At 37.1% G+C, this 57,671-nt stretch carries 40 protein-coding genes and 2 pseudogenes (1 of these 42 running past the window's edge); 36 read left to right on the plus strand and 6 right to left on the minus strand.

Annotated features, from left to right (window positions below):
• Positions 1-641: 641 nt before the first annotated feature.
• The 6 genes from EDD71_RS09480 to murJ all read left to right on the plus strand — a co-directional run bounded on the left by EDD71_RS09480 (position 642) and on the right by murJ (position 7,336).
• Positions 642-956, plus strand: coding sequence for a transposase (locus EDD71_RS09480; RefSeq protein WP_166636429.1), 315 nt, complete (start codon positions 642-644; stop codon positions 954-956).
• 22 nt (positions 957-978) lie between these two features.
• Positions 979-1,881, plus strand: a complete 903-nt coding sequence (locus EDD71_RS09485) for an IS3 family transposase (protein WP_279233018.1) — start codon at positions 979-981, stop codon at positions 1,879-1,881.
• A gap of 842 nt (positions 1,882-2,723) precedes the next feature.
• A complete protein-coding gene (gene neuB / locus EDD71_RS09490; RefSeq protein WP_133628503.1) occupies positions 2,724-3,770 on the plus strand; it encodes an N-acetylneuraminate synthase in 1,047 nt (348 codons plus the stop codon).
• A 9-nt stretch (positions 3,771-3,779) separates the two neighbouring features.
• Positions 3,780-4,919, plus strand: a complete 1,140-nt coding sequence (gene neuC, locus EDD71_RS09495; RefSeq protein WP_133628547.1) for a UDP-N-acetylglucosamine 2-epimerase — start codon at positions 3,780-3,782, stop codon at positions 4,917-4,919.
• A gap of 13 nt (positions 4,920-4,932) precedes the next feature.
• Positions 4,933-5,628 carry an acylneuraminate cytidylyltransferase family protein gene (locus tag EDD71_RS09500; RefSeq protein WP_133628504.1) on the plus strand — a complete coding sequence of 232 codons (696 nt, stop codon included), beginning with the start codon at positions 4,933-4,935 and terminating at the stop codon, positions 5,626-5,628.
• Positions 5,629-5,767: 139 nt separating this feature from the next.
• Positions 5,768-7,336, plus strand: coding sequence for a murein biosynthesis integral membrane protein MurJ (gene murJ, locus EDD71_RS09505; protein ID WP_133628505.1), 1,569 nt, complete (start codon positions 5,768-5,770; stop codon positions 7,334-7,336).
• Positions 7,337-7,489: 153 nt separating this feature from the next.
• Here the strand turns inward: murJ and EDD71_RS15935 are convergent, their stop codons facing one another.
• Positions 7,490-7,621, minus strand: a complete 132-nt coding sequence (locus EDD71_RS15935; RefSeq protein ID WP_279233017.1) for a hypothetical protein — start codon at positions 7,619-7,621, stop codon at positions 7,490-7,492.
• A gap of 632 nt (positions 7,622-8,253) precedes the next feature.
• On the opposite strand from EDD71_RS15935, the gene EDD71_RS09510 reads away from it, so the two are divergent.
• From EDD71_RS09510 to EDD71_RS15550, 3 genes are all read left to right on the plus strand, one after another.
• A complete protein-coding gene (locus tag EDD71_RS09510) occupies positions 8,254-14,184 on the plus strand; it encodes a glycoside hydrolase family 2 TIM barrel-domain containing protein (protein ID WP_133628506.1) in 5,931 nt (1,976 codons plus the stop codon).
• A gap of 1,119 nt (positions 14,185-15,303) precedes the next feature.
• A complete protein-coding gene (locus EDD71_RS09515) occupies positions 15,304-18,600 on the plus strand; it encodes a glycoside hydrolase family 3 N-terminal domain-containing protein (protein ID WP_133628507.1) in 3,297 nt (1,098 codons plus the stop codon).
• A 694-nt stretch (positions 18,601-19,294) separates the two neighbouring features.
• The gene (locus EDD71_RS15550) at positions 19,295-20,218 is read left to right on the plus strand and encodes a cohesin domain-containing protein (RefSeq protein ID WP_207669323.1); all 924 of its coding nucleotides are present in this window, start codon (positions 19,295-19,297) and stop codon (positions 20,216-20,218) included.
• 100 nt (positions 20,219-20,318) lie between these two features.
• Here EDD71_RS15550 and EDD71_RS15755 read toward each other — a convergent pair.
• Positions 20,319-21,100 (minus strand): annotated as a pseudogene (locus tag EDD71_RS15755) (transposase); the annotation flags it as partial.
• A gap of 153 nt (positions 21,101-21,253) precedes the next feature.
• On the opposite strand from EDD71_RS15755, the gene EDD71_RS09535 reads away from it, so the two are divergent.
• The gene (locus EDD71_RS09535) at positions 21,254-22,000 is read left to right on the plus strand and encodes a hypothetical protein (protein WP_133628509.1); all 747 of its coding nucleotides are present in this window, start codon (positions 21,254-21,256) and stop codon (positions 21,998-22,000) included.
• 103 nt (positions 22,001-22,103) lie between these two features.
• Here the strand turns inward: EDD71_RS09535 and EDD71_RS09540 are convergent, their stop codons facing one another.
• The gene (locus EDD71_RS09540) at positions 22,104-22,973 is read right to left on the minus strand and encodes an aldose epimerase family protein (RefSeq protein WP_166636430.1); all 870 of its coding nucleotides are present in this window, start codon (positions 22,971-22,973) and stop codon (positions 22,104-22,106) included.
• Positions 22,974-23,720: 747 nt separating this feature from the next.
• Between EDD71_RS09540 and EDD71_RS09545 the strand changes: the two genes are divergently transcribed.
• The 9 genes from EDD71_RS09545 (at position 23,721) to EDD71_RS09585 (ending at position 34,678) form a co-directional block, all read left to right on the plus strand.
• Positions 23,721-24,416: a hypothetical protein gene (locus EDD71_RS09545; protein ID WP_133628511.1), complete on the plus strand. Its 696-nt coding sequence runs from the start codon at positions 23,721-23,723 to the stop codon at positions 24,414-24,416.
• A 450-nt stretch (positions 24,417-24,866) separates the two neighbouring features.
• A complete protein-coding gene (locus EDD71_RS09550; protein ID WP_133628512.1) occupies positions 24,867-25,676 on the plus strand; it encodes a hypothetical protein in 810 nt (269 codons plus the stop codon).
• A gap of 19 nt (positions 25,677-25,695) precedes the next feature.
• A complete protein-coding gene (locus EDD71_RS09555) occupies positions 25,696-26,685 on the plus strand; it encodes a hypothetical protein (RefSeq protein WP_133628513.1) in 990 nt (329 codons plus the stop codon).
• A gap of 16 nt (positions 26,686-26,701) precedes the next feature.
• On the plus strand, positions 26,702-26,980 hold the full coding sequence (locus tag EDD71_RS09560) for a DUF4176 domain-containing protein (RefSeq protein WP_133628514.1): 279 nt from the start codon (positions 26,702-26,704) through the stop codon (positions 26,978-26,980).
• A gap of 3 nt (positions 26,981-26,983) precedes the next feature.
• Positions 26,984-31,378, plus strand: coding sequence for an FtsK/SpoIIIE domain-containing protein (locus EDD71_RS09565; protein ID WP_133628515.1), 4,395 nt, complete (start codon positions 26,984-26,986; stop codon positions 31,376-31,378).
• 2 nt (positions 31,379-31,380) lie between these two features.
• On the plus strand, positions 31,381-32,067 hold the full coding sequence (locus EDD71_RS09570) for a hypothetical protein (RefSeq protein ID WP_133628516.1): 687 nt from the start codon (positions 31,381-31,383) through the stop codon (positions 32,065-32,067).
• Positions 32,068-32,083: 16 nt separating this feature from the next.
• Complete coding sequence (locus EDD71_RS09575) at positions 32,084-32,308, plus strand: ubiquitin family protein (RefSeq protein ID WP_133628517.1); 225 nt, start codon at positions 32,084-32,086, stop codon at positions 32,306-32,308.
• Positions 32,309-32,325: 17 nt separating this feature from the next.
• Entirely contained in the window at positions 32,326-32,592 is a 267-nt protein-coding gene (locus EDD71_RS09580; protein ID WP_133628518.1) for a WXG100 family type VII secretion target, read from the plus strand.
• Positions 32,593-32,662: 70 nt separating this feature from the next.
• Positions 32,663-34,678: a protein kinase domain-containing protein gene (locus EDD71_RS09585; protein ID WP_133628519.1), complete on the plus strand. Its 2,016-nt coding sequence runs from the start codon at positions 32,663-32,665 to the stop codon at positions 34,676-34,678.
• Between the two features lie 629 nt (positions 34,679-35,307).
• On the opposite strand, the gene EDD71_RS15555 is transcribed toward EDD71_RS09585, so the two are convergent.
• On the minus strand, positions 35,308-35,706 hold the full coding sequence (locus EDD71_RS15555; RefSeq protein WP_207669324.1) for a DUF6618 family protein: 399 nt from the start codon (positions 35,704-35,706) through the stop codon (positions 35,308-35,310).
• Between the two features lie 655 nt (positions 35,707-36,361).
• On the opposite strand from EDD71_RS15555, the gene EDD71_RS09595 reads away from it, so the two are divergent.
• Entirely contained in the window at positions 36,362-37,180 is an 819-nt protein-coding gene (locus tag EDD71_RS09595; RefSeq protein WP_279233019.1) for an Rpn family recombination-promoting nuclease/putative transposase, read from the plus strand.
• A 101-nt stretch (positions 37,181-37,281) separates the two neighbouring features.
• On the opposite strand, the pseudogene EDD71_RS09600 reads toward EDD71_RS09595, so the two are convergent.
• Positions 37,282-37,449 (minus strand): annotated as a pseudogene (locus EDD71_RS09600) (IS66 family transposase); the annotation flags it as partial.
• A gap of 256 nt (positions 37,450-37,705) precedes the next feature.
• Between EDD71_RS09600 and EDD71_RS09605 the strand changes: the two are divergent.
• The 9 genes from EDD71_RS09605 to EDD71_RS09645 all read left to right on the plus strand — a co-directional run bounded on the left by EDD71_RS09605 (position 37,706) and on the right by EDD71_RS09645 (position 47,614).
• Positions 37,706-38,518: a TIGR00266 family protein gene (locus tag EDD71_RS09605; RefSeq protein WP_133628521.1), complete on the plus strand. Its 813-nt coding sequence runs from the start codon at positions 37,706-37,708 to the stop codon at positions 38,516-38,518.
• Between the two features lie 310 nt (positions 38,519-38,828).
• Positions 38,829-39,740 (plus strand): LacI family DNA-binding transcriptional regulator, encoded by a 912-nt coding sequence (locus tag EDD71_RS09610; RefSeq protein ID WP_133628522.1) that lies wholly within the window; start codon positions 38,829-38,831, stop codon positions 39,738-39,740.
• 43 nt (positions 39,741-39,783) lie between these two features.
• Positions 39,784-41,001, plus strand: a complete 1,218-nt coding sequence (locus EDD71_RS09615) for a sugar ABC transporter substrate-binding protein (RefSeq protein ID WP_133628523.1) — start codon at positions 39,784-39,786, stop codon at positions 40,999-41,001.
• 44 nt (positions 41,002-41,045) lie between these two features.
• Positions 41,046-41,930: a carbohydrate ABC transporter permease gene (locus EDD71_RS09620; protein ID WP_133628524.1), complete on the plus strand. Its 885-nt coding sequence runs from the start codon at positions 41,046-41,048 to the stop codon at positions 41,928-41,930.
• 7 nt (positions 41,931-41,937) lie between these two features.
• On the plus strand, positions 41,938-42,831 hold the full coding sequence (locus EDD71_RS09625) for a sugar ABC transporter permease (RefSeq protein ID WP_133628525.1): 894 nt from the start codon (positions 41,938-41,940) through the stop codon (positions 42,829-42,831).
• Positions 42,832-42,849: 18 nt separating this feature from the next.
• Complete coding sequence (locus EDD71_RS09630) at positions 42,850-44,556, plus strand: glycoside hydrolase family 13 protein (protein ID WP_133628526.1); 1,707 nt, start codon at positions 42,850-42,852, stop codon at positions 44,554-44,556.
• A gap of 308 nt (positions 44,557-44,864) precedes the next feature.
• Positions 44,865-45,086 carry a hypothetical protein gene (locus EDD71_RS09635; RefSeq protein ID WP_133628527.1) on the plus strand — a complete coding sequence of 74 codons (222 nt, stop codon included), beginning with the start codon at positions 44,865-44,867 and terminating at the stop codon, positions 45,084-45,086.
• Between the two features lie 277 nt (positions 45,087-45,363).
• Positions 45,364-45,624 carry a hypothetical protein gene (locus EDD71_RS09640; RefSeq protein ID WP_133628528.1) on the plus strand — a complete coding sequence of 87 codons (261 nt, stop codon included), beginning with the start codon at positions 45,364-45,366 and terminating at the stop codon, positions 45,622-45,624.
• Between the two features lie 136 nt (positions 45,625-45,760).
• Positions 45,761-47,614, plus strand: a complete 1,854-nt coding sequence (locus tag EDD71_RS09645; protein ID WP_133628529.1) for an N-acetylmuramoyl-L-alanine amidase — start codon at positions 45,761-45,763, stop codon at positions 47,612-47,614.
• Between the two features lie 60 nt (positions 47,615-47,674).
• Here EDD71_RS09645 and EDD71_RS09650 read toward each other — a convergent pair whose 3' ends face one another.
• The gene (locus EDD71_RS09650; RefSeq protein WP_133628530.1) at positions 47,675-48,229 is read right to left on the minus strand and encodes a hypothetical protein; all 555 of its coding nucleotides are present in this window, start codon (positions 48,227-48,229) and stop codon (positions 47,675-47,677) included.
• Positions 48,230-48,516: 287 nt separating this feature from the next.
• Here EDD71_RS09650 and EDD71_RS09655 point away from each other — a divergent pair, with 287 nt between their 5' ends.
• The 7 genes from EDD71_RS09655 to EDD71_RS09685 all read left to right on the plus strand — a co-directional run.
• Positions 48,517-50,220 carry a phospho-sugar mutase gene (locus tag EDD71_RS09655; protein WP_133628531.1) on the plus strand — a complete coding sequence of 568 codons (1,704 nt, stop codon included), beginning with the start codon at positions 48,517-48,519 and terminating at the stop codon, positions 50,218-50,220.
• Positions 50,221-50,374: 154 nt separating this feature from the next.
• Positions 50,375-51,238, plus strand: a complete 864-nt coding sequence (gene galU, locus EDD71_RS09660; RefSeq protein WP_133628532.1) for a UTP--glucose-1-phosphate uridylyltransferase GalU — start codon at positions 50,375-50,377, stop codon at positions 51,236-51,238.
• A gap of 233 nt (positions 51,239-51,471) precedes the next feature.
• Positions 51,472-53,970 carry a SpoIID/LytB domain-containing protein gene (locus tag EDD71_RS09665; protein WP_166636431.1) on the plus strand — a complete coding sequence of 833 codons (2,499 nt, stop codon included), beginning with the start codon at positions 51,472-51,474 and terminating at the stop codon, positions 53,968-53,970.
• Positions 53,971-54,204: 234 nt separating this feature from the next.
• Positions 54,205-54,762 carry a sigma-70 family RNA polymerase sigma factor gene (locus tag EDD71_RS09670; RefSeq protein WP_133628534.1) on the plus strand — a complete coding sequence of 186 codons (558 nt, stop codon included), beginning with the start codon at positions 54,205-54,207 and terminating at the stop codon, positions 54,760-54,762.
• A 127-nt stretch (positions 54,763-54,889) separates the two neighbouring features.
• Positions 54,890-55,807: an SDR family oxidoreductase gene (locus tag EDD71_RS09675; RefSeq protein ID WP_133628535.1), complete on the plus strand. Its 918-nt coding sequence runs from the start codon at positions 54,890-54,892 to the stop codon at positions 55,805-55,807.
• A 378-nt stretch (positions 55,808-56,185) separates the two neighbouring features.
• Entirely contained in the window at positions 56,186-56,848 is a 663-nt protein-coding gene (locus EDD71_RS09680) for a sugar transferase (RefSeq protein WP_133628536.1), read from the plus strand.
• A protein-coding gene (locus EDD71_RS09685) for a glycosyltransferase family 2 protein (RefSeq protein WP_133628537.1) crosses the window boundary here: on the plus strand, positions 56,849-57,671 show its 5' portion. It continues 104 nt past the right edge of the window; only the first 823 of its 927 coding nucleotides appear in the window; its start codon is at positions 56,849-56,851; the stop codon falls past the right edge of the window.

Raw genomic sequence — 57,671 nt, forward strand, 5'->3', positions numbered from 1 at the left:
TACTACGTAAATAAAGTATTTAATAATGAGTCTAAAGTATCTCAAATAAAAGGATTAATTTTTGGTTAAATAAACCTGTTGACAATTCATAATAGCATCTTAGGAGTAGTGTAACTATTTTTATTTCCATAATATTCCTAAGTCTAAAATTTTAAATTAGCACAACGAGTTAATTTATAAATTTCTTAATAGAATATTTAATGTATATTTAAAACAATTTTTATTTATTACTAAACCTGATTTAGTGAAGAGTGGCAATTATATAATATAAAGAATAATTAAGAGTCTAAATAATTTATATAAGCTCGACATAGTATTTGTTAAATAGTTATGCACATATATGTTTTTTATGACATTAACTCGAAGAATAATAATAAATTTTATCATTATCATCGTATAACTTTAGTTATTCGAAAATAAAAATCTAATTGGTAATACTAACACAAAGTAAAAATTGGTATAAATTCTTACTTTGTGTTAGATAAAAGTTGGCACACTTTCTATCAATAGGTAAGAACTATGCCATAATAAATGAAAATTTAAGCAAAGGTTATCATTTAACCGGCTTTTTAGCCCCCTAGAGTATTTGGACAATTAGTTTTAATATGATAAGATTAAATTGTCAAAGGGGGAAATTGTATATGCCAGTGACAAAAAGAAAATTCACACCAGAGTTTAAGGAAAAATTAATCAAGGAAGCAATAGAAACAGGTAATGCATCACTAGTTGCAAGACAGTACGAAATATCTCCAAGCCTTCTTAGCAGATGGGTTAGGCAGTATAAAAACCCTCAGAATAATAATACCTTAACAAAAGAAAGTAAGATTACTTCTCATGCTGACATAAAGGCACTTGAGGATGAAAACAATACATTAAAAAAGCTGCTAGGTGAAAAGGATCTTGAGATTGCCATCCTTAAGGACCTATTAAAAAAACCAACCAACGATAGCAGATAAAGTAGAAATTGCAAATAAGTGGATAAAGAAAGGTTATCCTAAAACGAAAGTTTTAAGGATATTAGAGTTAAATCGCTCAACTTATTACTATCAAATTTCAAAGAAATCTAAGCCTAAAAGAAGGACTCCCGGCAGAGCTATTCCAGGATATTCTCTTGATATCAATAATAAGAGAGTACCTGATGACCAGATCAAGGAGTATATCATTCAAATTATCGAAGATGAAGGCCTTTCATATGGATACTACAAGATAACCATGGCTTTTAAAAGAAACTTTAACCTAAAAATCAATAAGAAAAAGGTGTACAGGCTCTGTAAAGAGTTAAATATACTAAGGCCTCAAAGAGAAATAAAACCAAAGCATCCTAGAAAAATTGCTAAAAACAGAACAGTTACAGCATCAAACCAATTGTGGGAGACAGATATAAAGTATGGTTATATAGAAGGTGAGGACAGGTTTTTCTATATAATGAGCATCATAGATGTTGCCGATAGGGATATTGTTGCTCATTATATAGGACTCAATTGTACAGGGGAGGATGCTGTAAGATTATTAAAAATAGCATTACGTAAAAGGCAGCTTTATGATGCTGAAATTAAGCCGGTTATACGTTCCGACAACGGACCACAGTATATCAGCCATGCTTTTGTTTCTGCTTGTGAGGAGTTAGGTATAGAGCATGAAAGAATACCTTACAAAACGCCAAATATGAATGCACACATAGAAGCATATCATAGGATACTTGAGGATGAATGCCTAAGTATAAATGTATTTAAGAGCTATACTGAAGCATATAAGGAAGTTAATGATTTTGTAAAAAAATATAGCACAAAGCGGATACACTCGGCAACAAAATATATGCCGCCCAGGGAATATTATGAGTATCTACAGAGAACTAATGAAAAAGTCAATATAAGGCTGTAAAGTAAGGTCTGGCGAAGCGTACTCTTGACATTGAGGGCATGCATGATAGCCTTGTCTCAAAAGTGGCAGGATCTGAATTTTAGGCCGTTGCCAGAGCTAAGAATCATGCATGTGGAGGCTCAATGTCAAGGGCAGACCGCGATAAAAATAATAAATTTTTGAAATTCTACGTAAGCCAATGAAAATTTAATACAGTGTCCAATAATAGGGGGTCAATCCGCCGGAGTTGTGAGGTCAAATAGGAAAATAGTATTAAAAAGGTTAAGTTTCAACTTTCACAGTTTGAAAAATATATTAAATCCAGATGCTTTGTATGTTGTTACTGTCAAAGGCAAGTATTATTAGGTTTATACTTATGAAGGTCCAATTGCAAATATTTAAAAACAATTTAGTCTTTGATAAATATAGGGCACGTAGCATTTTATATATTGAAAGATACTTTTTAATAGTATTTTTAGCAATAAACTTTCTTAAAATATTTAGAGTATTTCAAAAGACTCTCATGCTAAAAAGACTGTTGATGAAGTAATAGTCTATAAAAATAGCCTAACGACTAAAGAATTAGTTAAACGTGTACTATAAAGCACAAGAAAATTCATTTTTAGATGAGGTTTACAAGTATCAAAAAATTTCATAATAAATTTTAATGGAGCTTTTTCATTAGGGAACTTTTATCCCTAATGAATAGATATTGCTAAGTTATTATATTTGTACATAATTAGCAATTTCATTTTTAAAGTTACTTATTTAAAGTTATAAGTTATAATAACAAGATGTAAGAAATTTTTAAAAAATTAAGTGTTTTATGTAAGAAATTAGGATTTTTGTTAGGGGGTAAACTAATGACTAAGCCATTTATTCAAATAGGAAACAGAAGAATAGGTGAAGACTATAAACCATTAGTAATTGCAGAAATAGGCATAAATCATGAGGGTAGTTTAGAAGTTGCAAAAAAAATGGTTGACGCCGCTTATAGTGTTGGAGCAGAAATTATCAAACATCAAACACATGTTATAGAAGATGAAATGAGCAAGGAAGCTAAGAAGGTTATTCCAGGTAACACTGATGTATCAATTTATGATGTTATGAAAAGGTGTGCACTAAATGAAGAAGATGAAATTGCGTTGAAAGAATATGTTGAATCTAAAGGGATGATTTATTTAAGTACACCTTTTTCAAGAGCAGCTGCTGATAGACTAGAGAGGATGGGGGTACTGGCTTATAAAATTGGTTCAGGTGAATGCAACAATTATCCTTTGATTGAGCATATAGCTTCATTTGGTAAGCCGATGATTGTGTCAACAGGAATGAATGATATTGAAAGCATTCGAAAAACAGTAAACATTTTAGAAAAATATAATATTCAGTACGCTTTATTACATTGTACAAACTTATATCCAACTCCTCCTCATTTAGTAAGACTTGGAGGTATGTTAGAATTACAAAAGGCTTTTCCTAATGCAGTAATAGGTTTATCTGATCATACAGTTAATAATAATGCTAGTCTAGCAGCGACAGCATTAGGAGCTTCAATACTTGAAAGACATTTTACAGATTCAAAAGACAGGCCGGGACCAGATATAGTATGTTCTATGGATCCTGAAGAATTAAAGCAGCTAATTGACGGCAGTGCTGAAATTGCACAAATGAGAGGTGGAAAAAAAGAAGCAGCACCAGAAGAAAAAGTAACTATCGATTTTGCCTTTGCAACTGTGGTAGCAATAAAAGATTTGAAGGCTGGTGATGTTTTAACCAAAGAAAATATCTGGGTAAAGAGGCCAGGAACAGGTGAGATAAAAGCTGAATTTTACAATTCTTTATTGGGAAAGCGAATAAAAAGAGATATTGCTTATGATGAACATCTAAGATGGGATGATATAGAGGAATAACGGATGGGGATGAAAATGAAGAAAATATTGTTTCTCACAGGTACTAGGGCAGACTATGGAAAAATAAAGTCCCTAATGAAGCAAGTTGAAAATAGTGACAAATTTGAACTGCATATATTTGTAACCGGAATGCATATGCTTTTGAAATATGGCTCAACTTGGAAAGAAGTTGAAAAGGATGGTTTTAAAAACATTTATAAGTTTATAAACCAACAAACTAATTCGCATATGGATATAGCTTTAAGCAATACTATTTTGGGATTAAGCAATTATGTTCATGAATTAAAACCAGATATGATAGTTGTTCATGGTGATAGATTAGAAGCACTGGCAGGTGCTATCGTTGGTGCTTTTAATAATATCAAAGTTGCCCATATAGAAGGTGGGGAAGTATCAGGAACTATCGACGAATCAATAAGGCATGCAATAACTAAGTTTTCGCATATACATTTTGTTAGCAATGAAGAAGCAAAAAAAAGAGTTATTCAATTAGGAGAGAGGGAAGATAGTGTTTTTGTCATTGGTTCTCCTGATATTGATATAATGGTTTCTGATAAATTACCTAACATAGATCAAGTTAAAGAGTATTATGAAATAAGTTTTGATAAATATTCTATATTAATTTATCATCCTGTTACTACACAAGTTGATATTCTACAGCAAAATGTTAAAGAAGTAGTTGATGCTGTAATCGAATCTAAAAGGAACTATGTTGTTATTTATCCAAACAATGACGAAGGAAATGAAATAATTTTAAATGAATATAAAAGGTTTGAAAAGAATCCTCGTTTTAGAGTATTTCCTTCAATAAGGTTTGAATATTTTCTTACTTTATTAAAACACTCAGATTTTATGATCGGAAACTCAAGTGCAGGTGTTAGAGAAACAGGAATATATGGTATACATTCGATAGATATAGGAATCAGACAAAAAGGTAGATATGACATGAAAAAATTAAAAAACATTATTCATGTGAATGAAAATAAAAATGAGATTATTGAAGCAATTGAAAAACTGGAAAAAATGGATGCTTGCAGTAGCAAAGTTTTTGGAGATGGCCAGAGTGATAAAAAGTTCATTGAGATTTTAGAAAGCAAGAATATCTGGGAGATGGAAATTCAAAAGAATTTTATTGATATTGAATACTAAGGAGATAAATACTATGTATAAAGGAAAAACTTTTTTAGCTATAATTCCAGCTAGAGGAGGAAGTAAAGGTATTCCAAGAAAAAATATAATTAATGTAAATGGAAAGCCTCTTATTCAATACACAATTGATGAAGCTAAGAAAGCACAATATTTAGATAGAATAATTGTCTCAACAGATGATGAAGAGATTGCAGAAGTATCAAAAAAGTGTGGAGCAGAAGTTCCATTTTTAAGGCCAAAAGAATTGGCAGACGATAATTCTAAAACGATAGATGTTTTATTACATGCTATAAATGAATTGGTTAAGCAAGGAAATAAATATGATTATGTGGTACTATTGCAACCTACTCAACCGTTAAGAAAAAGCTGGCATATAGATGAATCAATAAAAAAAATAGTTGAAAGCAATGAAGAAAGCTTAGTAAGCGTTACTGAAGTGAAGGAACATCCAATTTTAATGAGGACAATAGATAAAAATGATAGAGTTGAGAATTTACTTAATGTAAATAGTACAGTTAGAAGACAAGATTTCCCTAAGTTTTACAAGGTTAATGGTGCTATATATATCAATAAGTTAAACGAAAACTTCAACAATTATACAAGCTTGAATGATAATAAACTTGCTTATATCATGGATAAAAAATATGATATAGATATTGACGAACCGATAGATTTAGAAATTTTTGAATTTCTTGTAAAAAGATATTAAAAAACATAGGTGCCAGCCACTTGAGAATTGGGATTTGATAAGGGAATGTACAAGCATTCCCTTATGTTATACAATAATAAGATTAGATTTAAGCGATGTTGCGTTTATGAAACAATAAAATAGAACTGGAGTTGATTCTATGTCAAAAAAGCACTTGCTTAAAGGTTCAATCATAATAATAACCTTCACGATTCTATCCAAAATTCTGGGGTTTCTTCGTGAAACCTTAGTTGCTGCAAACTTTGGTGCAACCTATGATGCAGACATATTTAATTTTTCTATGGGGCTTGTGGGACTGCTTCTGGGAAGTATTGGTAGTGGACTTGCTACTACCTTTATTCCTATGCTTACGGAGGCAATTGAGACAAAGTCTAAAAGGATGCGAAACAGGTTTGTAAGCAATGTTATAAATGTTACACTGCTTGTTGTTTTTGTTTTGCTTTTATTTGGCCTAATATTTACTAAATATATAGTAATGGCTTTTGCTCCAGGTTTTATAGGTAATGAAAAAGTATTTTTAGATGCGGTAAACATAACAAGGATAATGTTCTTTTCAATGATATTTATAGGCCTTCAGAATATATTTACGGGTATACATCAAAGCCACAATAGGTTTACAGTTCCAGCAGCTGTGGGATTTGTAATGAATGGAGTATATATCTTTTATCTTATTTTTTTTGCTAAGAAATATGGAATATATGGACTTGCGATAGCAAGTGTTATATCATATTTCCTTCAGTTATTAATTTACATTCCAGAATATAAGAGGCTTGGATATAAATATAGGTTTATATTGGATTTTAAAGATGAGGATTTAAGAAGAATGTTTAAGCTTATGCTTCCTGTTTTGATAGGGGCGTCGATTAGCCAGATTAACTTCTTAGTGGACAGGCAGCTTGCAACACTAGTCGGAGAGGGGTCAATCGCTGTTTTAAACTACGCAAATAAGCTGAACACGTTTATATATGGTATATTTGCAGTGGCGATATCAACAGTTATATACCCAACCCTTGCTACATATTCAGCGCAGGATAATATCGATGGATATAAAAATGCAGTAGTTAGGGCAGTTAATATGGTAATGTTTATTATGATTCCTGCAACATTTGGAATGATGGTTTTAAGGCAGCCATTTGTTGTTGCAGCCTTTCAAAGAGGGGCATTTACAAAGGAAGCCTCAACTATTACAGCCATGGCACTCTTTTTCTATTCACCTGGAATGATATTCATAGGGATAAGGGATATAATAAACAGGGCATTTTATTCAGTAAAGGATACCAAAACACCAATGATAAATGGTATAGCTGGGGTTGTATTAAACATTATATTAAACCTTCTTCTCGTAAAGTATATAGGGGTTTCAGGCCTTGCCCTTGCAACATCTATATCTATTACAGTAACTACTGTTCTTTTAATTAGAAGTTTAAATAAGAGGGTAAAGGATGTAGGGACAGGTAAAATGCTTAGCGCATTTATAAAAATTACCGTATCATCACTTGTTATGTCTATAGTGGTATTGCTAATGAACAAAGCAATAATAGCAAAGCTGGGATTAAACTTTAAAGGTTCAATTATATCAATTTTTAGCTGTGCTTTAGTTGGAGCATTAATATACATTGTGGGTATATATATATTAAAGCTTGATGAATTTATGTATGCAGTGAATTTGGCTAAGAGGAAACTTAGGTGCCAGCCACCTGAGAATTGAGATTTGATAAAGAGCTTAGGTGCCAGCCACCTGAGAATTGAGAATTGATACGGGAATGCGGATGCATTCCCGTATGTTTTATCTAAACATTGGTAAGCGTAAAAAAATTCCCACCTATTATGTAGATGTGGATTGATGTATCATTATTCTTGACTAGAAACTCTCAGTTGTCAGGTAATGTATCTGACAGGGAAGTAAAGAATCCATGATGTTCTTGTCCCTGGGATCGACATTTGGAAGCTGTTCAAATTTTCCCCATTCATCTCGTATTTCTGTTTTATTCATGATTCAATTCCTCCTTTTCTTATGGGTATTTTCTCATGAATAAAACAACATTTCTATGTTGGAAACATTTGACGCTTACAGTATTACCAATTACGCTTTTAATTTTACATAACTAAAGTTAGATATAAGAAGAAAAAATATATAGAAAATTATGAAAATAAATTACCAGAATATTGAAAAATTTTATTTAAATGGTATACTTTATATTGTACGAAATGATTATAAAATGATATAGAAGTATTGCATATAAATAATAATTTAGTATTTACGTTTTCAGTTATTAGTCAAATCAATTTTCTAACTTTTACACCATTCTTTTAGAATTTTTTATAGTAATCTTTATGAAATTTCCATCTCATTATTTGAATCAGCATATAATACTAAAACCATAAGGATAATGCTATTGCTCCAGGGATAGAAAACGTTTTCTAATATTTGTACAGAGAGAGTAAAAAGTGATTAAAGCTATGTTTAAGCTTTAATATAAGAGACTTCGGTATGGCATACTTAATTGATTTCCCAAATGAGAAAGTAAGTCTCTAAATTTAGTATGGGAGGTGAAAACCTGGGAAATTTGGATATGTTATTTTAAGTCTTAATCTGTAGCAGAAAAATATAAAGGGGGAAAAGATATGGGGAAGTTGGGTAAGAAAATTCTTTCCATGCTTATGGTATTTCTTATGGTGTTTACCGCCTTTGGGGTATCAGGACTGACAGCTCTCGCAGACGTACTTCCAAATGGATATCCTGAGTGGAACAACAACCCGGAGATCTTCCAGGTAAACAGGGAAAAGGCACATGCTACGCTTGTTCCTTTCAAGGACAGTGAAACAGCTCTTGAGGACATCAACAAGGATATTGCAAACAGAGGAATACGTGTCGATTCCGAGTATTTAAAGCTTTTAAATGGAACTTGGAAATTTAACCTTGCAAACAATCCAGACAGCAGGCCAGTGGATTTTTACAAGGAAGACTACGATGTAAGCGGCTGGAGGGAAATAAAGGTACCGTCCAATTGGCAGGTAGAGGGATACGACCATCCTATCTATACAAACATAACCTATCCATGGACAGGGGTTGAGAATCCGAATCCACCATATGCTCCAACCAAGTATAACCCCGTAGGTTCCTATAGAAGGACCTTTACTCTTCCTGAAAATTGGGATGGAAGACAGATTTTTATATCCTTCCAGGGTGTAGAATCAGCCTTCTACGTATGGGTAAACGGACAAAAGGTTGGATACAGCGAGGACAGCTATACACCTGCAGACTTTGACATCACAAAGTATGTAAGATCAGGAGAAAATACACTTGCAGTTGAGGTATACAGATGGTCAGACGGAAGCTGGCTTGAAGATCAGGACTTCATAAGACTGAGTGGAATATTTAGAGATGTATTCCTTTATTCAACACCCAAGGTTCATATGAGGGACTTCTGGTATGTAACGGACCTTGATAATGAGTATAAGGATGCAGATTTAAACCTTACTGTAAACCTGCATAACTATTCTGATGTAGCAGCTGCTACCCACACAGTCGAGGCAATGCTCTATGAAGGAACTGCACCTGTATTTACAGAACCCATGGTTTTAAGTGGAGAAGTAGCAGCAAATGGTGAAGTAGAGCTTAAGGGAAGCAGAAGGGTTGAAAATCCGAAGAAATGGTCAGCTGAATATCCAAACCTTTATAACCTCGTATTAACCCTTAAGGATACAGAGGGAAAGGTTATCGAGGCTGAAAGCGTCAAAGTAGGTTTCCGTGAATTTGAGCTTAAGAACGGAAAGATGCTGATTAATGGTAAAAAAATAATGTTTAAGGGTGCCAACAGGCATGAAACCCACCCAGAAATGGGACGTGCAGTAACCGTTGAAAGTATGATGGAGGACATGAGAATAATGAAGTCCTACAACCTCAACGCAGTTAGAACCTCCCACTATCCAAACAACCCGGCATGGCTTGAAATTACTGATGAGTATGGTCTTTATGTAATAGATGAAGCAAACATTGAATCCCATGGAAAAAACAGTATATTACCAAAGGGAGATCCCAAATGGACAGCCAACGTTTTGGACAGACTTGAAAGTATGGTGGAAAGGGACAAGAACTATCCGTCAATTCTTATATGGTCCCTTGGTAACGAGGCAGGCAGCGGAGACAACTTTAGGATAATGAGAGAATGGGTACACCAAAACGACCCAACAAGGCTTGTGCATTATGAAGGGGATAATGCAAATGCTGATATCCAGAGCTACATGTATGCAAGCGTTGAAACTGTTCAGAACTGGAATAACGAAAGCAAGCCACTTATTCTCTGTGAGTATGCCCATGCAATGGGTAACAGCGTAGGCAATCTTTATCAGTACTGGGAAGCCTTTGAGTCAAATCCAAACACCCAGGGCGGATTTATCTGGGACTGGGTAGACCAGGCATTGTGGGCAAAGACGCCTTCTACAACCTTTACACCTGACTCAAGTAAATATGCTGCTAAGGGAAAGCTCTATGGGAAGATAGTTGAACAGGGTAAAACTGGTAAAGCTATGAATGGATATACGGTTCTTCCTGATACTCCTGAGCTTAATGTATCGGGGACAGGATTAACGCTTGAAGCTTGGGTTAAGCCCTATGAAAGCAATGAAGATAATGAGTTTATTACAAAGGGAGATACTCAATTTGCAATCAAGCAGAGTGCAAACTTCAAGGGCACTGGAAGAAAAGTTATTGAGTTTTTCATATATGATGAAAATGAGCCTGGACAGTGGACTCAGTGGATATCGGTTAATGTGGATGTCCCACAAAATTGGTATGGAAACTGGCATCATCTGGCAGGAACTTATGATGGTAATGAATTGAAATTGTATATAGATGGAGAACTCGCTAATAAACTTGAACATAAAGGCACAATTTCTAAAAACAGCTATCCTGTAAATATAGGAAGAAATCCGGAAAAGAACAGAGGTTCAAATGCGGACATAGATTCAGTAAGAATCTACAACAGAGCATTAACTGCTGATGAAATTAAAGATCAGAACAGAAAGCCCGATGACAGTACGGTTCTTTGGATGGACTTCGATGAGTTCGAAGTTGTAAACGAATATAAGGATGATAAGTATCTTGCTTATGGCGGAGACTGGGGAGATATACCTAATGATGGAAATTTCTGTGCAAACGGACTTATCTACGCAGACAGAACGCCAAAGCCTCAGTTAAGTGAAGTTAAGCATATTTATTCAAACATCGAGGTTAAGGCAGCCGACCTTGTAAACGGCAAGGTGTCAGTTATAAATAAGTACCTCTTTACAAACCTGAATGAATTTGATGCAGCTTGGAACCTTATGGAGGACGGAAAGGTTCTTCAGGAAGGCAAGCTTGGAAGCCTTGATATTGAACCTCTTACAACAAAGGAAGTAACAATACCGTTTACAAAGCCCGAGGTAAAACCGGGAGCAGAATATTGGCTCAATATTAGATTTACAACCAAGAAGGATACCAAGTGGGCACCAAAGGGACATGAGATAGTATCCGAGCAGTTCAGCGTTCCATTTGGAGTACCTGATAAGCCTGTACTTAAAGTATCCGATATGCCAAGCCTTGACATGGAAGAGACAGAAATGGCTGTTAAGGTTAAGGGAACAGACTTCGAACTCACCCTTGACAAGGCAAAGGGAGCCATAACCTCCTTCAACTATAGGGGAACAGAGCTTGTTAAGTCAGAGCTTCAGCCTAACTTCTGGAGAGCACCTAATGACAATGACAAGGGTAACGGAATGCCTTCAAGAACAGCTACCTGGAGATATGCAGGACAGAATAGGAAAGTTGACGATGTTAGGGTTACAAAGATATCCGACAAGGCTGTTAGGATCGACGTAAAGGCAACACTTCCAACTACAAATCCATCCCAGTACAGCAACAGCATAACCGTATTTGGAAGCGGGGATGTTGTTGTAGAAGTCGTATTAAAGCCAGGAGCATCACTTCCTGAAATACCTGAAATAGGTATGGAAATGACAATGCCTGCAGGCTTTGAAAACCTTAAGTGGTATGGAAGAGGGCCACAGGAAAACTACTGGGATAGAAATACCGGAGCCCATGTTGGTGTATATGAGAGCACGGTAACAGACCAGTTCTTCCCATACATTGAACCATCAGAAACAGGAAACAAAACTGACGTAAGATGGTTGACAATAACCAACAACGATGGAGTGGGGCTTATGGTTTCAGGACAGCCTCTAATAGAAGCAAGTGCCCTTCACTATACAGCTGAGGAACTCAGCACTACTGCTCACCCATATCAGCTTAAGGGAACTCCTGATACAGTGCTTCATCTGAACTACAAGCAGATGGGCGTTGGTGGAGACAACAGCTGGGGAGCAAGGCCTCATCCAGAGTTTACTCTGTATGCAAACAGGACATACTCCTACAGCATGAGGTTAAAGCCTATATCCGCTGATGATTCACCTATGGCGCTTAGCAAGTATGACCTGCAAACCAATCTTGTTAAAGACATAAAGATTGATGGAAAGTCATTAGACGGTTTCTATGGAAGCCAGAATGTATATGATATTAGTATACCTGCAAAGGATCTTGTTGGAGTTCCAACAGTAGAAGCCGTTGCTTTGGGAAGTGATGTAAACATAGAAGTTACACAGCCTCAGGATTTACCGGGAACAGCGATAGTTACTGCAACTACGGAGGATGGAACAAGAACAGAAACCTATACAATAAACTTTACAGTTGATAAGTCAATTTATCTCAGTGATACTGATTGGGTAAGTGGAACAGTAGGCTGGGGACAAATACGAAGAGACAGAAGTAGCGATGGAAATACAATAACCCTGCGTACAAACTCAGGGAATAGAAGCTTTGCAAAGGGTATTGGAACCCATGCAAACTCAACAATTATCTATAATCTCGAAGGAAAGGGATACAAGACTTTCGAGAGCTACGTTGGAGTTGATCAGGAAATAACCGGACGATGGTGCTTGGGTGTAACTTTCCAGGTATTCCTTGATGGAGAAAAGGTGTTTGACAGCGGCAATATGGTAAAGGATACACCTGCAAAGTTTGTTTCTCTTGATGTTACTGGAAAGAGGGAACTCAAACTTGTTGTAACTGATTCAAACAATGGTAACAGTGAAGACCACGCAGACTGGGCAGACGCCAAGTTTATACCATTAAACCTTACAGATATAACTGTAACCGCAGATAAGACAACAATAGGAGCTGGAAACCCTGCACAGCTTTCAGTACAGGGAACACTGGAAGACGGTTCTGCAGCATATATGGGCAGAGCAAGGGTATTCTACACGAGCGACAATGAAGAGGTTGCAGTGGTTAACGCTAATGGCGTAGTTTCAGCTGTTAGCGGCGGCACAGCAAATATCACTGTAAAGATAATATTAGACGGAACGATTAAGACTCAAACCTTAGCCTTTAACGTTCTTAACAACAATGCACTTCTAAAGGAAATAAAACTTGGTGATAAGGTTCTTGAAGGCTTTGCAGCCGATAAATTCTCCTACGATGTTGAGCTTCCTGTTGGAACAGCGGCAGCACCTGAGGTAACTGCAGCTCCAGTAGATGAAAATGCCACAGTTTCAGTTACACAGGCTGAAGGAGTTCCCGGAACTGCAAAAATAGTTGTTACTGCAGAGGATGGAGTTACAACAAAGACCTATACTATAAACTTTACAAAGGAAACTCTTGAATCAGCAAGTCTCACTGTTGACAATACAAATCTTGAGAGAACCAGGACTGCAAAGGCAACTTTAACAGGCAAGTATACAAACGGCAAGGATGCAGACCTGTCAGGGGCAACAATTGAATACTTCTCCAGCAATCCTGAAGTAGTTTCAGTTGCGAAAGATGGAACAATAACTGCCAGAAAGGTAGGAAGTGCAGAGGTTAGCGCAGTTGTAACTCTTGATGGAGTTGTTGTTGAAACCAACACAGTCCCAATAACAGTTGAGGAGCTCAAGGCTGAGCCTACGGTTGTTGTGGTAGAGTCGCCAAGGTCAATAGTTGAGGTAGGTGAGGTAACAACAGTTGATATCAAGGCAAAGGATGCAAAGGATCTTTACGCCTTTGACCTCGGCTTCAAATATGACGTAAAGCTTTTTGAGCTTGTAAAGGTAGATGTAAATAAAGACTTCAATTTAGGAAATGACGGACTTGAAATAGGTGAAGACGGAAGTATAAGGCTCATCGGAACCTTAAAGGGTGAAGATGAGGGAGCAAAGGGAGATGTAACACTTGCAACCCTAAGCTTCAAGGCTAAGGACGTTCATGCGGTTGAGCTCTTCCTGATTGCACAGGGTTCAATGCTTGCAGACAGCAAGTCAGGTTCCTACACAATACCTGTTGACATAACAAAGAGAGTTGCAATAGCTACTTCAGACCTAACCAATAACGGCAAGACTGAGGTAAATGATCTTGTAATGGTAGCAAGGGCCTTTGGAAAGATTGAAGGAGATGAAGGCTATGAAGCAAGTCTTGATATGAATCTTGATAAAAAGATTGATATCAGTGATTTGGCGTTTATAGCACTCAGAATGAGAAACAAATAAACTTAAATGATAAAAGGTGCCGGGCTATACCGGTGCCTTTTATTTTGAAGAATCAGGATAACTAATAATACATATAAAGTATTAAAGAAACGCTGTACTTATAACCGTCCTGAAAGAGGTTTGATCGGAGAATCTTAAGTATCCAAGAAAAAGTCTTCATTTTGTATCTGTGAAAATACTATAGTACATGGTAACATGTAAGGCTGGATTAGGTGAATCGATATAAGGATGAACAGGAGTAAGAAAGAAGAGTAAGAACTATAAAAATTTTATTGCATGAATAGCTTAATAGCAATCGAGAACGCCCACAGATTTGTGTAAATTTATTTAGATAAGATTAATTCAAAAAAGTGATTTATCTACTGTGACTTGTCAGGGGTAGAGACTTTGCCTGTTCAGCAGTCCTTTACAAATCCCTGCATTCGCTCAATTTAAGTTTAATTGGAAAATATTTAAAAATTGAATGACATTTGTTGGTATAAATGATATAATAATTTATGGAATATTATGGAAATATGAATTATTTACGAATAATTAAAGGGTTAAACATAAGTTATAAGGATAATCAACAGCAAACGTTTTAATATTGTGATATTCAGCTCGGCATCTATCAAGTCTAACATCTATATTGAAAGTAACAAAACTATTCCCGCGGTTGGGGCCCCCAGAATGGCACAGGGGCCGCTCCCTACGATAAAAATGTTAAAGCTTTATTGATATCCATATATATGAAAGCAGAAAATATTTAACGTGGCGAGGTGCAGTGGTCAAATAATATTCGATCCTACGATATGCTTATTAATGTTTGCGCTTTGATAATACAGAGGATTTGTCATACTGAGCGATAGCGAAGTATCTTTCCAAGTTGGTTAGGATCCTTCAATCGTACCTCCTTCAGGATGACAGCAGCCATTGGATTTCTTTATTTCCATTAAATACCATAACAATGTAGAGGAGGGAAGAAAAGCATCTACCAGTCCATCGGTGAGTCACGGGGGGATAGTATGTCTGCAGATAGGATTCAAAATTTTCCGGACAACTTCTTTTCCGTGAATTTTGGATAGCTGAGGCAAAATGCCGCAGCTACTTAAAATAAAAAAACTAAAGGAGGGATATTTTATGTATCAAAAAACCAAAAGAGGTCTGTCGGTGGTACTGATTATGATATTTGTTTTTTCAATGCTTATTACAAGACCACTGGCTCAGACTGCAAGGGCTGAGGAGGCAGACAAACCCCTTTACAAGGACCCAACCGCACCGGTTGAGGACAGGGTCAAAGACCTTCTCAGCAGGATGACACTTGAGGAGAAGATTGGACAGATGATGCAGGGCGAAATAGGGACAGGCAATGGCAACGTTAAGCCACAGGATGTAATAGACTACTCCATAGGTTCAGTCTTAAGCGGTGGTGGAGCCGACCCTGTAACAGGAAATGACATGCAGAGCTGGTATGACACAGTTACAGCACTTGTGGAAGCATCAACTCACAACAGGCTTGGAATCCCGCTGATTTACGGTGTTGACGCCGTTCACGGCCATAGCAATGTAATAGGCGCAACAATATTCCCGCACAATATAGGACTTGGTGCCATAGGTATGGGAGATTTGAATGCAGCAACTGACATAGTTAAAAGAATAGGTGCTGCAACGGCTGAGGAAATGAGGGTTACAAACATCCCATGGACCTTTGCGCCATGTTTGGCAAACCCACAAAATCCAAGTTGGGGAAGAACATATGAGGGCTTTGGAGAGGACCTTGACCTTGTTGCCGCCCTTGGAACAGCCTATGTTAAGGGTCTGCAGGGGGACACCATAGACGAGCTTAAAAACCCTAACAAGGCAGCAGCAACTGTCAAGCATTACCTTGGAGAAGGTTATACTGATAATGGTATAAACCAGGGTAATGTAAGCACCATGACCAAGGAAGAGGTAGCACAAAAGCTTATAAAGCCCTATGCCGACGCCATAGCTGAAGGCGTAAGAACCATAATGCCTTCCTATAACAGCATACAGGGAGTTAAGATGCATGCAAGCAAGTACCTTTTAACCGACGTACTTAAGGGGCAGTTGGGCTTCGATGGCTTTATAATTACCGACTATTATGCAATACAGCAAATTACCAGGGATGAAGCCGGTAATCCCGTAAGTGGATTAAAAGATCAATTAAGGGTTGCCATAAATGCAGGTAATGACATGCTTATGCAGCCTGAAAACTGGAAGACCTGTATTTCATTGATTAAGCAGCTTGTTGAAGAGGATATTGCAAACCCAGGTACGGGTATTCCAATGTCAAGAATAGATGATGCAGTTTCAAGAATTTTAAGGGTTAAGTTCCAACTCGGACTATTTGAAAACCCAATAACTCCAAACCCGGCCAATAACCCTGAAGTTGCAGCAAAGCTTGGCTCACCTGAGCACAGGGCACTGGCAAGGGAAGCAGTCAGCAAGTCACTTGTACTTTTAAAGAACGATGAGGTAAACGGAAAGCCCATCCTTTCACAGCTTAAGGATATGAGGAAGATATTCGTAGCTGGAAAGAGCGCCAACGATATAGGTAATCAGAGTGGCGGATGGACTATTCATTGGCAGGGACAATCAGGTCCTATAACCAAGGGAACTACAATACTCGAAGGAATTCAAAAGGCTGTTTCAGAGGATCAGACAGTTACCTTTAGCGCAGACGGCACAGGTGCCGAGGGACATGATGTAGCCATAGTTGTAGTAGGTGAAAAGCCCTATGCAGAGGGTAACGGAGACAACCTCAACGGACTTGGGTTTGATGCAACTGATAAGGCAACCCTCGAAAGGGTTAAGGCTGCAGGAATACCTACTGTAGTTGTACTTGTTTCCGGAAGGCCTATGATAGTTACCGATTACATAAAGGATTGGGCAGGTCTTGTTGCAGCTTGGCTTCCAGGAACTGAAGGAGAAGGAGTTTCTGACGTTCTCTTTGGGGATAAGGACTTCGTTGGAAGGCTTTCAATGAAGTGGCCTTTCTATATTGAAGCCTATCCTTTAACAGATGCAAACAAGCAGTATGTTCTGTTTGATAAAGGCTATGGACTTACCAAGAATCAGGTAACTCCGAAGCTTCCTGAAAAACCAACCCATCCATACGACGTTATACCTGAAGGTGCAGTGCCAACAGCACTACCTGGAAAGGTTGAAGCTGAAAACTACCTCTATCAGGTTGGTTGGAATCCATTAGGAAACGAATTTATTGAAAATACCGCAGACGTAGGTGGAGGAAAGGATGTCGGCTGGATGAACCCCGGCAGATACTTAAAGTACTATATAGACGTACCTCAAACAGGTACCTATAAGGTTAACTTTAGAATAGCCTCACCAAATGGACAGGCAAATGCCTTCTCACTTAGGGATATGAATGGAAATATTACTTATGTTGATGCACCTAAGACAGGCGGATGGCAAAGCTGGAGAACTGTAAGCACTGAAGTAGAGCTTAATGCCGGAAAGCAAGTTGTAACCTTCTACAGCGAAAATGGAGGTTTCAATTTGAATTGGATAAGCTTTAACCTGACTGAATCAAGTGCACCAGCTGTAACTCTTACTGTTGATAATACAACCCTTGAGAGAACCAGGACCGCAAAGGCATCTGTAACAGCCAGGTACTCAAACGGCAAGGATGCAGACCTGTCAGGGGCAACAATTGAATACTTCTCCAGCAATCCTGAGATAGTTTCAGTTGCGGAAGATGGAACAATAACTGCCAGAAAGGTAGGAAGTGCAGAGGTTAGCGCAGTTGTAACTCTTGATGGAGTTGTTGTTGAAACCAACACAGTTCCAATAACAGTTGAGGAGCTCAAGGCTGAGCCTACGGTTGTTGTGGTTGAGTCGCCAAGGTCAATAGTTGAGGTTGGTGAGGTAACAACAGTTGATATCAGGGCAAAGGATGCAGTGGATCTTTACGGATTTGACCTCGGCTTCAAATATGATGCAAAGCTCTTTGAGTTTGTAAAGGTAGATGTAAATAAAGACTTCAATTTAGGAAATGACGGACTTGAAATAGGTGAAGACGGAAGTATAAGGCTCATTGGAACCTTAAAGGGTGAAGATGAAGGAGCAAAGGGAGATGTAACACTTGCAACCCTAAGCTTCAAGGCTAAGGACGTTCATGCGGCTGAGCTCTTCCTGCTTTCACAGGGTTCAATGCTTGCAGACAGCAAGTCAGGTTCCTACACAATACCTGTTGACATAACAAAGAGAGTTGCAATAGCTACTTCAGACCTAACTAATAACGGCAAGACTGAGGTAAATGATCTTGTAATGGTAGCAAGGGCCTTTGGAAAGATTGAAGGAGATGAAGGCTATGAAGCAAGTCTTGATATGAATCTTGATAAAAAGATTGATATCAGTGATTTGGCGTTTATAGCACTCAGAATGAGAAACAAATAAACTTAAATGATAAAAGGTGCCGGGCTATACCGGGGCCTTTTATTTTGAAGAATCAGGATAATTAATAATACATATAAAGTATTAAAGAAATACTGTACTTATAACCGTCCTGAAAGAGGTGTGATGGGAGAATCTTAGTATCCAAGAAAAAGTCTTCACTTTGTATCTGTGAAAATACTATAGTACATGGTAACATATAAGGCTGGATTAGGTGAATCGATATAAGGATGAATAGGAATAAGAAAGAAGAATAAGAACTATAAAAATTTTATTGCATGAATAGCTTAACATTCAATATTAATAATTTAGCAAATAATACCTTTTGTTCTGTAGATTTTATTGGAAAATTATCCTATTAAAATTGCAAAAATTTAATAGGATAGAATAAACAAATTATTCTGTAAATTTTATTGAAAAATTATTCAATAATGGATATAATAGGAATCAAGAAGTGATTGATGAATGGATGCGGTGTTGGGGGAAATAAGAGGAGGAATATGGCGTAATCTAGAAATTCTTAGGCATTAAGCGTGGTACAGCAGAGCATTGTATGATTGATGAGAGAAAACATTGGGATGAATTTTGCGAGAGGAAAGTAAAGTGAATTTTGGAAATGATTATCTTAACTTGATCTGGAATTCATAATATACTTTTTATTTTAAGTTAAAGCAAGTATGGGGGAGGAAGGTATGCTATGAAAAGAATTTTAAATTTATTACTGTTACTCATGATTTCTTTTAGCATGGGACTAGCTGTTAGGCCAACTACAGCATTTGCTGCGAAGCAAACAAAGATTTATATGGTCACTGATAAAGCTGAATACGAGGTTGGCGATATCATAAGGGTGTACATAAAAGCTGATAACGTTGTAGAGATGTACGGTGTGCAGTTTTATCTCAATTTTGATAATAGCATGCTGGAATTACAGGGGGGCAAAGCAACTCCAAAGTCTGGATACGAAGATTGGGTTAATAAGTATGAAGTTTATAAAGATCAACCTAGACTAGTTTGTGCATTACATAATGATGATGTAAATAAAACTCCTATCGAAACAGTTGAGGTTGCTGAGGTGACCTTTAAAGCTCTCAAAAAAGGTCCTGTAACATTGAAGTTAACAGATATAAAAGCAGTTGACCGGGGACCAAATGAAATAACCTCCAATACTCAGGATCTGGCTGTTTTTAACATCAAGGATAAGACGGTAACTGATCCGGGAAGCGGCGGAAATAATGAAGGAGGTACAACAGACCCTGGGAATAACGGTGGAAATACGGGAGGAAATACTGGCGGTGGAAACACAGGAAATACTGGTAACACCGGAAACACGGGAAATACTGGCGGTGGAAACACAGGAAGTACAAGTAATACTGGAAGCACAGGAAGTACGGGTAACACAGGAAATACCGGAAACACTGGAAGTACAGGTAACAATAACGGGGGAAGCACCTCTACTCCTTCAACCAATAACCCTGATATAGATGAAGGAGATGGTGCAAATAGCACACTTCCAATAGTTGCAGGTGTAGCTGTTGCATTAGCGATTGCAGGAGGCCTGATATACAAGTTTAAGATCAACCCATTTGCTAAGAAAAATGACCAATTTAATCGTAACAATTAATTAAGAAATGCAAAGGCACTATCAATTTGATAGTCAGATTGTTGATAAACCCCTATGATTTTCAAAAAATCATAGGGGTTTAATATTTGCAGCTTCAAAATTATACGGTATCATAAAAAATTAAAAATAGTCGCAATATTAGTAGATGATTCATACTAAAATTCTCAAAAAATAGTTGGGCTAACGTCCTAGCAATCTTTTTCATATTCTGCACTGCGGCAGTAAGTAAGCATTGCTCACTTACTTTGGCTAATCCGCGGAAGCGGCAATAGCGAAGCCCATGCAGTTCTTTTGAATCTGCAAAGCTTCGCTCTATAGTTTCCTTTCTTCTCTTGTATATACGTTTACCCTTGTCAGTCTTTAGGAAAGCTATATTTCTCTCTTTAAATTCTTTCCATACATGGCGCTAATAGTTCTAAACTCAGTCTTCCAAGTAAAGCACGAATTCTTAAACTTACAACAAGAACAAATTTCTTTGTCACAAACATATTCTTTATAACCTTGACGTGTTGTAGTTTTATACTTTAAAAAATAATTATTAGGGCAAGCATAAACATCCCATTCTTTTATATACTGAAATCTATTTTTAGTATATTTACCTTTCTCATGTGGTCCTAATCGATAATCTATAGCAGAAATTATCTTTCTATCGGCAAGTCCTTTACAAATATGATTAGTAAAGTATCCAGCATCCAGTCCAACATATTTAACATTGAATTTAAACGTTTCAATTATTCTATCGAGTCTACTTAAATAAGGATCCACATCATTTATATTCCCGGGAGTAACATGTACATCTACGATTATATTATGCTTGCTATCAACTGTTCTATGATCCAGATAGAAGAAGCCTTCCGGCTTACCATCTCTTAGGTGCCAGCCACCTGAGAATTAATAGATAATCCATCAAGGAGCCAGCGCAGCCTACATCATTCTTTCACCCTCAACGATATTAAAATGCTATATATAATCTTGTATTATATGGTATCAACAATTATGATTATTATAACAGCACTAACAGGAGGTTTTAGGTTTATGAAATTCCTATTTACTATTGAAAAAGGTCTTTGGGGCATATTAAAATACATCTTAATGATGGTTGCCATTATTGTACTAACAATCGGAATGATTGTCCTATTAGCACTCATTCAGGATCTGATTTTTGTACCAGACGAATATATCATTTGGACCGTACGGGACTCATCCATGAGGCTTGCGTTTTTATTTGAAATTATTTTCGCTGGAATCTTTTTATATCTCAAGAACAGAAAAAAGCCTTATTTCGAGTTCACCACAACAGGAATAACTGCAGCCTTTATAAAAAAGCATGGAAGAAAAGTAGTAATCCTCTCTTCAGTGATTCTATCACTTATACTATATTATATGGTTGTAAATGTAAGCGTTGTTTTCAAGGATAGTATAGTTGACCACAGCTTTTTCTTACCTAAGGGGAATAAATATTCCTATACTGATGTAAAGTCAATTAATACCGGTATATATGGAAAAAGCATTCCCTTCTCTCACTCAAGGGGAGAGTTCTATTATATAATTGAACTTAAGGATGGAACAAAAATAAACCTTTTCGGTGGCTCAGGAGGTACAAAGAATGGCGAGGATATATACCTGATCATTCTTGAGCTTGATAAAATTTTTGTGGATGCTGGAGTTCCCAAAACTGTCGATAGTAAGAATTTTGATATTACTGCAAAAAAATTAGACAAGATATATTCCGATAGAATAAGAAGCATTTTAGAGCTTAGGTGCCAGCCACCTGAGAATTGAGAATTGATAAGGGAATGCGCAAGCATTCCCTTATGTTATATAAACATTGAGGAGCATACATGGATTTGTGTAAATCAAATCTATGTATGCTCCTCTGAAATTATTAATCTATGTTTTGTATTTTAAATATCACAGTTGTCTTTAATTCTTTATCTGAATCAATTTGTACTAAGTCTATTTTGGAATTCAATGCATCTGTGGAGGCCATCCAGGGCTCAACGCATATGAAATTCCTATCCTTAAGGGTCCATACAACGATGTATTTGTATATACTATCAAAACTAAGGGCTATATTCATTTTTCTTGAGTTATCTTTAATTATGCAGGTGTTTGCTTTTAGGTCTTTATATACAACGTCTATTTCGTCCCTGTCATAGGCAAATTTTGAATTTACTATGCTTCCTTCTATGGGTTCCGTATAGTTACATGATGGTATCTCTATATCAAGTCTTTTCTTATCCTCCACATAGAAATATGGGTGAAATCCACTATAGAAGGGCATTGGTTTTTCATCCTTATTTATAAATGTAGAGTTTACAGTAAGGGTGTTGTGGTTAAGTATGTATTCAAATACAAGCTTGAATTTAAATGGATATTGGCTGTATGTGTATTCGTTGTCTTCGAGAATTAGCTTTATGGAGGCTGAATCATCGCTGGTGGTTATGTCAGTAACCTTCCAACTTAGGTTTCTTGCAAATCCATGCTGCTTCATCGTATATGGTTTATCATCAAAATAGTAGGTATTATCTTTAAGGTAGCTGCATATTGGAAAGAGAATGGGGTTACCGCCCCTGATGTTCTTATTTGTATCGATAAGGGTAGACCTGTCAAGGTAAAAAACAGGCTTATTATCAACAACAAAGCTAGTTATTATACCCCCTCGTTCTGGAACAACCTCAATAAAGGTATCTTTGTTGGTGTTTGAAAGTATGTGTGTTTCAAAAACATCGTTTTTTATTTCGTGATAAAACATAACTCCACCTCTATGATTAACTCGCTGTACCAGATAAATTTGCAGATCGGCGCTGCGATAAAAAATATATTTCATTCACCAGAACTCTTAGCAAAGAAGTTCTAAGGCTTGGGATTTAGAAAATGTGAATTTCATATATTTTTTATTTTCGACCAGATTCTCAATTAGCACAACGGATTAAATTATTTCTAAGTACTATTTTATTATATTTTTGCAAAAAAATCAGTACCTTCGGAGACATTTGTATAATGAAAAAAGAAAGTGCCACAAAATGAAGTGAAAAGTGCAGCAGTTTAGATGGAAAAAAATCCATTGCTAAATCCCTTATTATCAAGTACCCTTTTAGTTGGAAACAACGCTAAAAGGGGTGAAAAGAAAGGATGTTAACAATGGATAATATTGATAATATCATAATGTTGCACAAAATTGAAGGATTAAGTTTGAGATAAATCGCCCAATGCTTATGAAACACTGACTGTTGCGGTTATTGAGAATATTGCATGTTAAGTTAAAGAATACTGCTGTGTATTTCATTGAAAAGTGAATATGATATAATAAAGGAAATAAAACTAAGGCAGTGATGAGAATGTCAAAAGAAAAAATAAAGTGGCATCCAGCGTTTGCAGCAGCAATGCAGCTAGAGCTGAAAGAATATAAAGAGCACTTGGAATTTTTAACAGAATAGAAGAACCTTTAAGAATAGACATATTAGTTATAAAGAAACTGGATGACATAGAAATAAGCAAATTGATAGGGAAAATATTTAGAAAATACAATATATTTGAATATAGATCGCCAACAGATTATATATCAATAGATGATTATTATAATGTAAAAGCATATGCATATTTATATAAAGCACTATCAGAAGGAACAAATAAGATAGATATAAAAGAAATAACGATTACATTAACTTCAAGTAAATATCCAAGGAAGTTAATAGATTACTTAAAAAGTGAGCAGGGAGCAGCAATAAAAAGAATAGGTAATGGAATATATTACATAGAAAATACAGATATAGAAACACAACTTATAGTATCAAAAGAATTGAAAGATGAAGAAACAAAGTATTTAAAATTACTTCAAATAGAGCACCAGAATAAAGAACTTGTAAGGAAGTGGATAATAGAATATATAAATAATATAAAAAATCCGCTATACGGAATAATAATGAATGTGTTGACAGAAGCAAATCCAAATGAAATATTGGAGGTGTATAAGAATATGGGAGTAGCAGGAATAAATGATGATAACAGAAAGTTTTTATTGGATATTATGAGAAAACTTGAATTAGATAAAAAACTTAGAGAAGAAGGAAGAGAAGAAGGAAGAGTAGAAGTAGCAAAAAATTTACTAGGAATGGGAATGGATATGCTAACAATAATAAAAGCAACAGGATTAGAAAAAGAAGAAATTGAAAAAATAAAAGCAAGCATGAATTAATTGGAATTTAGGTGCCAGACAAGAATGCTCTAACGGTCACCATATGCAATGAAAACTTTGCTCCTGGCCTTCATTTGAAGCAATAAGTTTCAAATGAAGGCTTGTTTTTTGACATTGAGCCTCCGCATGCACGATTCCTGGCTCTGGCAGCATACCCTATGTTTCAGAGCCTGCTAAATTAGCAGTTGAACTTCCAAAAGGGCAATATGAAGTGATATTTAATTTTATTCCCCAAGGGTTTAGGCTGGGGATTATTATCTCAGGTTTAAGCTTATTGGTAATCGTTCCTATTTTTTGTCTCTGGACAAAATCCTAATAGATTATTGATAGATTATGGCAAATGTTGTATCATAAAAATGATACTATTTGTGTCATATTTTAGATTAATTGTAATATTAATGATTTTTTACAGATACAAACCATATTAAAAAGCTTAGGAGGACGGTTAAAATGGTAAATACATTTAAGGTTTTATTATCTGTATTTTTAGTTGGAGCTTTGTTAATCGGATGTTCGACAAAGACAAAGCCGGCTGAGGTTAAGAAAGAAGAAAGCAAGCCCCAAACAGCAGAAGAGGTTTTAGACTTAGCCATGAAGAATAATATGGAAAACAATTTCGAGGGGCTTAGCGAACTTATTTTACCAAGGTATTTTGAGATATTTGATATGACAAAAGAAAAATATGTACAAGACATTAAAGCACGAAGAGGGGATGAGAAAGTAACAGGTTATACTATTAAAGAAGTAAGCGATTATGACAAGGATATTAAAAAAGCCATAGTAAATATAACATCTGCTAAAGAAGGCAAAAACAGCAGTGGAGATTATGTTTATGCCTTAGTAAAGGGCAGCGACGGGAACTGGAAGGTTGCTCCCGATGGGTACATAGATGTATATAAATTTGATGTATTAGCCAATACCGAGGAGGGAAAACTCAATATTATTCCGGTAAAATATATAAAAGGCCTTGGAAACGGTGTTTTAGTCATAAAGGTAGTAAATAAATCAGATAAGGAGTATTCCTTTGGATGGGCAAATGGTACAAACATAGTTGTGGAAACTGATAAAGGAAAGTTTACAGAGCACAATGATGCACCTATAAAAATAAATTTGGGATTTGATGATTATATAACTGTGAACTTTAAAAAATTAGAAGGAGATATAAAGAAGATATATGTAACAAACGTCAATGTACTAAAGAACGGCTTGCCGGCAGATTTTGGCGGTGGTCAGGACCTTGTATTCTATGAGAAAAAATAATAAGGAGTATAGATAGGTTATGGGAAATATAAGGGTTAATCCGGAAGAGCTAATGAGCATAGCGGGTGAGTTAAAGCGGTTTGCAGAAGAAGCGGAAAGAATTGAAAGCAGGCTCCTTAAAGAGAGCAGATCGGTAGATTGGACGGGAAAGAGCGTATCGAGGTTTAACAACAACATATCTGAGCTTGGCTCCTTAGGAAAAAGAGTATTTGGACAGTGCAGAGACCTTGCCGATTATGCTCAAAAAAAGAGCAGGGATTTTATTGAGGCCGACAAATGGGGCGGCATAGAGACCCAGGGAGAGCTGTTTTCAGGCGGCGGGGATACAGGAGTATTTGAATATAATAACGGAAGGCTGTCCATTGATCTTCAGGCCATTGCAAAGCCCCTTGGGATTGCTGCCATGATTTCAAATCCTATTACCCAGCCCATAGGCGGGGCCATGCTTATAAGTGAACTAAGCAAAAATGAAGGACTTAGGGATAGGGTAAAAGATAGCTTTTTCAATGCTGTAGAGTATGCTTCAAAAGGCGATTTCTCTAAAATCATAGACAAAGTGGAGAATGAAGTTAATATAAAAAAATATGGCGATGATTTTGGGGATACACTAGTATTGGCTAGGAAAGCGGCGGGCAGCCTTGAGAAAAGCAAGGCGTTAAATGCTTTAAATAAAATAGGTAAAGTTGATAATGTAATGGATGGTCTTGAGGCTTACAGCAATGCAAGAAAACAGGGGATGAGCAAAGAGGACTCGGGTGCTGAGGCTTTATATAAAGTGGGGACTGAGGTTGGAAAAGGTGCCGTAACCTCTACAGTAAGCACCGCGGTTACGGCAGCGCTGTGTACTGTTTTTCCGCCTTTAGCTCCGACGGCTCCCCTTATAAAATTTGGCGTCAACTTTGGTGTCGGTTGGGCTGTGGACAAGGTTTATGGCGCAATTGAAGAATATACAGACCTTGATGAAGGGTTAAAAAAGGTGGCCTCAGGCATAATAACTATTGCAACGTAACATCAGGAGGGATAGTATGGATTATCTACCAATAGGTTCAGTGGTACTTTTAAAGGGTGGAACAAAGAAAGTCATGATATATGGAAGAATTCAGAGGGCTGGAAGGAACGGAAAGATTTACGACTATCTTGGCGCCATGTATCCGGAAGGATACGCAGGAGAAAAATATCAGATTTTATTCAACCACGGAGAGATAGAAAAGGTTATATTTAAAGGCTACAGTGACGATGAGGAAGAAAGATACCTTGAGAAAATCAAAAATTATCAGGATGAGATTAACAAGCTGAAGGAGTAAACAATGGAAAATATTGAGTTTCTCTATTTTTACGAGGATAGCTTTTGCTTGGCGTTAGATATAAGCTCAGGGAGGATAAATATAGATTCTGTATCAGAACCTTTTTATGACCTTTTAAAGGATAACAACCTCTATATAAAGGATGGGAAGACTAAAAAGCTTCTTTCAAAGGTTAAGGACATTACAATATATAAAGACGATAATGAGGTTAATGAGATACAATTAATTGACGGGCAGACTGCAAGTATTGTCTTTGGGGACAAGGTTTATGCAATTGTCTACCACAATGTTCAAATCCATGACAAAGGTAGGTATATTCCCCTCCCATCAAAGGCTGATATAGGGAGAAAAGATGGAAAATACCTGGTTTTAAACGATAAGAAAGTTTCGGGACTTCACTGCTCTATAGAAAAGGTAAACGAAAGATATATACTTGTTGACAATAACAGCACCAACGGGACCTATATTAACGGGGAGAAGGTCTATAAAAAGGAGCTTAAAGAAGGGGATAAAATATATATATCCAAGTATATCTTTGAATTTAACAATGGAAGGCTCTTTACTAAAAATGCTGATGTCATTGTAAACGAGGGCCTTTTAGAGCAGGGAGAAAAGCCATACCCTATAGATATGAGGGAAAATCCTTCCTATCCCCTCTATGAGTGTGCTCATTTAAACACGGAAATCTATGAGGAAGGGGAAGTAGCCCTTAAAAATTTCAGAACAATAGTTGAGGAAAATAAAATACTGACTATAATTAGCATACTTATACCTATAATTACTGGAATACTTTATTTTACAATGGGCAGTCAGTCCTATATTTACCTTGTACTAACGCTTATAGTTCCCTTGAGCAATTTTATTTTTAACACCCTCACGGTAAGGCAGAGGAATAAAAGCAACAGGGCATTTAATGAGGGTATTGTAGAAGAGGCGAAGAAAAGGCTTTCAAAAAACGAGGAGAAGTATGTAAGGTATGTAAACTTTAAATACCCTTCCCTTCCCGTAATTTTAGATAAGCTTAAAAAATGGGACGGAAGCCTTTGGGGTAGAAGAGTAAAAAATGAGGACTTCCTTGATGTAAGGCTTGGAATAGGTTCAGTGCCAAATCCATTGAAAGTAAAGGCGCCGGAACTTGATGCAAACGATATAAACTTAAAGTCCAAGCTTGAAGAGCTTCAAAAAATGTCAAATATAGATGGTGTCCCTATTACTTTAAAGATAGAAGAAGAGATTACGGGTATAGAAGGGGATAGGGAAAGTATTTACCATATGGTAAACAACATCGTGCTGGGGATAACGGCCCATCATCTTCCAAATGATGTGAAGGTTGTGGGGATATTCAATGAAGGCCAAAGAGGGTATTTTGAATGGATGAAATGGCTTCCCCACTGCGCTAAGTACAATGAGTCCACCATCTTCTTTAGCAGGGAAAGGGCCATGTCATTTTTTAAAAATGCAGAGGAAGAGCTTTACCTTAAACAGTGCTATTATGTTTTTATAGTAGGCGATAAATCCATTGTGGAAAACAGCAGTATATACGGTTTGATAACAAAATCCTTGGATGCCATAAACGGTAGTGTCATAATCCTTCCAAACAGCAGCGGAAAACTTCCCATAGAATGTGCCAATGGCACGGTCATAAGGGTTAATGATACCTCGGCAAATATAATCAGAAAAGGAAGGAATATAAGCAGTTTTGAGATGGATAAAAATCCCCTTTTTGACCTTGAGAGGTATTCAAGGACCATAGCAAACATAGACTTCAAGGAAGAAGGCAGGGGAGGTATCCCCGATGCCGTCGATATATTTGATATATTGGGCATAGACTTGGTGGAGGACATAGATTTGGGAAGGCTCTGGGCAAATTCGAGGCCTTACAAGTCCCTTGCAGCTCCCATTGGTATAAATGAGAGGGGAGAGATAAGCTATTTTGACATACAAGATACAGCCCATGGCCCCCACGGGTTAATCGCAGGTACAAGTGGTTCGGGAAAATCCAAATTTTTGGAGACTATAATACTTTCCATGGCCGTCCACTACAGTCCCTATGATGTAAACTTTTTTGTTATAGACTTTAAGGGTGGTGCCCTCGGGGAGAAAATACAAAAGCTTCCCCATATTTTGGGATATATAAGCAATTTGGATGGCAGCCTTGTAAACAGGACTTTTGAGCTCATAGGCCATGAAATAAAAAGAAGAGAAGAAAAACTCAAAGGCATTGGAAGCATAAACGATTACTGCAGGCTTTATAAAGAGGGAAAGGTAGATGAGCCTCTTCCAAGGCTTATAATAATTGTGGACGAGTTTGCGGAGTTTAGAAGGAGTGAGCCTGATTTTATAAAGAGGTTTGATACTATAGTATCACTTGGAAGAAGCCTTGGAGTAAACCTCATATTATCAACGCAAAAAGCCGATGGGATAATAACTCCTGAGATGGAGACAAACTTTAACTTTAGAATATCTTTGAGGATGCAGAATACTGCTGACAGCATGGCCGTTGTCAAGACGCCAGATGCTGCCTATATAACCCAAAATTATCCGGGAAGGGCCATATTTATGGCCGGGACCGGGAGCTTTTATGAAAAGGTTCAGACTGCCTTTTGCGGAAATCAATATGAAGTATATGAGGAAAGGGACAGCAAGGAAAAAGAAATATATATCCTCGAGGATGGTAAAAAGGTCACTTTAAATGAGCAAAGGGGCATTCCAATGGGCATAAAATTGGATGTAATAGTCGATTATATATGTGACTTTTGGAATGGTTATATGAAGGAGGAGATTTTCCAGCCCTTTGTAAAGCCCTTACCTTCAAATTTGATTTTGGAGTATGAAGATAATAATTTAAAAAATAAGGCTTTGATAGGCATAGCTGATAACATAAGAAACCAAAGGCAGGAGAAATATTATATCTCTTTTAATAAAACAAAGCACATAGGGATATGGGGACTTTCAGAGACAGGTAAGACAAACCTTTTAATGACTATCATAATGTCTCTCTGCTTCAACATGGGTCCTGATGAGCTAAATATATATATACTGGACTTTGACAAAAAGCAGCTTGGCATGTTTAAAGAATTGCCTCAGGTGGGAGATGTTGTCTTTGCTGAGGATTTTGAGGGACATAGGTACTTTAAGCTCTTTATAGAAAAACAATTGAAGATGAGGGAAGAGGGTCTAAGAGAAATGGGAGTTTTCAACATAGAAGATTACAACGGAAAGTCCCATGAAAAGCTTCCACACATTTATATTATTGCCGATAACCTCGGACACCTTATAGAGGAGGACGGAGATGTTTATAAACCCTTTATAACCGAGGTTCTTACAAAGGGCGGCAACCTTGGAGTTCATATGGTGTTTACATCGAGAAGTACAAAGAATATGTACGACATAATAAGGCTTACAAACTACAATATATGCTTTGCCCTTAAAGAAAAGGGGGATTATGGAGATTTAATTGGAAATGTGGATGGTGTAATTCCGTTGGGTAAAAAAGGCAGGGCATATGTGAGGGGGGAATATATTATGGAGCTTCAAGCCTATCTCCCATCTGCAGGAGAAGACAACTTTGACAGGATAGAAAACTTAAAGTCCATTATTGAAAGGATAAAAAATAAACATAAAGGCGGGAAAGTGGATGAAGTTCCGAAACTTCCCAAGGTTTTAAGGCTTTATGATGATATATTAAAGAAGAATAAGGACTTTTTCCTCATGGAAGCTAATACACTAAAGGAACTTAGTGAGTTTTTTGACGATATAACGTGTCTTGGTATAGCAGGAAGCCCGGCTTTTTGTGAGATAATACTTATAGATATTATAATATCTATAATCTGCGGAAGATTTAAATGGAACAACATGTTATATATATTTGACAAATACAATAAGCTTTCAAATTTTCATGATGCAGGTCTTACCACTTATGTGGTTAAAGATATGGAAGGCTTAAAGAGTGTAGTGGAAAGCTTAAAAATCATGACAGGTCATAGAAAAGAGGGGCTTAACAGCTATAAAAATTCATATGGGTTGAAGGGAAGTAAAAAATACCTTTTAGAAACTCCTCCGGTGTTCCTCATAATAAACGATATTGATGAAGTGTTCTACAGTGTAGAGGATGATTTAAAGTATGTGGTGGAAAACAGTGCAAATCTTGGTATCCACATTATAGTGCCTTTGGCTGGTATTGGAGGTTCCAGTCCGGTAAAAAATATGGTAAAGCAGTGGCTGGTTGGGGATAGCAAAACTAAAGAATCCCTCTATATTTATGGGTGCAATGAGCAGCTTAAAAATGATGAGGCATACTACAGCGTAAATAACGGGACTTGTAGGGTTAAATATGCAAATCCCTATGAGGGAAGTTTAAACTTCAACGAATTGATGAATAGAATAAGGGAGGCGTAGAGATGGCAGATGGAAGGATTACCCTGACAGGCTTTGAAGTTTTATATCTGGCAAGTATAATGGAGCTTCCTCAGTTCATTGGAATTAATAACAATCTTGGAATGTTTTCCAATGACGAGATAGAAGAGGGACTTATGGCAGCCGGAGCGTCTTTAAAAAATAGGGGCTTTGTGGTGGAAAGGGATGGAGAATACTTTGTTACAGAATATATATCTCAGGTAATAAAATCCATGGGTATGCCGGAGAGAGCCCTCATAATAAATGAAAATGGGAAGCTGGGCTTAACCTTAAAATCCATGCTCCTCTGTGAAGATGCCATAACAGTAATTGCAGGAGATCCTTTTAAAAATGTGTATGAGTTTTGCCTTGCATCATCTGAGGATGAAGAAAAGATAAAAGCTGTCCTACTGAGGGATATCTTGGAGAACAGTGAAACAAGCTTCGAAGCTTCATATACGAACAACGGGGATGTGGACTATATGGAGAAGCTTGTAGGGAGTTTAAAAGAGGACTTAAATAGGCAGGGCATAGAATTTGGAGAGGTGGAAGAAATTGCATCCATCGAGTACCTGACAGAGGAAGGGGTAAAAAGCTATATAGTGATAAAGACGCAAAATCATTCCTGGGCAGTCAGAGAATATATGGATGTCTATACCGTAAGGCCTTTCTCCATGGAACTTGTAAAGTAAAAGGAAGAGGTTTTATATGAAGGATAGGGCAAGAGTCACCGTATACTATGGCAGCAGGAAGATGGAACTTGACATATCCCGGAGAATGCCTTTGGGAGATGTTAAAAAAATACTTGATTCTTATTTTGATAGGGAAGATAGGGAACTTTCAATCCTGGTAAACGGGGTTGAGACTATACCCCAATCAACCTTGGAAGAGCTAAATTATTTTAAAGGGGTAATTATTGAGTTTAAAAAATAATTATAGGAGGAGATATTATGGCAGATATTAGAGTAAATCCAGATGAACTTGATAGGTTAGCAGGAGAATTTCAAAATGCGAGTCAGCAGACCCAGGAGATGGTAAGCAGATTAAGGAATGCTATTTCGGGGGTTCAAAATACTTGGGAAGGTATGGCTTCTAAAAGATTCTTCTCAGACTACCAGCAGTGGGACGGTCAGATGAGAAGATATGTTGAACTTTTAACCAGTATATCGAGGGACCTTAAAAATATCGCTGAGAACTTCAGAAGGGCAGACCAGTAGGGTTATATTCCATGCTTTAAATAGACAATTGATATTTTGGTAAATATTTTTATTATGGGTGTATTATTGTATGGATGAAAGATTAAAATACTATTTTGACATAAATCAGGGATATAAACTTGAAGAGGAGATAGGTTCAGGTGGATATGGCAGAGTGTATAAGATATACAAAGAAACCTTGGGGAAGAAGTATTATTCAGCCTTAAAGGTTGTTTCAATGCCGACAAATGAGATGCTCCATGAGCTTCGGGGGGAGTATAATAGCGAAGAGGAGATAAAAAGGATAGCTTATGAAACTGCTGACAATTTCATAAGCGAGATAGAGATATTGTTTACCCTAAGAGGCAACAGCTATATCGTAAACTATGAAGGCCATGATGTGCAGGATAATGGTCTTGGCAAAAATATATTTATCAGGATGGAATACTTAAAGAGCCTAAGGGATAGGCTTAAGGCATCGACTCTTTCACTGGATGAGACCCTTTATCTTGGAGAATGCATATGCAGGGCCTTGGAGACATGCCATTTAAAGGGTATAATTCATAGGGATATAAAGGAAAGCAATATATTTATAAGCGAGGACAATACCTTTAAACTTGGTGACTTTGGGATATCCAAAAAAGCAGGGTCTTTCACACTAAACACCCGTATAGGCACGTCCTTGTATAAAGCTCCCGAGATAGATAAAGGAGTCAGTTATGACTACAGGGTAGACATATATTCTCTGGGCATGGTGCTGTACAAGCTCCTCAATAACGGCAAGTTCCCCTTTGAGGGGACAGGCGTTGTTAGGGAAGAAATAGTGGGCAAAATAATAAGGGGAGATATAATACCCAATATACCCGGCGTACCGGATAAAATAAATAAGGCAATACTAAAGGCTATTTCAAACAAACCAGAAGATAGATGGCAGTCAGCAGCAGAGTTTAGACAAGCCCTTATGAATTGCAGGGAATATATAAAAAGAGATAAAGAAGATGCAAAAACAGACCATATTCCAATATATTCAAACAGGGGTAGGGGAAATTTCAGTGATGCTCAGGCTGAAGCAGGTAATTCAAAAGAAGCTCGGGAAAAAGAAGAGCTCACTAAAACTTCAAAAGTATTTAAAAACATAGATAAAATAAAGGAACTGGAAGAAGAGAAAGGGCAAAGGCAGGAAGAGAGCAAAAATATAAGACGACAAAGGGCTATAATGATAGGCCTCATACTTTTGGCCGTACTTGCTGTCTATGGTGTGGGAAGTTATATAAAAATCCTTCAATCAAGGCATAAAGTATCTCAAATAGTGTCCCTAATTCCTTTAGAGAACAGTGGTAATATATCTGGGAATTATTCGACTTATTCTACGGCTTCCTTTGACGGAGAATATTTATATTTTCCAACCGCAAAAGGAATATTAAAGATGAAAAAGAACCAGACTGAGCCTGCACTCTTAAATGAAGATAAAGATGGAAATGAAATGAGCTTGCTCCATGATACAATATACTACACCCATAACGGAAAGGACCTATATTCATTAAAGAAAGGAACCGGAGAGACACAAAGGCTTTATGAGGGAAAGGTTTATAATCTGAGGATTTTTGATTCTAAAATTTATTTCATGGAAGAGCCTAAGGCAGGGTATGTCTATGAATTTGACGCCGCAAATAAAAAGCCTGTTAATGTCTTTAATGAAAAGGTAGACAGCTTTTTTATAAACGACGGTATCATATACTACCTGCAGGATTATAAATTATTTGAATATGATATATCAAAAAAAGAGAAAAAAGACTTAGGCAAACAGGGGATAACAAGTTTTAGCTTATATGAAAATGCCCTTCTTTTTAAAAGAGATGAAGAACTTTATATATCGGACATAGATTGTACCTACGAAAGGCTTATTGCTAAAGGGGTTAAATCCTATACGGGATATGGAAGCTGGATATATTATCTTACATCTAGTGAAGTAAGGTCAATAAGCTTAAAAAATATGCAGGATTCCACGGTAAAAGGCGTTTCTAAACCTTTAATAATAAACGCAGCCCCGGGCAGCGGAGTTGTCTTTAATGAAGATGGTAAATACGAGTTTTTTGTAGCCAATTAACCATACATAAAAGGAATTTATACGCTTATATGGAATATATTTATAATATACTTATAACTACAGAATATTAATATGGAAGTAGAGTATATGTCAAAGAATCCGTCAGACTGTGTTAAAATCCCAAATAATCCATAGACAACATTAATCAAAACAAACAGCCCTTGTCACAAATTTATGTATTAAAGAGATTAGCTGTTCAGTTTATGAGCGCTAGTCTCTTTATTATTTCCTTTGTGAATTATATCATATTTTTTTTACTCTATGCCTGCCGATTATTGGGATTTTTGTGCAGTTTACCATTCCTTTTTCCTTATCTTTTATTAAGGATATATTGTATTGATAAAATAATAACAATCCATATAAACTTGTTTAAAGATGACAGGGGAAAAGATTAAATGTTACACAGCACAATAAAATATGCTGATAAAGTCACAATATAATAATCTCAAAATAATAAAAAATGATTCTAAAAACAGCAGATTAAATAAACTGCTTCTAGTAAAATTAGCCTAAAATGCAAATTATAGAAACTTAGTACATATGGGGGTTCTGCCACAAAAACCGGGATTAATCGCTTTGGTTCTTCTAAGATAAATGAAAAAAGGCAGTGCAAACTTAAATATCATTTGCTAATCTTTCTTGTGTGCTTTAGGCCCAATATAATCTGCTACAGCACGTAGTGCCTCAGCAATTGTAATTCCTGTGACTTCGTCGATAATTCTGACTAACTGCTCAATATTCCAAAAGGTATCCTTAAGGTGTGAAAGGTGACATCCAGCTTCAAAATCAGGAATACATGCAAAATATCCAAAGGCAGTTTTGCCAAATAACACTAAAACTGACCCGTAAATTGAATCATGTATCTGCTTAAACATGGTCACTTTCTTGTAAGCTGGCGTTATACCAAGACCATCACAAAGGGTCATATAAACTCCTATGCCCTTATGCTGACGCAATATGTCAAGCCTGGCGGCAACCTTATCCTTTGTAAGCAGGGATAAATCTGAATCGCAATGAAAGGAATCCATAGCAGCAAAAAAGCTGTTTACAACATGAATTTTAGACAGAAATCTTCTTTTAAAGAAGTTGATGGACTGAATGCTTATGAAACACTGCTTGTTGCAGTTATGGAGAATATCGTATACATAGCTTATCTTTTTCTGTAGTGCAAATATGGAATACAGACAAAATATGATTACGTCAAAGGTATAGATAAAATATGGGATAAGAAACGATGGTAGGAGCGAGTAAGTTTTGCCACAGCAAGGACATAAAAAACGCTGAATACTAATGACAAAATGTTAATTAAGGGTAACTACGTTTCTATCATAGTGACCATGGCGGTGAGCATGCCTTCATAGCCGCATGAAGGGCATCCATACATATGCTCAAAATTTTTTTCTCTCAATACCAAATCTTTGATTATATTTTCGGAAAACTTGGTAATACTTATCATTGTAGGATTTTTTAGGGGAAAGAATGGTTTTGAAACCACTTTCCCCTTCTCCTTTTTTTGTATTTTTTATAAGTATTGACAGTTTTCTCAATTTGCATTCCTAAAGGTCAGATTATTTAATTTTACGCAAGTATTAAAGGTGATTTTATTATGCCGTTTTTAGGTAAAATTAATATGGTTTATTTTGACGTTTAACAGATAGATTTATATTAGATCCCAAAAATGATATAGTTTTTCAGAGGATTTTTGGGACTCCTGAGAATGAAGATATTCTCATAAGCTTTTTAAATGCTTTGCTTGAGAAGACTGAGAAGGAAAAAATTACACATATAGAATATGTAGATACCAGGCTTTCGGATATTGAAACAATTAATGATAAAATAGGAATTTTGGACGTCAGGGTAATAACAGAAAAGGGCACTAATATTAATGTAGAAATACAGCTTATAAATAGATATAACATGATTAATAGAACACTCTTTTACTGGGCAAGGCTATATGCCGGTCAAATTAAAAGAGGTTCAGACTATAGAGATTTAAGAAAGACAATAACTATAAATATTTTGAATTTCAATTATATAGATGAAGATAGTTACCATACAACCTATCATTTACATGAAGATGAATCAAAGAAAATGCTAACGGATTTGTTAGAGATACACTTTGTTGAGCTTCCAAAGTTTATAGAACAATCACCGGGGTTAAATAACAGTTTAAATAGATGGCTGGCATTTTTAACAAAACCTCAAGAAAGTTCAAAGGAGGGGATAGAAGTGGCGGAACCTGCAATAAAGAAGGCAATTACTGTCCTTGGCATGTTAAGCAGAGACCCTGAAACCGTTAGGCTTGCAGAGCTTAGAATGAAAAAGATACTGGATGAAAAGAGCATGATAGAAGGAGCCAAGGAAGAAGGAAGAGCAGAAGGAAAATTAGAAGTTGCAAGGAATTTATTAGCAATGGGCTTGGATTTGGCTTCTATAGTAAAGGCTACAGGATTAAAGGAGGAGCAGATCAAAGAAATTAGGTGCCAGCCTCCTGAGAATTGAGAAAGGGAATGCGGGTGCATTCTCTTATGTTATATTGAAATATTGTGATATGAAAGTAATTTGCATATTGAGGAATCCGGTAGTGCCTTTAAGGTTTAATCAAATTTTCTTCGCGCATGAGCAAAGCAGCCAACCAGTGTCACATGAGACAAATCGTTATAGCCGGCGCAGCCATCCACATGCAGGTAACTCTTAAACCCTGATAGAAATCTTCGCGGATGCTTACTTGCTCTTGTTGTTTGATAATCGTAGAGCACAATAGGTGGCCCCTTGTTATGCCTGCAGTCTCTGAACCTGCATCCCATTGCAATCTCCTGTATATTTCCAAATGTCTCTTGTATTCCATCAGTTTCATCCCAGAGCTGAAATTCTCTGAGGCCGGGGGTTTTCGATTATAAAACCACCTGTAGGTAGTGGTATCAAGAAAAAATCCCTCTTCTATTAAAATAAGGTTAAATTTTCAATTGGTGTTTAATAATAAATAGTTTTTGTTTAAAATATTCTTATAAGAGGGGAGGTTTTGTAATGCCATATTCACATGAGATTGATTACAAGATTTACGGTGATGACATGCAGTTTGTTGAGATCGAGCTTGATCCAGATGAGAGCGTAGTTGCAGAGGCGGGAGCTATGATGATGATGACTCAGGGAATACAGATGCACACAATATTTGGAGACGGCTCAGGTCAGAACAGCCAGACCGGCGGATTTATGGGAAAGCTTTTTAACGCAGGGAAAAGGATTTTAACCGGGGAAAGCCTTTTTATGACGGTGTTTACAAATACAGGATACGGAAAGCAGCAGGTATCCTTTGCTGCACCATATCCAGGTAAAATAATACCATTAAATCTTTCAGAGTATGGCGAAAGAATTATTTGCCAGAAGGACGCATTCCTCTGTGCTGCAAAGGGTGTTTCCATATCAATTGAATTTATAAAGAGGCTTGGTGTTGGATTCTTTGGCGGTGAAGGATTCATAATGCAGAGGCTTGAAGGAGATGGAAAGGCATTCCTCCATGCAGGTGGAACAATTGTGAAAAGAGAGCTTGCACCTGGACAAATACTAAGGGTTGATACAGGCTGTCTCGTTGCAATGACAGGCAGTGTACATTATGACATAGAATATGTAGGGAATATAAAGACAGCATTTTTCGGGGGAGAGGGACTTTTCTTTGCAACGTTAACTGGTCCTGGAACAGTATGGGTTCAATCTCTGCCCTTCAGCCGTCTTGCAGACAGAATATATCATGCAGCACCACATCCAGGAGGGAAGCGCAGGGATGAGGGGAATGTATTTGATGTGCTTGGTGGAATAGGGAATCTGTTTGATGGGGATTAACTTAGGTGCCAGCCACCTGAGAATTGAGGATTGATTAAGCGTAATTTGTACTGTTTTTTGAGTTTCAGCAGTATTTTCAGAAAGTAATAATGTAATTATTCTGATATGAATTTAAATATACTTAAAACCTATGTGAATAATCTTAATATTTCATAAATAAAATGTTATTGCAAATGGCAATAGGATCTGGAATTTGTTTGTAAAGAATTTTCGAAATATTATAGACAATTAAATGGAGTAGTAGTAAAATATAATTAACTTAATCGATTAAGTGATCAATCTGCATAAATTTTATTTGCTGGAGGTCAGGATGAAAAAGGTTACGATGAAGGACATAGCAAGGGAAGCTGGGGTTTCAGTAGCAACCGTCTCCTATGTTTTAAGCAATAATGAAAAGGAAACTATCCCGGAAGAAACAAGAAATAGGATCCTGAATATCGCAAGGGCTCTTAACTATGTTCCAAATCTTGCTGCAAGATCCCTTGTGAAGAAAAAGTCCGGCCTTATAGGTGTTTTAATTGTTAAAAACTACGGTAATGAAAAACCTTGGAGGACAGGCTACTATACAGAGTTTGTAGAAAGGCTTGAAAACCTCCTTTCAGAAAGGGGCTATCACGTGCTTATATCGAACATAGACAGTTTTAGTCCCAATCTTGACATAATCCTTTCCAGGGAGCTAGACGGGGTTTTTATAATTGATGTTAATCTTGATATATTTTATCAAATATCCAACAGATTTAGTGTGCCTATAATTGTCATAGACAGCTATATAGATGACGTAATCTTCCATAAAATTGTACCTGATTTTAATGATGCCATAGAGAGAGCCTTTGACCTTCTTAAGTGTACGGACTGCCTTCTTATAATGGATAAATTTAATAATAAGGAAACCATTGAGAAAATCAAAAGTAACTTTAAGGGTAGAAATGAGGACATCCACGTTGTAAAGGACATTGAAACTATGAGGGAATTTCTAAAGAATAACCCCGGTAGGAAGGCCATTGTAATAGGCGAATACCTTGGAGTTATTGTTTCAAGATATATAAAACCGGAGGATGTTGCTGTTATCTGCACGAGCGGAAATTCCTATCTTCTAGATGATAAAACCCATAAAATAATTATTAATAACGATTTAAAGGCAAAAAAATCTGTTGAACTGATGATGGAGTATATTAGTGGTCATTACTCCGATAATAAATATACCGTCATTAAGGCAGAGTAATTTGCCTTAAATAAAACTTAAACGATTAAGTGGAGGGGATTCTATGAAAATCAAAAAGACGCTGGCCCTATTGCTTTCACTGGTGATGGCGGCAGGATTATTTTCAGCTTGCGGCAAAAGCAACAAACCAACAAATGCAGAGAAGAAGGATGTAACTATAACGGTTTGGCATCAGTATCTTCCAGAGGTTCAAAAGGCAATTGAGGACGCTTATGCAAGCTTTACTCAGGAAACAGGAATAAAGGTACAGTTTGTAAAGCAGGAAGAGCTTTCAAAGAAGCTTGAGGTTGGTTCGCAGAGCAACGAGCTTCCAGACCTTGTTGCAGGGCCTAACGACTGGGTAGGGAAGTATTCAATAATGGGCGGAATTGTTTCAGTTGACGGACTAATAGACAAGAAGGTTACAGATGGACTTATGGAATCAACGGTTAAGGGATTTACTTATAAGGGTAAGCTCTATGGAATTCCGGCTACCTTTGAAACAGTAACTCTTATATACAACAAGGATTTAATTAAGGAAGCTCCGAAGACAACAGATGAGCTTATAGCAAAGGCTAAGGAATTAACAAAGGATGGAAAGTACGGATTCTTAATACCTCCAACGGATGCATATTTTAATTCGGCCTTCTTTTACGGAGCAAAGGGCGGATACCTTGACGCGGATGGCAATCCAATACTTAACAAGGCTGAAAACCTTGAGGCAGCAAAGATTTTAACAGAGCTTGGGAAGCTCTATCCAAAGGATTTAAACCATCAACTTGTTTCACAGCTCTTTAAGGATGGAAAGGCTGCAATGATGATAAACGGACCATGGGAACTTGGTGGGATTAAGGAAAAGAAGATTAACTATGGACTCGCAAAGATTCCAGCGTTATCTTTCAATAAATCTGATGCGTCACCATTTATGGGTGTTCAGGGAATGATGATGACTTCAGCTGCTAAGGACAAAGAAGCAGCAGCTAAGGTTATGGAGTTTTTCGCAAACGAAAAGGTTGCCAAGGCTCTTGCAAAGACTGGTGGATATATGCCTGCCAACAAGAAGATTTATGAGGATAGCGAAATAAAGAATAACCCTGACGTTGTTGCCTTTAGCGAGCAGGCAAAAGTTGCAACTGCAATGCCAAACGTTCCTGAAATGGGTGCTATGTGGGATCCAATTTCAAAGGCACTCCAGGAGATTGTAGTTTTAAAGGAAGCTCCTGACAAAGTATTTGAAAAATATCAAAAAGCAGCAGAGGAAGCTATTAAGAATATGAAGTAGGAAGGTGGGGGGAGGTATCCCCCTTTCTCTTTAGGAGGTGCAGCATGAAAAGTAAGGCCGCTAGAAAGCTGATACCCTATTTTTATACAACCCCTGCTATGGTCGTTATGTTCATTCTTGTTATATATCCGATATTTTTCAGCATTTATATTTCCTTCACCAATATGAACATGTATCACTGGAAAAAGTATAATTTGATTGGATTTGACAACTATATCAGGGTGCTTACAAGCCTTGACGGCGAGTTTTATGCAGTTGTTCTAAGAACTATTATCTGGACGGTTATAAACCTTGTTATTCAGGTTTCCATTGCAATGGGACTTGCTCTTCTACTTAATATAAAGGAGCTGAAATTTAAGGGAATAATGAGAACCTTACTCATACTTCCCTGGGCAGTTCCCTCATATATATCTGCCCTTATCTGGAAGGGAATGTTCAACCATGACTTTGGAATAATAAACATCCTTTTATCAAAGCTTGGACTTTCTAAAATACCCTGGCTTACATCTCCAGTTTATGGAATGGCTGCAAGCATAATAGCTAATGTGTGGCTTGCAGTGCCCTTTATGATGATAGTTTGCCTGGGGGCACTTCAAAGCATCGATCACACCTATTATGAAGCTGCCGACATAGACGGTGCCACAGGTTTTCACAAGTTTTTCTATATAACAATGCCACTTATAAAACCAGCGCTTGTACCTGCAGTTATACTTACCTCCTTTGTAACCTTTAAGCAGTTTGACATTATATATCTTATGACCAATGGACTTGGTGGAAAGACGGATGTTGTTATGACCTATGCCTACAACAAAGCCTTTACCTCAAGCAACTATTCCTTAAGCTCGGCCTTTTCAGTTATTATATTTTTTATACTTCTCGGGCTTACAATTCTCAATATGAGGCTCACTAAGGCAGACAAGGAGGTATAGTATAGATATGGAAAAGGTTATCTACAAAAATTCTTACGCTGTAAAGACGGGGCCAAAGAGAAGGACAAGGAAGTTTATTAAACTTTCCCTTGCCTATTGTGTACTGGCAGCTTTTATAGTTGCTGCAATTTTGCCTATTGTATGGATTTTTACAACCTCAATAAATGCAAGCAACACCCTGCTTACAACTTCCCTTGATATTATTCCAGAGAAAATGACACTAAACCATTATAAGAATATATTGTTTGGCCCAAACAGCAATTTCTTTTTATGGCTAAAAAACAGCATTATAGTGGCAGGGGCAACAACTGGGTTAAGCCTTATGCTTGGAACAACAGCTGCCTATGCCTTCTCAAGGTTCAGGTTCAAGGGAAGAAAAACATTGCTTAACATATTTTTACTGCTTAATGCTTTTCCTAATATTTTAGCAATCGTTGCCTACTACAAGATAATCACAACCTTAAATCTTGTAAACACACTTATAGGGCTTGTAATTGTTTATACGGGTGGACAGCTTGTATTTACTATATGGAATCTAAAGGGCTACTTTGATACCCTTCCCTACGAAATAGAGGAGGCGGCTTTAATCGACGGGGCATCTGTCCTTAAGATATTTACTAAAATTGTTCTGCCTCTTTCAAGGCCAGCAATTGCAGTTACTGCCATGTTCAGCTTCATGGCAGGATGGAATGAATACATCTTTGCAATGACTTTTACTACAAATAAGGGGATATTTACATTACCGGTTGGGCTTTGGTCCCTTCAAAATGCCGGAAACTACGCTCAGAACTGGCCCCTTTTTGCTGCGGGCTCCCTTATAGTAGCTGTTCCTGTGATGATTGTATTTTTACTCCTTCAAAAATCCCTAATATCAGGTTTGACACTTGGAAGCACAAAATAAACGCAGCAGGAGGTTAATATGTTAAAGGAAGCGATATATCACAAAAGCGACAGTACCTATGCCTATCCACTGAATGAAAAAAGGCTTTGCATCAAACTTAGAACAAAAAAGAATGACTTAAAGAGGGTTACTCTTTGTTATGGAGATAGATATGAACCTGTAAGTCCCATTACTATCTTTGAGAAGGATATGGATTTAACCTACAGGGATGAACTTTTTGACTACTTCGAAATCATAATTGAACCTGACTTTAACAGGATATGTTATTATTTTAGACTTGAGGATGAAAATGAAGTTCTTATATACTCACAGAGGAGGTTCTATGAAACGCCGCCGATGGATAGGAACAGATACTTTATGTTCTCCTGCATTTGCAAAGGAGACCTTTATGAAGGTCATAAGTGGTGGACGCAATCGGTTTTTTATCAGATATTCGTTGACAGGTTTAATAAGGAAAAAATAGATGATAATTGGTTCATGGATCCAACTCCGGAGAGAATTTTTGGTGGAAATCTTAAGGGAATAATCGATAAGCTCGATTACCTTGAGGACCTCGGAGTTAACTGCATATATCTTACCCCGATATTTGAATCAAAGAGCAACCATAAATATGATACCCTTGATTACTACAAAATAGACAGGGGCTTTGGGGACGAGGAAACCTTTAGGGAGCTTGTTGAAGCCTGTCACAGCAGGGGAATTAGGGTAGTGCTGGATGCAGTATTTAACCACACAAGCAGCAATTTCTTTGCCTTTAGAGACGCCATTGAAAGAGGAAAGGAATCACCCTACTTTGATTGGTATTTTATAAAAAACAGAGACGAGTATAAAACCTTTGGATATACAAAGCTCATGCCTAAGTTGAATACTGCCAGTGAAGGAACGAAAAGATATCTCCTTGATATTGGAAGATACTGGGTTGAAAAATATGATATAGACGGCTGGAGGCTTGATGTTGCAAACGAAATTGACCACAAGTTCTGGAGGAGTTTCAGGGAAGAGATAAAGAGGGTCAAGAGTGATGCCATAATAATAGGGGAAGTCTGGGATGGAGCTGAGAGTTATCTTCAGGGAGATCAGTTTGACTCTGCCATGAACTATCCATTCATGTATATACTTCTTGAATATTTTGCTAAGGGCTCAATAGACCTTCAGAAGTTTGACTGGGAGATAAACAACCTGTTTGTAAGATACAGAATGGACATAAGGAAAAACCTTCTAAATCTTTTAGATAGTCATGACACCAGCCGGTTCCTCTATGAGTGTGGAAATGACGTTGAAAGGCTTAAGTCTGCAGTGTTTTACATGATGACAACCATTGGAATACCCATGATATTTTATGGAGATGAAGCAGGAATAAGTGGAGCCAATGACCCTGACTGTAGAAGGACAATGAACTTTGACAATATAAATTACGACCTTCACAGCTTCTACAAAAAACTTATAAAAATAAGAAGAGGAAGCAGTGCATTGATGGAGGGTGAATACAGGACTGTTAAGGTGACTGATTCACTCTATGCCTACAGAAGGGTTACAGAGGATGAGGAGGTTGTTTGTGTATTCAATAACGGAGATAGGGAGGAAGAGTTTATACTTGAGAACTGTGGCAAGGTTGTATCTGAACTCTTAAGTGAAGCTAAATATATATGTGATGAAGGAAGACTGAAATTAAGCACGAAGCCGGGAGATAAGTATATATTTAGGTGCCAGCCACCTGAGAATTGAGAATTGATAAGGGAATGCGAGAGCATTCCCTTATGCTATATCGGTAAGCGTAAAATAATCCTCACCTAAAGCTGATACACTAAGCTGATACACTTAATCCACTCGCTTTGTAGGCAGCAATCTGCTTTTTCCACTCATCTCGTATTTCCGTTTTATTTATGATACAATTATTCCTTTTATAAGGAGTATTTTCTCAAAAATTTAACAGCATTTCTATGTGGAAGATGTTTGACGCTTACTTTCTATTTGTTTTTTCCCATTAATATTTAAATGATATAATATAAATAGTTGTGAGGAGGAGAGAAGTAATGGAGTACGAATTATTGTTAAAAGCAATTGAAAAGATGCTTGATGAAAAGCTAGATAGAAAATTTGATGAAAAGCTGGAACCTATTAAAAAAGAGCTTGCAGATATAAAGTCGAATCAGGAAACTATTCTCAGTTTTATTAAACAGGCTGATACGGAATTCTTGAAACTTAATGAAACTGTTAAATTTGTAGATAAGCTTAAAAAGGTTATGAATGAATAAAAGCGCGAGCCATTCGGGCCCCGAGCAAGGACCCCTGGGGGTAAAGTTAATAAAATGCAATAATTACAAATTAAACCCAGTAACCTAAAACATAGGTGCAATGTAGGGGCATTCCCTTATGTTATTAGTACCTTTGAATCATCATCTAAATCCAGAGAATTTAATATTTCGTTCAGGGAATTTATCTTATGAGCTATGATTGATGCCTTGATCTCGTTGTCCTAAGATTTAATAAATGATATAATAATTATTAATTAGGTTAACGGTGGTGAGTAGTTTGGATAAGGAAATTTTAGAATTATTGAAATCTATTAATTCTAAACTTGATGAACATACACAAATATTAAATGAACATACACAAATATTAAGAGCCCTGGAACATGCAAGTGAATCTCATAAAGCCGAAATAGACAGAGTAAATCATGCAATTGCCAGGGTTGAGGGTGAAATTAAAGGAATTAGGGAAGACTTGACTGCAGTAGAATTAATGACCTCAAAGAATTGGAACGATATAGTAAAGTTAAAAGCAGTGAAATAATTAAAGTGGCAATCTCAAAGAGATTGTCTTTTTTAATTTAGGTGCCAGCCTCCTGAGAATTTACTAATAAACTAAAATTATAGGACTTGAACATAACATTTATGCAATATAAAATAACTATGAAGGAGGTGAGAAGGTGAAGAGAACATGTTTAACTTTATTTTTAACTGTACTATTTATTTTTTCCATAACCACCGGTGCAAGTGCCTTAACACTAAGGTATGGAAGCAGGGGAAGTGAAGTAAAAAGAGTACAGGAAAGGCTCATAAGCCTTGGATATTTAAATGGACGGGCAGATGGTATTTTTGGTTCCCAAACCAGGAGCGCTGTTATCAGATTCCAGAAGAATAGTGGCCTTAAGGCGGATGGAATAGTTGGGAATGCAACCATGGGAAAACTCTTTGGACAGCAAGCATCTCAACCATCTCAAAACACACCAGCTCCAGCTTCACCACAGATTCAGACATCGATACAAAGGACTTTAAAGCAGGGAAGCCGTGGAAGTGATGTAGCAGTTCTTCAAAGAAGGCTAAATGATCTTGGATTTAACTGTGGAACTCCAGATGGTTCCTTTGGACCAAAAACAAAACAGGCGGTTATGAACTTCCAAAGGAGCAGGGGGTTGAAGGTGGATGGAATTGTAGGTAAAATGACAATTGCAAAGCTCTTTGAGGGTATGGTTGATAATAACAATAACAACAATAATAACAATAATAATAATACCCCAAATCATCCATCTGAGAAGGCACCTGAAGATAAGGTTTCTTATCATGGACAAGCTGATGCCCTTAAAGGTAAGACTATAATTCTTGACGCTGGACATGGCGGAGCAGATTCAGGGGCAAACAGAAGTGGAGTTTATGAGAAGGATATAAACCTGGATATTACAATGAGGTTAAAGAGAATGCTTGAAGAGGCTGGAGCAAAGGTAGTACTTACAAGGGACAATGACAGCACTCATTCGCTCTTTAACAGATCTGCCATTGCAAATAACTATGTGCTGTGTAAGGAGCTTGAAGTGCAAAAGAGTGAGTTAGCTGAGCTTAATAAGTCAAAGAAGGAAAAGGAAGATCTAAAAGCTCAAAAAGAAGCTCAATTGCAGCAAGCCAATATTAGCAGGGATGCAAATAGTAAAACTTTGATGGACAAGCAGGATTTACTTGGGGAGTTAAACAGTCAACTATCTGACTTGCAGCAGAAGCTTATTCAGGCAGAGGCTGAAAATAATGCCGGGCTGGTTCAGGAACTTAAAACTCAGATAGAAAATCTAAAAGGACAGATAGATACGTTGAATAAGGAAATAGAAAAAATACAAGGTGATGCTGCTTCTCTTGATGTAAGTATTGCTGCATTAGAAGATGAAATTAAGGTAATTACAGGTCAGATAGCTGCATTTGAAACACAAATTTCATCAAAGCAGGCTGCTATTGATGAAATAAACAATAAGATCAATCTCTTTAAACCCTACCTGGATAATCCTAATAATGATGAGAGATCTGGTATATACAGATATAATGATAATTCAGGGGAATTAGAATACAGAAACAGTGACTTGGCTGCTGTATTTGACCTGGAGAAGAAGTATCATGGCAACATTATTTTTATTTCTATCCATGTAAACTCAACTGGAGAAAGTGAAACAGCTGCATCAGGGATCCAGGTATACTACAGGGGTAGTTCCCAGATATATAGGGAGAACAGGCCATACTATAACGGATATGATGATGAAGGAAGAAGGAGCCTTGCTTCAAACATCCTTCAGCAGATAAATGCTATCTCCGATTTCTCCTATAAATATACTTCCCCAATAGAAGCAGACCTTAGCGTTCTAAGGGAAAACAATCTTGTCTCAAGCCTTATCGAGATAGGATTTATAAACAACTCTAGAGACAGAGAATTGCTTCTCAAGGAGAACACCAGGGAAAAGGCTGCATATGGCATTTACAAAGGTATAGTTGAATATTTCAGGAGGCTGGTACCTGAGAATTGAAAAAGGGAATGCATTTTGCATTCCCTTTATATAGTTTGTACAATATTTAATTACATTAAATTATTTCTTTAATTCAGTAACTCCTGTTACAGTACCGCCATTTTCTAACTTAAATGTTGACTTGGCTTCTTCGTTTGCGAAGTAAACGTTTCCTTGAACCTTAGCATCAACTATAGAGAAGTTTTTAGCTTCAACATAGACATCTCCAACAAAGGTTCCGCCCTGAATTCTTGCATTTTCGCTCTTAACAGTTAATTTTGGAGCTTTTAAAGTGTATCTTGCGGTTACGTTTCTCTTATCATCCTGAGCATAGAGAGCTATCTTACGCTGTATAATATCATTACCATTAGCGTCCTTCTTACCATTTTTAAAATTACCATCAAGTACAAGTTCCTTGTCAAAAGTTAAGTCCTTAGTTGTTGCGATAATCCATGTTCCTTCTTTGCTTATTGCCTTTTCAAAGGCTGCATTGTTGTCTACTATTGAAGCTGATGTTACTGCGTCTGCAGTCTTTGCTGGTTCCTTTGCAGGTGCCTTTGCTGTTTCTTTAGCTCCGCATCCTGCTAACAGTGAAACTGCGAAGATGAGTGATAATATTGTTGCTTTGATTTTCATAGAGAACCCCTCCACTTATGTATTGAATTTTTGTTCAATTTCATTATATCAGTAAGACAAAAAAATAACAAGAGTATTATGTGAAAAAGTAAACAAAATTTAGCGATAATTATAATGTAATATATGTGAATATTGGCAAATAGCTGAGGAAATATATAATATAAATGTCAATAAAATTATATTGGTTAATTATTTAAATTATTGAAAAATCCTGTTAAAAATGATAAATTAATTATGTTATAAAATAATAACGCCACTAAATAGCGGCTTTTGCTAGGAGGGTCAAAATGGGATACAGGGAAATGTATGAAAGATGGCTTACATTTGACGAGGAAACAAGAAAAGAACTTACAGGGCTTGATGAAAGGGAAATAGAGGATAGGTTTTATAGAGAACTTGAGTTTGGAACAGGAGGCCTCAGGGGGGTTATTGGCGCTGGAACTAACAGGATGAACATATACACCGTTAGAAAGGCAACCCAGGGGCTTGCAAATTACATATTAAAGAAGGGAATTGGAAACCCCTCGGTGGCACTTGCTTATGATTCAAGGAGGTATTCCGATGTGTTCGCAAAGGAGGCGGCCCTCGTTTTAAACGCAAATGGAATAAAAACATACATATACAAGGAACTAAGGCCTACGCCAATGCTCTCCTTTGTTGTTAGAAGGCTTAATTTAACAGCGGGAATAGTTATTACAGCAAGCCATAATCCTAAGGAATATAATGGGTACAAGGTATACTGGAGCGACGGAGGGCAGATTACGGAGGAACATGCCAAAGGTATTTTAAAGGAAATAACCTCAGTTGATTATGGCGATATTAAGACAATCGACTTCGAAAGGGCGTCCATGGATGGACTTTATAACTATATTGAAGATGAAGTTGAGGAAGATTATATAGATCTCGTTAAGGGATTGACCATTAATAAGTCCTTAATAGATAAAATGGCAGATGAAATTAAAATAATATATACTCCTCTCCATGGAACGGGAAACGTACCCGTAAGGAGGGTTTTAAAGGAACTGGGATACAAGCACGTATCAGTCGTTAAGGAACAGGAAATGCCTGATCCAAACTTTAGCACAGTTAAATACCCAAATCCTGAGGAGCATGAGGTGTTTACAATAGCCCTTGAAATGGCAAAGAGGGATGGAGCAGACCTTATCCTCGGAACCGACCCTGACTGCGACAGAGTTGGTGTCGTTGTAAAGAACAACGAGGGAGAATACGTGGTTCTCACTGGAAATCAAACAGGAGCCCTTTTAACATACTACATGTTAAGCCAGCTTAAGGAACTTAATAAAATGCCTGAAAACCCCGTTGTTGTAAAAACCATAGTTACAACGGAGCTGGCAAGAAGGATATGCGATGATTTTGGAGTGGAAATAATAGATGTTTTAACGGGCTTTAAGTATATAGGAGAAAAGATAAAGGAGTTTGAAGAAAGGGGAGATAAAAACTTCATAGTTGGCTTTGAGGAAAGCTATGGATACTTAGCTGGAACCTTCGTCAGGGATAAGGACGGCGTTATTGCATCTTCCCTAATATGTGAAATGGCTGCATACTATAAGTCAAGGGGGATGAGCCTCTATGACGGCATAATGGAGCTTTACGAAAGGTATGGATACTTTAGGGAAGACCTTAAGTCAATAACCCTTAAGGGAATTGAGGGAAGCGAAAAGATTAAAGCCATCATGGAGGATTTGAGAAACAACACCCCTAAGGAGCTTGCAGGATACAGGGTTGTTAAGGTTAAGGACTATAAGGTAGGACTTGAAAAGGACCTTTTAAGTGGAGATAAGGCCGATATAAACCTTCCAAAGTCAAACGTTATTCAGCTTATACTTGAGGACGGAAGCATTGTTACTGCGAGGCCGTCAGGCACAGAGCCCAAGATCAAGTTCTATTTTGCAACAATAGGCAGGGATATGAAGGATTCATCGGATAAAATAGAGAATATGAAAAAAGAAATACTTAGGATTACGGAGTAGTTATAACTTCAAAGTATTTTAAAAGGGCGCTTTGCCCTTTTTTTTACAAATGCCGCCCTATTTGCACTGAGATTTTTTTAATTTTCAGAAGGATATTAAATCAAAATGTCGAATTATTAACTTGTTTTAATAATATTGAAAGGGAGATGGAATGATGAAGGTTAGAAAGGCGATAATTCCCGCTGCTGGCCTTGGAACAAGGTTTTTACCTGCAACAAAGGCACAGCCAAAGGAGATGCTTCCAATTGTTGATAAGCCGACAATACAGTATATAATAGAGGAAGCTGTTGCATCCGGTATTGAAGAGATACTTATAATAACTGGAAGGAATAAAAGGGCAATAGAGGACCATTTTGACAAGTCCGTTGAGCTTGAGATGGAGCTCAAGTCCAAAAAGAAGGATGATCTTCTCAATATGGTTGAAGAGATATCAAACCTTGCTCAAATTCACTATATAAGACAGAAGGAGCCAAAGGGCCTTGGCCATGCTATTTTATGTGCCAAAACATTCGTTGGAAATGAGCCCTTTGCTGTTATGCTTGGTGATGACGTCGTGGACAGCGATGTTCCATGCCTTAAGCAGCTCATTGACATATACAACGAGTATAAGACGACGATACTTGGAGTTCAGCAGGTTCCTATGGAGGATGTTAACAAGTATGGAATAGTGAAGGGTATGCATATAGAGGACGGTGTATATAAGGTTAAGGACCTTATTGAAAAGCCGGAGGTTGATAAGGCGCCTTCAAACGTTGCAATACTTGGAAGGTACATTATAACTCCCCAGATATTTGAAATACTTGAAAATACAAAGCCAGGCAAGGGGGGAGAAATACAGCTTACAGATGCCCTTAAAGAGCTTCTAAACAGGGAGGCTATGTATTCCTATGCCTTCAAGGGAAGAAGATATGACGTTGGAGATAAGCTTGGTTTCCTTCAGGCAACCGTTGAGTTTGCGCTAAAGAGGGATGACCTTAAGGATGATTTCATGAACTACCTTAAGACAATAGTGAAATAAGCAGAAAAATGTTGCAAACAAACCTTTTAATTGTAGGGGCGGGCCTCTGCGTCCGCCCGTTGGGTATTACGAAGCTCAGCGGGCGAGCATGGAAACCCGCTCCTATTGCCATCTTCCTCTCCATCACAAAAGGTTAATTACTGTGAACATAGATAAATACTGTCACAATTTGTTGTTTAAGCCATATATTTTGAAGTATAATGTTAATAGATGGTATAAAAGGAGGAAGAAAATTGAAAAAATCATTTCTAATTATCTTTGCAGTATTTTCCTTATTCGTCTTTTCCTCTAAGGCATATGCTTATACATACAGCGGGTATTTCAAAGACATAAGGATTGGCCTTGAAAACATGGCGTCTTCAAGGATAGACGTCAGTTTAAACGGAAGCTATAGAGTGGAGGGTTCCGTACTTCAATCCGGGACAAGCATTACCCTGACCATCTCAGGCGGAAGAATATATATGAATGGCAAGCAATATAACTACATCACCTTCGAGCCTGAAAGCGATGATAACACATTAAAGCTAAGGGTTGTGTACAGCCTGTGGGGAAGAAACTACATAAAGGAATACAGCTATAAGGGGAGTATGGTATTTAGGGATAATGGGGGAAAGATCCTTCCTGTTAATATAATAAGCATAGAAGAATATTTAAAGGGAGTTGTTCCCTTTGAAATGTCAAATTCATATCCATTGGAGGCCCTTAAGGCCCAGGCCGTTGCAGCTAGAAACTACGCCCTTTCAAACCTTGGAAAGCATGAAAAGGATGGGTATGACCTTGACGATACAACCCACTGCCAGGTATATAGGGGTTATAACCCGTACTATAAAAATGCAATAAAGGCCGTTGAGGATACAAGGGGAAGGGTTCTTCTTTACAACAACAAGCCCATAAGCGCATATTTTTCTGCAAGCAACGGAGGATATACCGAGGCCTGTGAAAACGTATGGCTTCAAAGGATTCCATATCTAAAGGCAAAGCCGGATATATATGATAACGACGATAACTATAACTGGAAGGCAGTTTATTCACCTGCTGAGATAGACAAAAAGCTAAAGGACAGGAGATACCTTTCTAAAAGCAGCACCTTTGAAAGGATAGACCTTCAAAGCATCAGAACCTACGAGAGCGGAAGAATATCGAATATAGATATAATTTATAGGACTTCAAGTGGAAAAACGGGAAGAATGTCCTTTTCAAAGGAAAGGGCCAGGATATTTTTAGGCTTTAACAGCTCAATGTATAAGGTAAGCTACAGCGGCGGCAAATACATATTCGACGGAAAGGGAAGCGGCCATGGCCTGGGGCTCAGCCAGATTGGCGCCAGGGAGAGGGCAAGGGCAGGCCAGACCTATGACAGGATATTGGCATTTTATTATGACGGCACAGTCCTTGAGAGCATAAAGCCCGTTATAAAATCCTTCAGCATAGAAAGGGATAAGGTTATTGCCGGAGAGGAAGTTAAATTTACAGCTGAAAAAAGCGAGGGAAGCTCAGCTTTATTTAAGTTTGTAGTTAAAAGGGGAGAAACAACGGTCTACTCAGGTGACTACAGGGAGGCTTCATCCCTTTCGTACACACCAAAGGAATCAGGTTATTACAAGGTTTTTCTATATGGCAAGGATAAAAATTCCAAGGAAGAATACGATGATGTTAAAAGCTCAGGCTTTACAGTTTTTGCACCGCCGGAAATTACAAAGCTCAGCTTTTCACCTGAAAAGACAGATATTAAAAAGCCCATCACAGTAAATGCCGAAATAAGGGGTGGAAGTACGGCAGGAGTGGATTATAGGTTTGATGTAATAAAGGATGGAAAGAAAATGATATCAAAGGCAATGCAAAGCCCTGTATTTCAGTTTACGCCTGAAGGATATGGAAAATACCACATAGTTGTGTATGTTAAGGATAGAATTTCATTAAAGGATAGTAACGATTCAGAGGAGATAAGCATAAACGTTGAAAAGGGAGCAGAAGTTCCAAAGGGAGGTGCAGCCTTAAGCATATCGAGGAACTTAAGCTATGGAATGGTGGGAAGTGATGTAAAGGCCCTTCAGGAGGCTTTAAAGAAGTTAGGTGTATTTAAGTTTGGCTCAACTACAAACTATTTTGGTGTAATTACAAGGGCTGCCGTTATCACATTTCAGGGAACCCATGGTCTTACGCCAAATGGTGTTGTCGATGGCAAAACGGTGGAGAAGATAAACAGTGAGCTTTTAAAGCTTCAAACTCCAACGAGTGGAGGATCATTTAGTACAGGAAGAACCCTTCAAATGGGCATGAAGGGAGATGACGTAAATGAACTTCAAAAGGCTCTCAAGAAGCTTGGCTATTTTAACTACTTCATAACGACAAAATACTTTGGAAGCGTTACAAAATCTGCAGTTATATCCTTTCAGAAGGCCTATGGACTGACTGCAAACGGTGTAGTTGACAGTAAGACAGCAGAGAGCATAGATATGGCACTGGAAGGGAAGCTGAAACCTGCATTTAATATATCCAGGATCCTTAAAAAGGGAGTAAAGGGAGAAGAGGTAAGGGAGCTTCAGAGTATATTAAAGAGGATGGGGTATTTTAAATATCCCTTTATCACCAATTATTACGGCGTTATTACGGAAAATGCGGTTATAGCCTTCCAGAAGGATAATGGGCTTGTGCCCGATGGAATGGTGGGAAACCTAACTGTTAAAAAGATAAACGAATTAGGTGCCAGCCTCCTGAGAATTGAGAATTGATAAGGGAATGCGGGTGCATTCCCTTATGCATCGAATCATTGCGGTAGGGAAATAATTTGCATATGTCTCTTTTTAATAATGAAATGTTGACATTTCAGTTTGAATGTCGACATTTTTTCATTTTTCCCCTATGGAATATTGAAAGGTGTGCCAATATTTCATTTTTAATTTATTTGGATAAATTTTATATCATTATCTCATAGCACCGGTGCAAAATTTTAAGGAGGGTGTGTTGTGAGTGATAGTATAAAAGAGCTTGTTATAAAGGCAAAGAGGGATGATTGTGCCAGGCTTCAGGTGGTTAGAAGCTTTGAGCCCCTTGTAAAAAAGTGTATAGGAATATATTTAAAGGACAGGAGCTACTTTGATGATGCTATGCAGGAGGGAAAAATGGTGATTTTATACTGCATAGAAAATTATGACGTTAATTCAAACTTTCCCTTTGAGGCCTATGTTAAAAGGGCTGTTATATATGGCATCAGGAATTTTTCAAAGAGGATAAAGGATTATATAAGCCTCGATGAAGAGATAACGGAGGAAGGAGGAACACTCCATGATGTTATAGAAAGCGATGTTGATATAGAGGAAAGTGAGATAAAAAAGGAAACTTTGGAAAGGTTAAAGGATGCAATTAGAAGGCTCTCTGATAAACAGAGGGATATTATTGAGAAATACTATTTTAAAAATATGAGCATGATTGAAATATGCAGCCGGAGAAGGTGCCACTATATGGCTGTAGTTAATTTGAAGGACAGGGCTATTAAAAGGTTAAGGGAGGAGCTTGGGGATTGAATGAAGGGCTATTTTTTTTTGACGAATTAATGGTAAAATGTTATTATTGATGTATAATAATGGTGATTTTTGGTAGGGGCTGTGAAAAATTTTAAAATATAAAAAACTAAGAACAGGTGGGGATATTATGAAGGTTTTAGTAACAGGAGGAGCAGGTTTTATAGGCTCAAACATTGTGGACAGGTTAATAGAGCTTAATCATGATGTGGCCGTTGTTGATAATTTAAGCACGGGCAGAAGGGAAAATTTAAACCCCGGAGCTGAGTTTTATAATGTAGACATAGTAAATAAAGAAGATTTAACTAGGGTCTTTGAAGCCTTTAAACCTGAGATATGCATACATCATGCCGCTCAGATAGATGTTCAAAGGTCAATTAAGGAGCCGGATTATGACGCTGATGTTAATATAGTTGGCACTATAAATGTGCTTAATGCATGCAGATTAAGCGGTGCAAGGAAAATAATTTACGCGTCCTCGGCAGCAGTATATGGAGAACCTGAGTATCTCCCTTTAGATGAAAATCATAAGGTAGAACCGATTTCATATTATGGGGTTTCAAAGCATACTCCTGAGCATTATATAAAGATTTTCAGCCAGCTTTATGGGCTTCGCTATACAATACTTAGATATTCAAATGTGTATGGAATAAGGCAGGACCCAATGGGAGAAGGTGGAGTAATTGCAATATTTCTAAACAAGCTTGTAAAGGGAGAAGTTCCAACCATATTTGGCGATGGCGAGCAGACAAGGGACTTTATATATGTAAAGGATGTTGTTGAGGCAAATATAGCTGCACTGACCAGAGGTGATGGATATATACTTAATATAAGCACAAACACATGCATAAGCATAAACGATCTTGTAAAGAAAATGATTGAAGCTTCAGGAAGGGAGCTTAAGCCAAACTATGGGCCGGCAAGGAAAGGAGATATAATACACAGCTACATGGATAACAGAAGGGCCGCCGAAGTTTTGGGATGGGAGCCCAGGTATGGGCTTGTTGAGGGGCTTAGGGAGACGTATGAGTATTATAGCGGAAGATAGATGAAAACAGGGGAATTGAAACAGGTTCCCCTGTTTATTTTTTATATTTGAATTAAAGTAGGAATGTAATATACATCATTCTTGTAAATTGTATACTTTTTTCATAAAAGACAAAATTCAGTCGAAAAAGGGATAAAATTTGCGTAAAAAATTAATTAAAAATGTTTTGATTTTTGATTTTATGTAGAGATTATGATAAAATCGATGATAAAGGAAGAAATGAAGGGAATTATAAATATGTTTTGCAATAACGAGATATTTATTCTATTTTCGACAAAATTTCACTAATAATAATTTACCAATGATTGTTTCGAAGCCTTAAAAATTTGGTATAATGTAAAGGAATTTAAAAAAAATAGATAGAAAGGGCGTGTTTCGATGGAGCCTGAGATGTTAAATCAATATGAAGCTCAAATTCCTGTTGGAAATAAGAGAATATTTTATGATATATGCAAAAGAATATTAGATTTTATTAGTGCTCTTGCAGGGATAATAATTTTATCTCCGTTATTTTTAATTATAATGATAGTAGTTAAACTGGACTCTCCAGGACCTGCAATATTTGGACATAAGAGACTTGGTAAAAATGGCAAAATATTTAAATGCTACAAATTTAGATCCATGTATCAAAATGCAGAAGAAATGCTAAAAAACCTTACTCCCGAACAAAAGAAGGAGTTTGAAGAAAATTTTAAACTAAAGAATGATCCAAGAATAACTAAAGTAGGTAGCTTCTTAAGAAAGACGAGCCTTGATGAGCTTCCACAGTTGTTTAATATATTGATTGGGGATATGAGTGTTGTTGGCCCAAGACCCATAGTTGAAAAAGAACTAGAGAAATATGGAAAATATGCAGATAAATTTTTGAGCGTAAAACCTGGATTGACAGGATTTTGGCAGGCTAACGGTAGAAGTGAAACAACTTATGAAGAAAGGGTACAACTGGATATGTATTATATAGATAATAGGTCTTTATGGTTAGACTTTAAGATAATTTGCAAAACAATAATAGCAGTAATCAACAAAGAGGGAGCTATGTAAATGAAGATTTCAATAATTTGTCCTTTGTATAATGCTGAGAGTTATATAAGGGATCTACATTTAAACTTATTAAGTCAGAAAAAATATGATAACGAAGAAATTGAAATTTTATATGTCTTGACTAGATCGAAGGACAGAACTGAAGAAATATTAAAGGAGCTAAATTTAAACTATACTTTAATTGAGCCCGAAGAATTTTCACATAGCAAAACTAGGGAAATGATGGCTTATAAGTCCACGGGAGATATAATAGTGTTCATATCTCAAGATGTTGTAATGAAAAATGAATTATGGCTTAGAAACTTAGTTGAGCCTATTATTTCGGGTGAGAGTGAAGCTTCATTTAGTAGACAGCTTTGTGATAATGATACAATAGAAAAGTATATTAGGAAAAAAAATTATCCTGAAGAATCAAGAGTTGTTTCATCTAAGGATATAGAAAGATACGGACTTATGACCTTCTTTTATTCTGATGCCTCATCTGCTGTAAAAGCTTCTATTTTTAAGGAGTTAAATGGATATGATGGTAAGAACCATATAATAAACGAGGATATGTATTTTGCACATAAGTTAATAACTAGCGGATATAGAATAAAATATTGTGCTGATTCAGAGGTATATCATTCACATGTTTTTACATTAAAACAGCTATACAACAGATATTTCGATACTGGGGTATTTTTTAGGCAAAACCCTCAGTTTCTAAGTTATAAAGGAAATAAAAGCGGAAAAGACTTGGCAATGTACGTTTTTAGGCAATCTTTAAAGGAAAGAAACTTTAAAGTTACATTAAATTTATTGCCTAATTTTGGTGCAAGATTTA

Origin of the sequence: Fonticella tunisiensis, assembly GCF_004364155.1 — a bacterium.
GTDB classification, from domain to species: Bacteria; Bacillota; Clostridia; order Clostridiales; family Caloramatoraceae; genus Fonticella; species Fonticella tunisiensis.

Bases quoted from the DNA above. Each gene is read 5' to 3' on its own strand.
- EDD71_RS09480 (WP_166636429.1), top strand. From the start codon at position 642: ATGCCAGTGACAAAAAGAAAATTCACACCAGAGTTTAAGGAAAAATTA.
- neuB (WP_133628503.1), top strand. From the start codon at position 2,724: ATGACTAAGCCATTTATTCAAATAGGAAACAGAAGAATAGGTGAAGAC.
- neuC (WP_133628547.1), top strand. From the start codon at position 3,780: ATGAAAATGAAGAAAATATTGTTTCTCACAGGTACTAGGGCAGACTAT.
- EDD71_RS09500 (WP_133628504.1), top strand. From the start codon at position 4,933: ATGTATAAAGGAAAAACTTTTTTAGCTATAATTCCAGCTAGAGGAGGA.
- murJ (WP_133628505.1), top strand. From the start codon at position 5,768: ATGTCAAAAAAGCACTTGCTTAAAGGTTCAATCATAATAATAACCTTC.
- EDD71_RS15935 (WP_279233017.1), bottom strand. From the start codon at position 7,621: ATGAATAAAACAGAAATACGAGATGAATGGGGAAAATTTGAACAGCTT.
- EDD71_RS09510 (WP_133628506.1), top strand. From the start codon at position 8,254: ATGGGGAAGTTGGGTAAGAAAATTCTTTCCATGCTTATGGTATTTCTT.
- EDD71_RS09515 (WP_133628507.1), top strand. From the start codon at position 15,304: ATGTATCAAAAAACCAAAAGAGGTCTGTCGGTGGTACTGATTATGATA.
- EDD71_RS15550 (WP_207669323.1), top strand. From the start codon at position 19,295: ATGAAAAGAATTTTAAATTTATTACTGTTACTCATGATTTCTTTTAGC.
- EDD71_RS09535 (WP_133628509.1), top strand. From the start codon at position 21,254: ATGAAATTCCTATTTACTATTGAAAAAGGTCTTTGGGGCATATTAAAA.
- EDD71_RS09540 (WP_166636430.1), bottom strand. From the start codon at position 22,973: ATGTTTTATCACGAAATAAAAAACGATGTTTTTGAAACACACATACTT.
- EDD71_RS09550 (WP_133628512.1), top strand. From the start codon at position 24,867: ATGGTAAATACATTTAAGGTTTTATTATCTGTATTTTTAGTTGGAGCT.
- EDD71_RS09555 (WP_133628513.1), top strand. From the start codon at position 25,696: ATGGGAAATATAAGGGTTAATCCGGAAGAGCTAATGAGCATAGCGGGT.
- EDD71_RS09560 (WP_133628514.1), top strand. From the start codon at position 26,702: ATGGATTATCTACCAATAGGTTCAGTGGTACTTTTAAAGGGTGGAACA.
- EDD71_RS09565 (WP_133628515.1), top strand. From the start codon at position 26,984: ATGGAAAATATTGAGTTTCTCTATTTTTACGAGGATAGCTTTTGCTTG.
- EDD71_RS09570 (WP_133628516.1), top strand. From the start codon at position 31,381: ATGGCAGATGGAAGGATTACCCTGACAGGCTTTGAAGTTTTATATCTG.
- EDD71_RS09575 (WP_133628517.1), top strand. From the start codon at position 32,084: ATGAAGGATAGGGCAAGAGTCACCGTATACTATGGCAGCAGGAAGATG.
- EDD71_RS09580 (WP_133628518.1), top strand. From the start codon at position 32,326: ATGGCAGATATTAGAGTAAATCCAGATGAACTTGATAGGTTAGCAGGA.
- EDD71_RS09585 (WP_133628519.1), top strand. From the start codon at position 32,663: ATGGATGAAAGATTAAAATACTATTTTGACATAAATCAGGGATATAAA.
- EDD71_RS15555 (WP_207669324.1), bottom strand. From the start codon at position 35,706: ATGGATTCCTTTCATTGCGATTCAGATTTATCCCTGCTTACAAAGGAT.
- EDD71_RS09605 (WP_133628521.1), top strand. From the start codon at position 37,706: ATGCCATATTCACATGAGATTGATTACAAGATTTACGGTGATGACATG.
- EDD71_RS09610 (WP_133628522.1), top strand. From the start codon at position 38,829: ATGAAAAAGGTTACGATGAAGGACATAGCAAGGGAAGCTGGGGTTTCA.
- EDD71_RS09615 (WP_133628523.1), top strand. From the start codon at position 39,784: ATGAAAATCAAAAAGACGCTGGCCCTATTGCTTTCACTGGTGATGGCG.
- EDD71_RS09620 (WP_133628524.1), top strand. From the start codon at position 41,046: ATGAAAAGTAAGGCCGCTAGAAAGCTGATACCCTATTTTTATACAACC.
- EDD71_RS09625 (WP_133628525.1), top strand. From the start codon at position 41,938: ATGGAAAAGGTTATCTACAAAAATTCTTACGCTGTAAAGACGGGGCCA.
- EDD71_RS09630 (WP_133628526.1), top strand. From the start codon at position 42,850: ATGTTAAAGGAAGCGATATATCACAAAAGCGACAGTACCTATGCCTAT.
- EDD71_RS09635 (WP_133628527.1), top strand. From the start codon at position 44,865: ATGGAGTACGAATTATTGTTAAAAGCAATTGAAAAGATGCTTGATGAA.
- EDD71_RS09650 (WP_133628530.1), bottom strand. From the start codon at position 48,229: ATGAAAATCAAAGCAACAATATTATCACTCATCTTCGCAGTTTCACTG.
- EDD71_RS09655 (WP_133628531.1), top strand. From the start codon at position 48,517: ATGGGATACAGGGAAATGTATGAAAGATGGCTTACATTTGACGAGGAA.
- galU (WP_133628532.1), top strand. From the start codon at position 50,375: ATGAAGGTTAGAAAGGCGATAATTCCCGCTGCTGGCCTTGGAACAAGG.
- EDD71_RS09675 (WP_133628535.1), top strand. From the start codon at position 54,890: ATGAAGGTTTTAGTAACAGGAGGAGCAGGTTTTATAGGCTCAAACATT.
- EDD71_RS09680 (WP_133628536.1), top strand. From the start codon at position 56,186: ATGGAGCCTGAGATGTTAAATCAATATGAAGCTCAAATTCCTGTTGGA.